The sequence below is a fragment of the Sedimentibacter sp. genome (assembly GCF_038562225.1).
GTDB lineage: Bacteria > Bacillota > Clostridia > Tissierellales > Sedimentibacteraceae > Sedimentibacter.
The window spans coordinates 461,372-518,078 of the sequence record NZ_JBCFAS010000003.1; the positions used below are offsets into that span (position 1 = coordinate 461,372).

Annotated in this window: 67 protein-coding genes, 2 riboswitches and 1 other annotated feature (2 of these 70 cut by a window edge); of the genes, 57 read left to right on the forward strand and 10 right to left on the reverse strand. The window is 40.6% G+C overall.

What is annotated here, in order from left to right:
• Positions 1-81: the end of an SLC13 family permease gene (locus tag AAGU76_RS13950; RefSeq protein WP_342486310.1), read on the forward strand. Its footprint begins 1,275 nt before the window's first position; the window shows 81 of its 1,356 coding nt (coding positions 1,276-1,356); its start codon lies off the left edge, out of view; it ends in the stop codon at positions 79-81.
• Positions 82-96: 15 nt separating this feature from the next.
• Here AAGU76_RS13950 and AAGU76_RS13955 read toward each other — a convergent pair whose 3' ends face one another.
• Positions 97-930, reverse strand: a complete 834-nt coding sequence (locus tag AAGU76_RS13955) for a PHP domain-containing protein (protein WP_342486118.1) — start codon at positions 928-930, stop codon at positions 97-99.
• 251 nt (positions 931-1,181) lie between these two features.
• Between AAGU76_RS13955 and AAGU76_RS13960 the strand changes: the two genes are divergently transcribed.
• Positions 1,182-1,403: a hypothetical protein gene (locus AAGU76_RS13960; RefSeq protein WP_342486119.1), complete on the forward strand. Its 222-nt coding sequence runs from the start codon at positions 1,182-1,184 to the stop codon at positions 1,401-1,403.
• Positions 1,404-1,535: 132 nt separating this feature from the next.
• Positions 1,536-1,767, forward strand: a binding site (T-box leader).
• Positions 1,768-1,803: 36 nt separating this feature from the next.
• Positions 1,804-3,777, forward strand: coding sequence for a methionine--tRNA ligase (metG, locus tag AAGU76_RS13965; protein WP_342486120.1), 1,974 nt, complete (start codon positions 1,804-1,806; stop codon positions 3,775-3,777).
• 148 nt (positions 3,778-3,925) lie between these two features.
• Here the strand turns inward: metG and AAGU76_RS13970 are convergent, their stop codons facing one another.
• The 3 genes from AAGU76_RS13970 to AAGU76_RS13980 form a co-directional block, all read right to left on the reverse strand.
• Complete coding sequence (locus AAGU76_RS13970) at positions 3,926-4,312, reverse strand: desulfoferrodoxin (protein ID WP_342486121.1); 387 nt, start codon at positions 4,310-4,312, stop codon at positions 3,926-3,928.
• Between the two features lie 86 nt (positions 4,313-4,398).
• Entirely contained in the window at positions 4,399-4,836 is a 438-nt protein-coding gene (locus tag AAGU76_RS13975) for a threonine/serine exporter family protein (protein ID WP_342486122.1), read from the reverse strand.
• Between the two features lie 9 nt (positions 4,837-4,845).
• Positions 4,846-5,616 (reverse strand): threonine/serine exporter family protein, encoded by a 771-nt coding sequence (locus AAGU76_RS13980; protein ID WP_342486123.1) that lies wholly within the window; start codon positions 5,614-5,616, stop codon positions 4,846-4,848.
• Positions 5,617-5,737: 121 nt separating this feature from the next.
• Between AAGU76_RS13980 and AAGU76_RS13985 the strand changes: the two genes are divergently transcribed.
• The 10 genes from AAGU76_RS13985 (at position 5,738) to AAGU76_RS14030 (ending at position 15,207) form a co-directional block, all read left to right on the forward strand.
• Positions 5,738-6,268, forward strand: coding sequence for a class IV adenylate cyclase (locus AAGU76_RS13985; protein ID WP_342486124.1), 531 nt, complete (start codon positions 5,738-5,740; stop codon positions 6,266-6,268).
• 98 nt (positions 6,269-6,366) lie between these two features.
• Positions 6,367-6,948 (forward strand): ECF transporter S component, encoded by a 582-nt coding sequence (locus AAGU76_RS13990; protein WP_342486125.1) that lies wholly within the window; start codon positions 6,367-6,369, stop codon positions 6,946-6,948.
• A 9-nt stretch (positions 6,949-6,957) separates the two neighbouring features.
• A complete protein-coding gene (locus tag AAGU76_RS13995) occupies positions 6,958-7,734 on the forward strand; it encodes a type III pantothenate kinase (protein WP_342486126.1) in 777 nt (258 codons plus the stop codon).
• A gap of 245 nt (positions 7,735-7,979) precedes the next feature.
• Positions 7,980-9,233, forward strand: a complete 1,254-nt coding sequence (locus tag AAGU76_RS14000) for a DNA polymerase IV (protein WP_342486127.1) — start codon at positions 7,980-7,982, stop codon at positions 9,231-9,233.
• A gap of 10 nt (positions 9,234-9,243) precedes the next feature.
• On the forward strand, positions 9,244-9,483 hold the full coding sequence (locus AAGU76_RS14005; RefSeq protein ID WP_342486128.1) for a hypothetical protein: 240 nt from the start codon (positions 9,244-9,246) through the stop codon (positions 9,481-9,483).
• Between the two features lie 248 nt (positions 9,484-9,731).
• A complete protein-coding gene (gene sigI / locus AAGU76_RS14010) occupies positions 9,732-10,448 on the forward strand; it encodes an RNA polymerase sigma-I factor (protein WP_342486129.1) in 717 nt (238 codons plus the stop codon).
• Complete coding sequence (locus tag AAGU76_RS14015; protein ID WP_342486130.1) at positions 10,445-11,464, forward strand: hypothetical protein; 1,020 nt, start codon at positions 10,445-10,447, stop codon at positions 11,462-11,464. The genes sigI and AAGU76_RS14015 overlap by 4 nt, the downstream gene beginning before the upstream one ends.
• A gap of 105 nt (positions 11,465-11,569) precedes the next feature.
• Positions 11,570-11,644: riboswitch (NiCo riboswitch) on the forward strand.
• A 116-nt stretch (positions 11,645-11,760) separates the two neighbouring features.
• A complete protein-coding gene (gene abc-f / locus AAGU76_RS14020) occupies positions 11,761-13,674 on the forward strand; it encodes an ABC-F type ribosomal protection protein (protein WP_342486131.1) in 1,914 nt (637 codons plus the stop codon).
• Positions 13,675-13,684: 10 nt separating this feature from the next.
• The gene (locus AAGU76_RS14025; protein ID WP_342486132.1) at positions 13,685-14,881 is read left to right on the forward strand and encodes a cation diffusion facilitator family transporter; all 1,197 of its coding nucleotides are present in this window, start codon (positions 13,685-13,687) and stop codon (positions 14,879-14,881) included.
• 50 nt (positions 14,882-14,931) lie between these two features.
• The gene (locus AAGU76_RS14030; RefSeq protein ID WP_342486133.1) at positions 14,932-15,207 is read left to right on the forward strand and encodes a PQ-loop domain-containing transporter; all 276 of its coding nucleotides are present in this window, start codon (positions 14,932-14,934) and stop codon (positions 15,205-15,207) included.
• Positions 15,208-15,278: 71 nt separating this feature from the next.
• On the opposite strand, the gene fba is transcribed toward AAGU76_RS14030, so the two are convergent.
• The gene (gene fba / locus AAGU76_RS14035; protein WP_342486134.1) at positions 15,279-16,208 is read right to left on the reverse strand and encodes a class II fructose-1,6-bisphosphate aldolase; all 930 of its coding nucleotides are present in this window, start codon (positions 16,206-16,208) and stop codon (positions 15,279-15,281) included.
• Positions 16,209-16,560: 352 nt separating this feature from the next.
• Between fba and AAGU76_RS14040 the strand changes: the two genes are divergently transcribed.
• From AAGU76_RS14040 to AAGU76_RS14250, 43 genes are all read left to right on the forward strand, one after another.
• Positions 16,561-16,842, forward strand: a complete 282-nt coding sequence (locus AAGU76_RS14040) for a co-chaperone GroES (RefSeq protein WP_342486135.1) — start codon at positions 16,561-16,563, stop codon at positions 16,840-16,842.
• A gap of 21 nt (positions 16,843-16,863) precedes the next feature.
• On the forward strand, positions 16,864-18,492 hold the full coding sequence (gene groL / locus AAGU76_RS14045; RefSeq protein WP_342486136.1) for a chaperonin GroEL: 1,629 nt from the start codon (positions 16,864-16,866) through the stop codon (positions 18,490-18,492).
• A 144-nt stretch (positions 18,493-18,636) separates the two neighbouring features.
• Complete coding sequence (locus tag AAGU76_RS14050) at positions 18,637-19,398, forward strand: AAA family ATPase (RefSeq protein ID WP_342486137.1); 762 nt, start codon at positions 18,637-18,639, stop codon at positions 19,396-19,398.
• A gap of 2 nt (positions 19,399-19,400) precedes the next feature.
• Positions 19,401-19,862 carry a late competence development ComFB family protein gene (locus AAGU76_RS14055; protein WP_342486138.1) on the forward strand — a complete coding sequence of 154 codons (462 nt, stop codon included), beginning with the start codon at positions 19,401-19,403 and terminating at the stop codon, positions 19,860-19,862.
• 73 nt (positions 19,863-19,935) lie between these two features.
• On the forward strand, positions 19,936-20,436 hold the full coding sequence (locus AAGU76_RS14060) for a chemotaxis protein CheW (protein ID WP_342486139.1): 501 nt from the start codon (positions 19,936-19,938) through the stop codon (positions 20,434-20,436).
• A gap of 28 nt (positions 20,437-20,464) precedes the next feature.
• Positions 20,465-20,944 carry a chemotaxis protein CheW gene (locus AAGU76_RS14065; RefSeq protein WP_342486140.1) on the forward strand — a complete coding sequence of 160 codons (480 nt, stop codon included), beginning with the start codon at positions 20,465-20,467 and terminating at the stop codon, positions 20,942-20,944.
• 82 nt (positions 20,945-21,026) lie between these two features.
• On the forward strand, positions 21,027-21,302 hold the full coding sequence (locus tag AAGU76_RS14070) for a flagellar biosynthesis anti-sigma factor FlgM (RefSeq protein ID WP_342486141.1): 276 nt from the start codon (positions 21,027-21,029) through the stop codon (positions 21,300-21,302).
• Positions 21,303-21,311: 9 nt separating this feature from the next.
• A complete protein-coding gene (locus AAGU76_RS14075) occupies positions 21,312-21,773 on the forward strand; it encodes a flagellar protein FlgN (protein WP_342486142.1) in 462 nt (153 codons plus the stop codon).
• Positions 21,774-21,783: 10 nt separating this feature from the next.
• Complete coding sequence (gene flgK / locus AAGU76_RS14080; RefSeq protein ID WP_342486143.1) at positions 21,784-23,322, forward strand: flagellar hook-associated protein FlgK; 1,539 nt, start codon at positions 21,784-21,786, stop codon at positions 23,320-23,322.
• Between the two features lie 11 nt (positions 23,323-23,333).
• Positions 23,334-24,377 (forward strand): flagellar hook-associated protein FlgL, encoded by a 1,044-nt coding sequence (flgL, locus tag AAGU76_RS14085; RefSeq protein ID WP_342486144.1) that lies wholly within the window; start codon positions 23,334-23,336, stop codon positions 24,375-24,377.
• A gap of 15 nt (positions 24,378-24,392) precedes the next feature.
• Positions 24,393-25,001: a DUF6470 family protein gene (locus tag AAGU76_RS14090; RefSeq protein ID WP_342486145.1), complete on the forward strand. Its 609-nt coding sequence runs from the start codon at positions 24,393-24,395 to the stop codon at positions 24,999-25,001.
• Positions 25,002-25,009: 8 nt separating this feature from the next.
• Positions 25,010-25,447, forward strand: coding sequence for a flagellar assembly protein FliW (locus tag AAGU76_RS14095; RefSeq protein ID WP_342486146.1), 438 nt, complete (start codon positions 25,010-25,012; stop codon positions 25,445-25,447).
• Positions 25,441-25,680: a carbon storage regulator gene (locus AAGU76_RS14100; protein ID WP_342486147.1), complete on the forward strand. Its 240-nt coding sequence runs from the start codon at positions 25,441-25,443 to the stop codon at positions 25,678-25,680. Before AAGU76_RS14095 ends, AAGU76_RS14100 begins: the two co-directional genes overlap by 7 nt.
• Positions 25,681-26,318: 638 nt before the next feature.
• Positions 26,319-26,400, forward strand: a riboswitch (cyclic di-GMP riboswitch).
• A 123-nt stretch (positions 26,401-26,523) separates the two neighbouring features.
• Complete coding sequence (gene flgB, locus AAGU76_RS14105) at positions 26,524-26,910, forward strand: flagellar basal body rod protein FlgB (protein ID WP_342486148.1); 387 nt, start codon at positions 26,524-26,526, stop codon at positions 26,908-26,910.
• A 12-nt stretch (positions 26,911-26,922) separates the two neighbouring features.
• Positions 26,923-27,354: a flagellar basal body rod protein FlgC gene (flgC, locus tag AAGU76_RS14110; RefSeq protein ID WP_342486149.1), complete on the forward strand. Its 432-nt coding sequence runs from the start codon at positions 26,923-26,925 to the stop codon at positions 27,352-27,354.
• 2 nt (positions 27,355-27,356) lie between these two features.
• On the forward strand, positions 27,357-27,662 hold the full coding sequence (fliE, locus tag AAGU76_RS14115) for a flagellar hook-basal body complex protein FliE (RefSeq protein ID WP_342486150.1): 306 nt from the start codon (positions 27,357-27,359) through the stop codon (positions 27,660-27,662).
• A 29-nt stretch (positions 27,663-27,691) separates the two neighbouring features.
• Positions 27,692-29,266, forward strand: a complete 1,575-nt coding sequence (gene fliF / locus AAGU76_RS14120) for a flagellar basal-body MS-ring/collar protein FliF (protein ID WP_342486151.1) — start codon at positions 27,692-27,694, stop codon at positions 29,264-29,266.
• Positions 29,266-30,273, forward strand: coding sequence for a flagellar motor switch protein FliG (gene fliG / locus AAGU76_RS14125; RefSeq protein WP_342486152.1), 1,008 nt, complete (start codon positions 29,266-29,268; stop codon positions 30,271-30,273). Before fliF ends, fliG begins: the two co-directional genes overlap by 1 nt.
• Positions 30,266-31,033 (forward strand): FliH/SctL family protein, encoded by a 768-nt coding sequence (locus tag AAGU76_RS14130; protein ID WP_342486153.1) that lies wholly within the window; start codon positions 30,266-30,268, stop codon positions 31,031-31,033. The genes fliG and AAGU76_RS14130 overlap by 8 nt, the downstream gene beginning before the upstream one ends.
• Entirely contained in the window at positions 31,023-32,333 is a 1,311-nt protein-coding gene (gene fliI, locus AAGU76_RS14135) for a flagellar protein export ATPase FliI (protein WP_342486154.1), read from the forward strand. Before AAGU76_RS14130 ends, fliI begins: the two co-directional genes overlap by 11 nt.
• 15 nt (positions 32,334-32,348) lie before the next feature.
• Positions 32,349-32,801: a flagellar export protein FliJ gene (gene fliJ, locus AAGU76_RS14140; protein WP_342486155.1), complete on the forward strand. Its 453-nt coding sequence runs from the start codon at positions 32,349-32,351 to the stop codon at positions 32,799-32,801.
• Positions 32,802-32,829: 28 nt separating this feature from the next.
• On the forward strand, positions 32,830-34,014 hold the full coding sequence (locus AAGU76_RS14145) for a flagellar hook-length control protein FliK (RefSeq protein WP_342486156.1): 1,185 nt from the start codon (positions 32,830-32,832) through the stop codon (positions 34,012-34,014).
• Between the two features lie 20 nt (positions 34,015-34,034).
• A complete protein-coding gene (locus tag AAGU76_RS14150) occupies positions 34,035-34,544 on the forward strand; it encodes a flagellar hook capping FlgD N-terminal domain-containing protein (RefSeq protein WP_342486157.1) in 510 nt (169 codons plus the stop codon).
• Between the two features lie 12 nt (positions 34,545-34,556).
• A complete protein-coding gene (locus AAGU76_RS14155) occupies positions 34,557-34,952 on the forward strand; it encodes a TIGR02530 family flagellar biosynthesis protein (protein WP_342486158.1) in 396 nt (131 codons plus the stop codon).
• Between the two features lie 66 nt (positions 34,953-35,018).
• The gene (locus AAGU76_RS14160) at positions 35,019-35,882 is read left to right on the forward strand and encodes a flagellar hook-basal body complex protein (protein ID WP_342486159.1); all 864 of its coding nucleotides are present in this window, start codon (positions 35,019-35,021) and stop codon (positions 35,880-35,882) included.
• A gap of 160 nt (positions 35,883-36,042) precedes the next feature.
• Positions 36,043-36,240 carry a flagellar FlbD family protein gene (locus tag AAGU76_RS14165; protein WP_342486160.1) on the forward strand — a complete coding sequence of 66 codons (198 nt, stop codon included), beginning with the start codon at positions 36,043-36,045 and terminating at the stop codon, positions 36,238-36,240.
• Positions 36,241-36,254: 14 nt separating this feature from the next.
• Positions 36,255-37,115, forward strand: coding sequence for a MotA/TolQ/ExbB proton channel family protein (locus AAGU76_RS14170; protein WP_342486161.1), 861 nt, complete (start codon positions 36,255-36,257; stop codon positions 37,113-37,115).
• Positions 37,116-37,136: 21 nt separating this feature from the next.
• The gene (locus tag AAGU76_RS14175; protein ID WP_342486162.1) at positions 37,137-37,934 is read left to right on the forward strand and encodes a flagellar motor protein MotB; all 798 of its coding nucleotides are present in this window, start codon (positions 37,137-37,139) and stop codon (positions 37,932-37,934) included.
• 27 nt (positions 37,935-37,961) lie between these two features.
• Positions 37,962-38,948 (forward strand): flagellar motor switch protein FliM, encoded by a 987-nt coding sequence (gene fliM / locus AAGU76_RS14180; RefSeq protein ID WP_342486163.1) that lies wholly within the window; start codon positions 37,962-37,964, stop codon positions 38,946-38,948.
• Between the two features lie 12 nt (positions 38,949-38,960).
• Complete coding sequence (gene fliY, locus AAGU76_RS14185; protein WP_342486164.1) at positions 38,961-40,091, forward strand: flagellar motor switch phosphatase FliY; 1,131 nt, start codon at positions 38,961-38,963, stop codon at positions 40,089-40,091.
• A gap of 15 nt (positions 40,092-40,106) precedes the next feature.
• On the forward strand, positions 40,107-40,469 hold the full coding sequence (locus AAGU76_RS14190) for a response regulator (RefSeq protein WP_342486165.1): 363 nt from the start codon (positions 40,107-40,109) through the stop codon (positions 40,467-40,469).
• 99 nt (positions 40,470-40,568) lie between these two features.
• On the forward strand, positions 40,569-40,820 hold the full coding sequence (locus AAGU76_RS14195; protein ID WP_342486166.1) for a flagellar biosynthetic protein FliO: 252 nt from the start codon (positions 40,569-40,571) through the stop codon (positions 40,818-40,820).
• Between the two features lie 129 nt (positions 40,821-40,949).
• Positions 40,950-41,603, forward strand: a complete 654-nt coding sequence (fliP, locus tag AAGU76_RS14200; RefSeq protein WP_342486311.1) for a flagellar type III secretion system pore protein FliP — start codon at positions 40,950-40,952, stop codon at positions 41,601-41,603.
• Positions 41,604-41,611: 8 nt separating this feature from the next.
• Positions 41,612-41,878, forward strand: coding sequence for a flagellar biosynthesis protein FliQ (gene fliQ / locus AAGU76_RS14205; protein WP_342486167.1), 267 nt, complete (start codon positions 41,612-41,614; stop codon positions 41,876-41,878).
• A gap of 10 nt (positions 41,879-41,888) precedes the next feature.
• Positions 41,889-42,659: a flagellar biosynthetic protein FliR gene (gene fliR, locus AAGU76_RS14210; RefSeq protein ID WP_342486168.1), complete on the forward strand. Its 771-nt coding sequence runs from the start codon at positions 41,889-41,891 to the stop codon at positions 42,657-42,659.
• 14 nt (positions 42,660-42,673) lie between these two features.
• Entirely contained in the window at positions 42,674-43,738 is a 1,065-nt protein-coding gene (gene flhB, locus AAGU76_RS14215; RefSeq protein ID WP_342486169.1) for a flagellar biosynthesis protein FlhB, read from the forward strand.
• A 3-nt stretch (positions 43,739-43,741) separates the two neighbouring features.
• Positions 43,742-45,799: a flagellar biosynthesis protein FlhA gene (flhA, locus tag AAGU76_RS14220; protein WP_342486170.1), complete on the forward strand. Its 2,058-nt coding sequence runs from the start codon at positions 43,742-43,744 to the stop codon at positions 45,797-45,799.
• Positions 45,800-45,818: 19 nt separating this feature from the next.
• Positions 45,819-46,601: a FliA/WhiG family RNA polymerase sigma factor gene (locus tag AAGU76_RS14225; RefSeq protein WP_342486171.1), complete on the forward strand. Its 783-nt coding sequence runs from the start codon at positions 45,819-45,821 to the stop codon at positions 46,599-46,601.
• 3 nt (positions 46,602-46,604) lie between these two features.
• Positions 46,605-47,354 carry a flagellar hook-basal body complex protein gene (locus tag AAGU76_RS14230; protein ID WP_342486172.1) on the forward strand — a complete coding sequence of 250 codons (750 nt, stop codon included), beginning with the start codon at positions 46,605-46,607 and terminating at the stop codon, positions 47,352-47,354.
• Positions 47,355-47,388: 34 nt separating this feature from the next.
• Positions 47,389-48,090: a flagellar hook-basal body protein gene (locus AAGU76_RS14235; RefSeq protein ID WP_342486173.1), complete on the forward strand. Its 702-nt coding sequence runs from the start codon at positions 47,389-47,391 to the stop codon at positions 48,088-48,090.
• Between the two features lie 21 nt (positions 48,091-48,111).
• On the forward strand, positions 48,112-49,587 hold the full coding sequence (locus AAGU76_RS14240) for a FapA family protein (protein ID WP_342486174.1): 1,476 nt from the start codon (positions 48,112-48,114) through the stop codon (positions 49,585-49,587).
• 24 nt (positions 49,588-49,611) lie between these two features.
• Complete coding sequence (locus AAGU76_RS14245) at positions 49,612-50,217, forward strand: chemotaxis protein CheC (protein ID WP_342486175.1); 606 nt, start codon at positions 49,612-49,614, stop codon at positions 50,215-50,217.
• On the forward strand, positions 50,214-50,696 hold the full coding sequence (locus tag AAGU76_RS14250) for a chemotaxis protein CheD (RefSeq protein ID WP_342486176.1): 483 nt from the start codon (positions 50,214-50,216) through the stop codon (positions 50,694-50,696). Before AAGU76_RS14245 ends, AAGU76_RS14250 begins: the two co-directional genes overlap by 4 nt.
• Before the next feature lie 64 nt (positions 50,697-50,760).
• Here the strand turns inward: AAGU76_RS14250 and AAGU76_RS14255 are convergent, their stop codons facing one another.
• The 5 genes from AAGU76_RS14255 to AAGU76_RS14275 are packed head-to-tail and all read right to left on the reverse strand — an operon-like array spanning position 50,761 to position 55,227.
• A complete protein-coding gene (locus AAGU76_RS14255; protein WP_342486177.1) occupies positions 50,761-51,030 on the reverse strand; it encodes a late competence development ComFB family protein in 270 nt (89 codons plus the stop codon).
• Between the two features lie 11 nt (positions 51,031-51,041).
• Positions 51,042-52,823 (reverse strand): S-layer homology domain-containing protein, encoded by a 1,782-nt coding sequence (locus AAGU76_RS14260; protein WP_342486178.1) that lies wholly within the window; start codon positions 52,821-52,823, stop codon positions 51,042-51,044.
• A gap of 6 nt (positions 52,824-52,829) precedes the next feature.
• The gene (locus AAGU76_RS14265) at positions 52,830-53,462 is read right to left on the reverse strand and encodes a PilZ domain-containing protein (RefSeq protein WP_342486179.1); all 633 of its coding nucleotides are present in this window, start codon (positions 53,460-53,462) and stop codon (positions 52,830-52,832) included.
• Between the two features lie 27 nt (positions 53,463-53,489).
• Positions 53,490-53,798, reverse strand: a complete 309-nt coding sequence (locus AAGU76_RS14270; RefSeq protein WP_342486180.1) for an EscU/YscU/HrcU family type III secretion system export apparatus switch protein — start codon at positions 53,796-53,798, stop codon at positions 53,490-53,492.
• The gene (locus tag AAGU76_RS14275) at positions 53,785-55,227 is read right to left on the reverse strand and encodes a hypothetical protein (protein ID WP_342486181.1); all 1,443 of its coding nucleotides are present in this window, start codon (positions 55,225-55,227) and stop codon (positions 53,785-53,787) included. The genes AAGU76_RS14270 and AAGU76_RS14275 overlap by 14 nt, the downstream gene beginning before the upstream one ends.
• A 187-nt stretch (positions 55,228-55,414) precedes the next feature.
• On the opposite strand from AAGU76_RS14275, the gene AAGU76_RS14280 reads away from it, so the two are divergent.
• On the forward strand, positions 55,415-56,707 hold the 5' portion of the coding sequence (locus tag AAGU76_RS14280) for a chemotaxis protein CheA (protein WP_342486182.1). 753 nt of this gene lie beyond the right edge of the window; only the first 1,293 of its 2,046 coding nucleotides appear in the window; the start codon lies at positions 55,415-55,417; the stop codon falls past the right edge of the window.

Genomic DNA, 56,707 nt, shown 5'->3' on the forward strand with positions numbered 1-56,707 from the left:
GGGATTCCCCTGACTGCGGTAGTTTTCTTAATCACTGCTGCTGTTGAAGTTCCGTATTGGAAATTCATAGGACTTTTATAGAATGAAAACACCCTCTTAATTCAAAGAGGGTGTTAAATTTTCCAAGCTTGTTACTCCATAGTCGCCCATTTGCGAGTTCCAGGTGGTCAGTTCGATTCCGTGCCAGTCGGTTCCGCCTGTTTTTATGAGACCGTGGGCATCTGCAAAGATTTCATATTTTTCAATCAGTTTATCTCCGTGATAGGGATAGTACACCTCCACACCCCCAAGGCCATGAGGTAGAAGAAGCTCCATTTCACCCATGTCTGCAATTCCTATTCGTGCAGGGTGAGCAAACACCGCAGTTCCTCCTGCCTGCCTGATCACTTCCACAGCTTCCGACGAATGAACCGGAAAATCATCTATGAAGCGGTGACCGGGATACTTTTTAACCTTCTTGTCAAAAAATTCCGGCCAGTCTCTTAGGGAATACGGCTCGCCGTCTTCAATCATGGCTTTCATAATGTCTGACAGTGCCAGGGATTGCTTGAAATCTGCGTATTTTATGATCTTGTTCACGTCAAAGTCAACTAAATTGTTTTTTTGAAGCCAACTGTAGTGTTCAAGGAAACTTTCATTGAAGTGTCTTCCTATTTTGCTTAAGAGATCCTGAAGCTGTGTGTTTTTTATGTCTATGTTGTAGCCCAGAATGTGTATAAGGTGACCGTTGGAAATCGATGAAATCTCCACAGCCGGAATGACCTGAATGTTTTCTTTTCCTGCCTTTTCCATGATTTCAGCAACGCCGTAGGTGGTGTCGTGGTCTGTTAAGGCTATGGCTGGAATTTTTTTATCCTTGGCTATTTCTATTATTTCATCTATGGAATTGGATCCGTCGGAATATTTGGAATGAATGTGCAAATCAATCATGTGAAACTCCTAATAATTAAGTGCTGATACTGCAGTATTGCAAATGAAGCTTTACCGATACAATAAAGGCATCGCAGACAAAGACTGAATCTTTGCTTCACTTATTGTATGTATTATATCATCGCTGTTGTAAAATTGTAAAAGGATATTTAATATTTTTAATCATTTTTTAATTATCTGCTAATTCATTTTGAATATACTGTGTGTATCATATTCACAAAAGGAATATAATAAGTAAAGGGAGATGTAAGATGGAAATATTGTTCGGGATTTTTGTATTCTTTGTATTCATAGCAGCAGCTTTTAAAATCGGAGTTGTGATGTTTAAGATACTGTTTACATTAATCGGTGCTGTAATAGGTTTTGTGCTCATAATTGCGCTCATACCTGTGGGAATAGGCTTCCTGCTCATTCCGGCCATTATCATAGGCATAATAGCTGCGGTCATAAAGTGCATACAGTTCATTTTTTAGCATGAAGATGGAATCTCCGCTTACGGAGATTTTTTTTTAAGAATTCATTCCGCATTATAGAAATAATGTCATAATTTTGTTGACAAACAAACGATATGTATTGTATAGTTTAACATATAAAATCAATAATATATTAAAGTGATGAAAAGAAGAGTAATTTTACAATCATGACACAGAGAACCGGGCAAGGTGGGAGCCGGAGATTGGTTTTAAAATGAAGATGGCCTTGGAGCTTTGTACCTGAGCCTAAGCTAGGGTGCAACGTGTGGTATGCGTTATAATACACGGTCATAATGGTGACCTGAAAAGGCACATGCTGCGAAGCATGCGCGAAAAAGAGTGGTAACGCGAAATCGCCTCTTTGCATAATGCAAGGAGGCTTTTATTATTAGGAGGAAATATGAATAAGGGCAAATATTATTTAACAACGGCAATCGCCTACACGTCAGGCAAGCCGCACATTGGAAATACATACGAGATAGTTCTTGCCGACAGCATTGTGAGGTTCAAAAAGCTTAACGGATATGAAGTGTATTTCCAGACAGGCACAGACGAACACGGCGAAAAAATCCAGATCAAGGCAGAAGAAGCAGGAAAGACGCCTCAGCAGTTTGTGGATGAGGTGGCAGCAGAAATCAAGCGCATATGGGATCTGATGAACACAAGCTACGACAGGTTTGTCCGAACCACAGATCCTGAGCACGTAAAGAAAATTCAACAGATATTCAAGAAGCTTTATGACCAGGGAGACATTTACAAGGGATACTACGAAGGATGGTACTGCACTCCTGACGAGGCATTCTTCACTGAATCTCAGCTGGTGGACGGCAAATGCCCTGACTGCGGAAGGGAAGTCCACATGGCAAGGGAAGAGGCATATTTCTTCAGAATGAGCAAGTATGCCGACAGGCTCATGAAACACATTGAAGATCATCCGGAATTCATACAGCCTGAAGCAAGAAAGAATGAAATGGTAAACAACTTCATAAAACCGGGACTTCAGGACCTGTGCGTTTCAAGAACATCATTTGACTGGGGAATTCCTGTAACGTTTGATGAAAAACATGTTGTGTATGTGTGGATTGATGCCCTCAGCAACTACATAACGTTCATGGGGTACGATCCGGACGGAAACCACACCGAACTGTACAAGAAGTACTGGCCTGCAGACGTGCACCTGATCGGAAAGGACATATTGAGGTTCCACACCATTTACTGGCCCATACTCTTGATGGCTCTCGGTGAAGAGCTTCCGAAACAGGTCTTCGGACATCCGTGGCTTTTGGTTGGGGAAGGCAAGATGAGCAAGTCCAAGGGAAATGTAATTTACGCAGACGATTTGGTTGACATGTTCGGCGTGGATGCCATAAGGTACTTCGTGCTTCATGAAATGCCGTTTGCCAGCGACGGAACTCTCACATACGAGCTCATAATAGAAAGAGTAAATTCTGATCTGGCCAACATACTGGGCAACCTGGTCAACAGGACCGTCACAATGACAAACAAGTACTTTGACGGAGAAATTATGGCTCCCGTTGAAAAGGAACCTGTGGATGACGAGCTTATAAGATTGGCCCTGGACACTCATGACAGGGTTGAGAAGAAAATGGATGAGCTGAGGGTTTCGGATGCCATAGACGAAATATTCACGCTGCTTAGAAGAAGCAACAAGTATGTGGATGAAACACAGCCATGGGTTCTGGGCAAGGATGAAAGCAAGAAAGCAAGGCTTGGAACAGTCCTTTACAACCTGCTTGAATCCATAAGAATAGCTGCAGTACTGCTGGAACCTTTCCTACCGGAGACCGCTCAGAACATATTGAAGCAGATTAACTCAGACAAGAAAGACTGGGAATCCCTGTCACAGTTTAACGGAATGGTTCCGGGACAGAAGGTTGGAACTCCTGAAATATTGTTTGCAAGAATAGATGCAGCCAAGAAAATTGAAGAAATAAATAAAATAAATGAAGCAAATCTCTCTGCAAAACAAACTGAAGCAGAACCCAAAAAGGAAGAGGTCAAGGAAGAGCAGAAGGAAGAAGCTGAAGACGGCCTGATTTCCATAGATGATTTTGCCAAAGTGGATTTGAGGGTAGCTGAAATCGTCAAGGCCGAGAAGCATCCGGACGCAGACAAACTGCTCATACTTCAGCTTAAGCTTGGAGAGGAAACAAGACAGGTTGTTTCAGGCATAGCCAAGTACTATGAGCCTGAGGAACTGATCGGTAAAAAAATCGTCATGGTTTACAATCTTAAGCCTGTTAAGTTAAGGGGAGTGGATTCCAACGGAATGATTCTTGCGGCATCAAAAGGCAAGAAGCTGACTTTGATATCCACACTGGAAGACATAGCAGACGGCGCAAAGCTAAGCTAAAATACAATTAAGAATGAAGAATTAAGAGTTAAGAATTAAATGAAGAGAACGGCGAGCCGTTCTCTTTAAATTTATACAAAAAGGATTTGTGCCCTGCACAAATCCTTTCATTAAATTCTTAATTCTTCACTCTTAATTCTTAATTAAATTAAGCTTCTTTTTTCCAGAGACCGTGGAGATTGCAGTACTCATATGCTGAAACCACTTCGTCGCCTTCAGCCAAAGCAAACACAGCAACAGGTTCTTCTCCGGGTGCCAGACATTTTCTCTGTGCTCCCTGCTTTGTAACCAGATAAATCCACTGAATGAAATGTTCAGGAACCATAGGATGAGTTACGCTGCCTACCTTAACAGTTACTTTGTTTCCTTCAACTTCGATTACAGGAACGTGTTTTTCTGTTGCAGCATCAACAGTGTTTGGAACAAGCTCTTCCATTTCCTTGCCGCAGCAAACCAATTTTCCGCCGCCTTCCTGAATCAATCCTACCAAGTTTCCGCAAGTTCTGCAGATATAAAATCTACCTTTGTTACACATATAATACCTCCTAAATTTTTAAAGTTAATTTATTCAACATTTAATGTATACCCAGATTAATAGATTTTAAAACAAGTTTTTTGAAATCACTCTGTTTTTCTTGAACCAAATTTAAGAGCAGCCAGGCTCACCATAGCCATTGCAACAGCCATGGCACCGATGTTCAAAAACGTGTTTACTCCTGTTTCAAGGGCTGACTGAATGTTGTTCTCCACCAGAGCCAGAACTGTCTGGTAAAGTCCAAATCCCGGTACAATGGGTATTACCCCGGGAAATATGAATATGGTGGCAGGCATCTTGAACCTGCGGGCATTTATTTCACCCCAAAATGCTATTACGGTTGTTCCCATGAAAAATCCCAGCTTATCATAGCCGCTGTTCACGAAAAATATGTAAACAAGGTACCCGACAGATGCAATCAAGGAGGAATGTATTATTGTTTTTCTGGGTGCATTCATTATCATTGCATAAAACAGAGAAGCCATGAAGCAAAATACCATTTCCAATATGAATGTAGTAACCATGAGTCCTCCTTACAGTATTCCAAATAAATATGAGGTATAAATAACAACGCCGGCTCCGGCTGCCAGAGAAGCAGCAACCAGCAAAGCCTCGGCTCCCCTGGCCATGCCTGAAATCAAGTCGCCCCTTATGGTGTCACGTATGGCATTGGTCATTGCAAGCCCCGGCAAATGAGGCATTATGCTGCCCACTATTATGTGGTTGTAGTTTCCGGTCCTGGCTATGGATGTGGTGGCAATGGCTATGGCAGAGATCACAAATCCCGACACTATGCTTGAGAAAAACTGATAGGAATGAAGGTTGGCAAAACGCCTTGCAATGATGGTGACCAATATTCCAGTCAAAAGAGCCGTAATGAATTCAAACAGCCCTCCTCCGAACAGCACGGCAAAAAACGCAGATGATATTCCTCCGTAAAATACATCATACTTTGTTTCCACAGGCTTTTCCGCCTGTATTCTTTCAAGCTCTGAAAGTGCGTCATCCATTGAAATTGCATCCATTGAAATCTGTCTTGAAACGTTGTTCACATCGTTTAATTTCTGAAGATTGATTGTTCTTTTGCGTATTCTTTTCACAATGGTGCTGTTTTCTTCTCCGTCAACGGATATTGTTATATAAATGCCCGTAGGCGTGGCAATTGCTTCTATTTCCTTGACATCACAGGCCTTGCCTATGAATTTTATGGTTTCTTCGGCCCTGTAGGTTTCGCCGCCGTTCTCCAATATTATCTGTGCAGAAAGCTTTATTATTTTTAAAAGTTTTGCTTCATTTACTTGCAAAGTATCACCCCTTTAGTATGTATCTGATTATAGCATTTTGTTAACAATTTTGTAAACTTTTTAATGTGCAATGGTTCAATATATGTTATAATGTTTAAAATATGCGGGAGGATTCAAGCTGATGAGAGAAAGGGAAGTCAAAGTCCTTAATATAGACAAAGATGAAATTGAAAAAAAGCTCATTGAAGCCGGAGCTGTTCTCATAAAGGACGAAAATCAGGAAAATTACAGATTCGACACTGAAGACGGGTATCTCAAGAAAACATACAACGGCTACCTGAGGATCAGAATTACAAAAAATAATCTTACCGGAAAGACAAAAAACATCATGACCTTCAAAAAAAGCATAAACAGGGATACGTTGAGGGTCAATGAAGAAACAGAAACTGAAGTTTCAGACTGGAAAAGCGCGGCAGAAATTCTGGAAGTACTGGGATACAGACAAAAGCGCCCGGGCTTCAAGCACAGAAGGTCATACTGCTACGACAACATGTACTTTGAAATAGACACATGGGATAAGAACACTTACCCAAAACCTTACCTTGAAATAGAGCTTTCTTCGGAAGAGGACCTGGAGAAGGCAATTGTGCTTCTTAATCTGGACAGAAGCCAGATAACCACCAAATCCATCGATGAACTGAGAAAAGATTAATTAATTTTTTTAAAATTTAATTGCATATTTGCAATAATATGTTATAATACATGAAAAAATGTCTTGTATCTGCATGCAGAACGAGAACAGGAGGAAATATGAACAGATCTTTAAAAGTAAGCAAACTCACCTTTATGGGAGTTATGCTGGCACTTACGGTTGTTTTTGTTGCCTTGACGGCAATACCGACAACATCCGCTTCCATGGCGCTTTTTATTTTCCTGCCCACAATTGTCACAAGCATTGTGCAGGGACCAAAATCAGGTGCCGTCATGGGATTTCTTGCAGGGACAGTAACCCTTCTGAGGGCTCTTTTGGCTCCTGCGTCACCTTTAGACACTCTTTTTATAAATCCATTGGTGTCTGTGCTTCCAAGGATATTTATAGGGGTAGTTCCTTACTTTATTTACATTGCGTTTAAAAAGCTAATCAGGTCAAAAACAGTTTCGCTGCTCATAGCAGGTGCATCAGGTGCCTTGACAAACACGGCTCTTGTTATGCTCATGCTTTATTTTACCTACAGCGAGGAAATAGTGAGACTCAGCACAGAATTTGGACTAGGTACAACATTTGCAGCCTTTGTGCTGTTCATTGTGACCACAAGCTCTCTTATTGAGTGCACGGCTGCGGGAGTAGGTACCATGACGGTTGTGAATATATACGACAAGGTCAATAAATAGGAGGAAAGTATGGTTTTGGTTGTTGATATTGGAAATACCAATATTGTCATAGGAGTGTACAACGGCGACAACATTGTGGGAAGCTGGAGAATGGTTACAAGAAGCGAAAAGACTTCCGATGAGTACGCTATTTTCATTTTAAATCTGTTGAATTACAACAACATCAGTCAAAAAGACATAAAGAGTGCAATTGTTTCATCGGTTGTTCCCAACGTAATGCACTCCTTTGAAAATGCTCTCAAGAAATACTTCAGCATTGAGCCCATAATCGTGGGACCCGGAATAAAGACAGGAATCACAATCTCAACGGACAATCCGCGGGAGGTTGGATCAGACAGAATTGTAGGTCTGGTTGCAGCATACCACATGTACGGCGGACCGCTCATAGTTATCGATTTCGGCACAGCCACAACCTACGATGTGTTAAGTGACAAGGGAGAGTTCAAGTACGGTATTACTTCTCCCGGAATTCAGATTTCCGCTGATGCCCTGTGGCAGAAGACAGCGCAGCTACCAAGCGTTGAAATCAAAAAGCCAAGCTCCATCCTTGCCAAAAACACCGTTACAAGCATCCAGGCCGGACTTGTTTACGGATATATAGGCCAGGTTGAATACATTGTGAAAAAGATCAAGGAAGAAATGAATATCGACCAAATGAAGGTAGTTGCAACAGGAGGCCTTGGACGTATAATATCCGATGAGACCGATGTAATAGACGTTTATGATTCGCAGCTTCTGTTCAAGGGGCTAAAGATAATCCACGACAAAAACATTAAGAGCAATTAATAATTAAGAGTTAAGAATTAAGAATTGATGGAAGGATTTGTGCGCGCACAAATCCTTTTTTAAATTGAAATTAAGAGAACGGCTCGCCGTTCTCTTCGTTTAATTATTCACTCTTAATTCTTCATTTTTAAAATTTTTTTTGCCGCAAAAAACACTTTTAAAATATAAATATTGTGATATAATAATAGAACAAACGTTCGAAATAAAATTCGAATTCTTTGCAGTTCCAACATTTGGATTATATTATGGAGGTGGTATTTCTGGGACAAATAGTGATGCACATTGACGTAAACTCTGCTTTTTTAAGCTGGACAGCTGCTTATGAAAAACAAAAGGGCATTGACAGGGACATTCTGAGCGTTCCCTCCGTAATAGGAGGAAGCGAAGAAAATCGACACGGAATTGTCCTGGCAAAGTCTGTGCCTGCTAAAAAATTCAAGATACAGACAGGAGAATCACTTTTTGAGGCAAGGAACAAGTGTCCAAACCTTTTGGTCATACCTCCCGACTACAAGGTGTACGTGAAAGCCAGCAAGGCTCTCAGGGAATTTTTGAAGTCATATACTCCCGAGGTTGAGGTGTTCAGCATTGACGAATGCTTCCTGCGCTTTACGGATGTTGCAAGGGAGGAAGCGCTGGAACTTGCCTTTGAAATCAAGAACAAGGTACGCGAGAAATTCGGTTATACGGTAAATATAGGAGTGTCTGAGAACAAGCTTCTTGCCAAGCAAGCCGGGGACCTGGAAAAACCTGACAAATGCCATACGATTTTTCCGGATGAGATAAAGGATAAGCTTTGGGTGCTGCCGGTTGAGGATCTGTTCATGGTAGGAAGACGCACAAGGCCAAAACTGAACAGGTGGGGAATATACACCATCGGAGAACTTGCAAACGCCGACTACAAGTTCATATCATCCATGCTTAAGTCCTACGGCAGATTGATCTATAACTATGCCTGGGGAAGGGACGATTCCTTGTTCAAGGAAAAAGCCCCCATAAAGAGTGTTGGAAACTCCAGCACTCTGAAGTTTAACGTCAAAGACAGGGAAACTGCTCATGTAATACTTTTAAGCCTGACTGAAATGACTGCCTGGAGGTTGAGGGAAGCGAACATGGTCTGCAGGGTGGTAAGCGTGGCAATAAAAGACAGCAGTTTCGGATACGCTGCAAGACAGAGAAAGCTCATGGGTTTTACGGACTGCACAAGGGATATTTATTTGAACCTGGTAAGTATTTTTGACGGCCTGTGGGACGGCAGTCCAATCAGGCAGCTGGGAGTAAGCGTTTCTGACTTGGAGGTTTCCGGAATCAGACAAATGAACATATTTCAGGATGAGCTGAGCATAAAAAATGAAATTCTCGACAAGGCTGTGGATAAAATAAGGGAAAGGTTCGGAGACGAATCCGTCATAAGGGGAGTATTTGCCAACAGCGGATTAAAACCCCTTCTCGGAGGATACCCGGAGGATGATTATCCGGGCATGGCAAGCATTTTGTAAAGGTGATACTATGAAGATTTTAAACGAGCCAATAAAGGTAATGGCCGTCTTTTACACGGACGGAAGGATTGAACCTGTGAAGTTCAGGTTCGAGGACAAGGTTGTGAAGATTGAAAAGATAATGAAGACATACGAGGAAAGCATTGTTGGAAATACCAGGATGGTGTTTGTGTGCCTTCACAACGGAAAAGATATTTTCGAGCTTAAGTATGAACTTGACAGCAAATTGTGGTTCCTTTTCAAAAAATGAAATTATTTGACGATAACTTGCCGGCTTGGAAGCATAAAGCCGGTATTTTTGTTTGTATCCAAACACTTGGCCTATTTTGAAATGGGAAGTTGTAATAAAAAAGATAAAATGATATAATGAATACAAATAATGAAACAAAGGTTAAAAACTTTGTCTTGATGTATTTATTGTATCGTTGTGAAGCAAGCCGATTCAGCGGCTTGCTCTACGATATAATAGTTTGTAATTGTAATTTAGAGGTGAAAATAGTGAGTGAATTGGACGAGCTGGCAATCAGCGCCAAAAACAATGAAGAATCAATGAGCAGGTTGATTAAACAGTACGAAAATTTCATATTGAAGTGCGCATCTTCTGCAGCCCGCATCTATGTTTCCAAAAGTGATGACGAGTGGTCCATAGCACTTGCAGCTTTCATGGAAGCTGTAAAGAGTTATTCTTCGGAAAAAGGAAGTTTTCTAAACTTTGCAGAGCTTGTTATCAGAAGAAGAATCATAGACTTCATCAGGAGCAAGTCAAGATATGCGCCTGAAATTTCTGTAAGCCCCATGATTTTCAGTACTGACCCTGAAGAAGAGGAAGACTATAGCATGCAGTCGGAAATAGCGCAGAAGGTCACTGCAACGGAAGAAAACTCCATTAAACTTGAGATAAGTCTTGTCAACGAGATTTTTGAAGCATATGGTTTTTCATTCATGGATTTGACAGAATGCTCGCCGAAAGCTGATAAAACAAAGAGGGCTTGCGGCAAGGTTGTGGCATATATGATAAAAAATCCCATTTTAATAAGCGAAATGAAAGTAAAAAAGCAGTTGCCGCTTAATTTAATAGAAAAAAATACAAAAGTACCCCGTAAATTGTTGGAACGACATCGAAAATATATAGTAGCAGCAGTGGAAATAATGTCGGGGGATTTTCCGTATCTTGCAAGCTATATGCGATACATTCGCGAGGAGTTGGAAAAATGAAAGCAGTAATATTAGAAATTAAAGGCGGCAAAGCGGCAGTGCTCTCCGAAGACGGCCGCATATCCCGGATAAGCAACAAAAATTACACAATTGGGCAGCAAATTATAATGAGAAACAACAGCTATGTAAAGCTGGCTGCTACTGCAGCTGCAGCGGTGTTGTTGTTTGCCACACCCGCATGGGCCTACTTGACTCCTTATTCATATGTCAGCCTTGATGTTAATCCATCTTTTGAGTTTTCAATCAACCGCTTCGACCGCGTTATTGAAGTCAAGGCAGTTAATGGTGATGCAGAGCCCATAGTCGAAGAAATCAGTATTGAAGGGCTTAAAAACAAGGAAATCAAGGAAGCAGTAAAAGCTGTCCTGACAGAACTTAAGGACAGAGGCTACATTGCCGAAGGCGAAGACGGTGGTGTTGTGGTTGCAACTTCAAGCAAGAGCGAAGAAAAGAACAATAAGCTTGCAGAAACTTTAAAATCAGTTGTTGATGAGGAAGTAAAAGTAAAGGAAAACAAAAAAGCCGAAGAATCAGCAAAGCCGGAGAATACAGAAAAGTCTGAGAAAACAGATAAGCCTGCAAACAACAGCAGTGGTCCGATAAAGGATTTAGGCGTCAAACCGGCTGAGGATGAAGAAAACGAAGAGGCTGAAGACTCAAAGAAGAGTAAAGGTGTTGAAGTTGAAGTTGTCAAGGTAACTCAACAGAAGGTAAACGAAGCAAAGGAAAAGGGAGTTACACCAGGCAAGATGAACCTTGTTGACAAACTTGAAGAGGTTTCGGATCAGGAAGATTTCAATGAAGATGAATGGCTTAAGAAACCTGTCAAGGAAATAATGGATGCCACAAAGGAATATGAGAAGGCAGCAAAGGAAGAAAACAAGGAAATTAAGGAACAGGAAAAAAATCAGTCAAATACCGATTCCAAAACTGAAAGCGGAAGCTCTGCGGAAAAAAAAACTGAGAGCAAAGAAAGCAGCGGAACAGATTCATCTAAAGGAAACAAAAAGAACTGATATTGCGCCCCATCATTGGGGCTTTTTGTTTGTCTTAAACTTGACAATCCTGTAAACATATAGTATCATAATATAAATAAATCAATTTGCACTGCGTATGATGTTACAGTACAAACTGAGCAGGCCGAGACTTTGTTCAGGCCGGGCCTAAAGGCAGCAGGTTAGACCTGTGGGACGGTAGTATGTTCCACAGGTTTTTGTATGCCCTAACCCAGTGTTTTCGACCGTAAGGGAAGAAAAAACTGCGGTAGACCTAATTGCGAATAGTGCAATATGTGAACGATAGAGGAATAGAAATGATTGAATTGGGAATAAGCAATTTGACCAAAATGTACGGAGTTGACAAAATATTTGAAAATGTCACATTTGATGTGAAGACCAAGGATAAGATTGCTCTCATAGGAAGAAACGGAACAGGAAAAACAACCCTCATGAAAATACTTGCGGGTAAGGAGAATTTCCAGGGAGGGCAGGTCAACAGGCGAAAGGGCCTGACTCTTGGATATCTGGAGCAGATACCTGACGTAGGCGCTGAAAGCACTGTTCTTGATGTTCTGATGGAAGCGTTCAGAGGTATTGAAGACATAAGAACACAAATGGAAGAGCTTGAAAGGACATTTGACGGACTGGCAGGAGAAGAGCTTGAGCTGTGTGTTAAAAAGTACTCCAGCCTCCACGATACCTATGATGCAGCCGGAGGGTACAGCATAAGGGAGAAGCTTGGAAGAATCATGAACGGCCTTGAAATTTCCGAGGACATGCAAAAAAGAAAGTTCATGCTTTTGAGCGGCGGTGAAAAGACGAGGGTGATTCTTGGGAAAATTCTTCTGGAGGAGCCTGAGCTTCTGCTTCTTGATGAACCTTCAAACCATCTGGACATAAAAAGCGTGGAATGGCTTGAAGAATACTTGAATGCATATCAGGGAACAATTGTCATAGTATCCCACGACAGATACTTTCTTGACCGGGTGGTAAACAAGATAGCGGAGCTTGAGCCCGACGGAGTGCAGATATATCACGGTAACTATTCTAAATACGTGGCAGAGAAGGAACTTCGCTTCATTCAGGCCATGAAGGAATACGAAAACCAGCAGAAAAAAATCAAGAAGATGGAAGAACAGATTCAGAGATACCGCATCTGGGGAGAGATGCGAGACTCAGACAAGATGTACAAAAGAGCCAAGGAACTTGAAAAGAGGCTTGAGAAGATTGACATGATCAAAAAGCCCATAATGGACAAAAAGGCTGCAAATTTCGGCATCGACAATGTTGCGAGGACAGGTAGGGAAGTAATAAGGGTTGATTCCATAAGCAAGGCGTTCCATGAGAAAAGTCTTTTCAAGGACCTGAGCTTTACACTTTTTTACAAAGACAGCATGTGCATACTTGGAGAAAACGGAACAGGCAAATCAACAATACTTAAGATAATAATGAATGAAATAAACAGCGATGCCGGTGAAGTGAAAATAGGATCCAACGTTAAAATAGGATATCTTCCCCAGGAAGTTTCCTTTGACAAAGAGGATGTATCCATAGTCGATTACTTCTCATACAATTATGGAATTTCAATAAGCGAAGCACGAAAGGAACTTGCAAGGATACTTTTTACAGGAGACGATGTCTACAAGCACATCAGTTCTCTATCCGGAGGAGAAAAGTCAAGGCTTAAGCTTGGCATGCTTATTTATGAAAATGCCAACACGCTCATACTGGATGAGCCCACAAACCATTTGGACATAGAGTCCAGGGAGGTTCTGGAAGAAAGCCTCATAAATTATGACGGAACAATTTTATTTGTATCCCATGACAGATACTTCGTGGATAAAATAGCAACGTGCATCGGTGAAATTGAGAACAGAAAGTTCAAGACTTACGATTTTGATTACGAAAGCTACATAAATGAAAAAAGTAGAATTGTAGAAAAAGAGCAGCCATCAGAAGAAGCAAAACCAAAAACTGTTTCAAAAAACAAGGAAATGTACCTTAGAAAAAAAGAAGAGACAAGAGCTGCAGAAAAGGCTAAAAGAGACCTGGCAAAACTTGAAAGCAGCATAATGGATGCTGAGAACAAAGCGGAAGAACTTGAAAAAATTTTGAACTCCAGCTCTGACCAATGGGATTTGGGTGAATATAATGAAAGGTACAACGAATATGAAAAGCTTAAGGAAGACATAGAAAATATGTACCTTGAACTTGAAAAATATCAGTAAAGGAGCAGCCATGACAAATTTCATCATCAAGAATTTCGTGAAAAACTATTACAATGTAAGGGACCCGGAAGTCAGAAAATCCTACGGAACAACTTCAAGCATTGTGGGCATAATTGTCAACATAATTCTGAGTCTTTCCAAAATATCGGTAGGAGCGATGTTTAACAGCATTTCCGTAATGGCTGACGGTGTGAACAACCTTTCCGATGCGGGATCCAGCGTCATTTCCCTGGTGGGCTTTAAAATTTCAGGCAAACCTGCAGACAAGGACCATCCATTCGGGCATGCACGCATAGAGTACCTGACGGGGCTCATACTGGGAATAGCCATATTGCTTGTGGGATACGAACTGCTTAAGACATCCTTCATGAAGGTAATAAATCCGGAAAAGACAATTTATTCAACTGCCATGCTCATAGTTCTTGCAATCTCCATTGGGGGAAAACTGTGGCTCAGCAGATTCTATAGTGTACTTGGTGATAAAATATCATCTGCAACAATAAAGGCATCCTCTGCAGATTCAAGAAACGATGTTATTGCAACATGTGCAGTGTTCCTGTCAGCTGTTGTAGCCATGGGAACCGGTCTTGAAATAGACGGATACATAGGAATTCTGGTGGCCTTGTTCATACTTTATTCAGGCGTCAGCATACTAAGAGACATACTGAACCCTTTGCTGGGAGAAATGCCGGAGACGGATCTGGTTGACATGCTGGAAAAAAAGATTCTTTCATATGAAGGAATTTTGAACATCCATGATCTTGTGGTGCACAACTACGGTCCCAACAGATATTTTGCAACTGTTCATGCCGAGGTCAACGCCAAGGAAGACATTTTAAAATCCCATGACCTTATAGACAACATCGAAAGAGACGTGGCAAGAGACTGCGACGTAAATCTTGTAATCCATCTCGATCCCATAATAACAGACGATGCCGAAATAAACAAGCTCAGGTGCATGACCGGAAAGATAATCAGGGCTATTGACGACAAACTGACCATGCATGACTTTCGTGTTGTCAGGGGAGACACTCACACAAATCTCATATTCGATGTGCTGGTTCCTGTAGATTACGACGAGGCTGCAGATATGCTGGTCAAAAAAATCGAAAAGGCTGTAAGGGAAGAAAATCCAACTTTTTATGCTGTAGTAACCGTAGACAGAAATTATGTTTCCACATATGTTAATAATCCATATTTGAAATAATGAATCCATATGGTACAATAGAAATTAATAGTGCAAATGAGGAGGACGAAATGAGTATTTTTGAAATGTTGATGCTTTTATGCTTCGGAGCGGCGTGGCCTTTTTCCATTTACAGATCCTATAAGTCAAAATCAGTGGCAGGAAAGAGCCCATACTTCTTGGCCATATTGGTTGTAGGATACATATGCGGTATATTGAATAAAGTATTGTACAATCTTGATTTTGTTGTGTACCTGTACTGCCTGAACCTGATTATGGTGTCTACGGACCTGGCCCTGTACTTCAGAAATCTGAAGCTCATAAAAAAAGAACAGAAAAACGTATAATCACCAGCAATTATGAATCCATAAAATAAAAACGGATTTGAGCGCGCTCAAATCCGTTTTTATCAATTGATTTATCTTTTTCCGCTGCAGCCCAGCACTTCTCTCATCTTGTGGGCGACCATGTCCTTTATGGCTGTTCTTCCAGGTCCCAGATATTTTCTTGGGTCGAATTCAGCCGGATTTTCCGTGAGGATTTGTCTTATGCATGCAGTCATGGCAAGCCTCAGGTCCGTGTCTATATTTATTTTGCACACTCCCATTTTGGAAGCACGTCTTAGCATGTCTTCGGGAACTCCTGCAGCTCCTGGAATTTTTCCTCCGTACTTGTTGCAAAGGTCAACAAATTCTTTCGGAACGGAGGATGAGCCGTGAAGAACCAGCGGGAAGCCTGGAAGCAGATTTTGAATTACTTCAAGCCTTTCAAAGTCAAGGCTTGGGTCTCCCTTAAACTTATAAGCTCCGTGGCTTGTGCCTATGGCGATTGCCAGAGAGTCAACTCCTGTTCTCTCTACAAATTCCCTGGCCTGGTCTGGGTCTGTGTATGTAGCATCCTTAGCATTTACCTTTACAGCGTCTTCCACACCAGCCAGCTTACCCAGTTCGGCTTCAACAACCACGCCCTTGCTGTGGGCATACTCCACAACTCGTTTTGTCAGCTCTATATTCTCTTCAAACGGATACTTTGAACCGTCTATCATTACAGATGTAAAACCGTCATCTACGCATTGCTTGCATATTTCAAAATCTTCGCCATGATCCAGGTGAAGGCAAATGTCAATGCCGGAATCCTCTATGGCTGCTTCCACAAGCTTCCTTAAATAAATTGGATTTGCATACTTTCTTGCTCCTGCAGAAACCTGGAGAATCAGCGGTGCATTTTCCTGTTTAGCTGCATCCACAATACCCTGAATGATTTCCATATTATTCACATTGAAGGCGCCGACCGCATAATTGCCTTCATATGCCTTTTTGAACATTTCCTTTGATGTTACAAGAGACATTTCATTTCCTCCTAATATATAATTAATTGAAATATGTTATACTATTATATATAAATTATACTATAGACAAAAATAAAAAACATCACTTTTTTAAAAATAAATTGGATATTGGGAATAAAAACAGAACATTTACCTAAAATAAGAAATATTAAGAAAATTAAAGCAATTAAAAGAATTGATGCTAAATATCTCGATAAATTGGTTTAATAAACTAAAATTATGCAAAATGGCACTTGATAACGATACAACATTTGGTTATTATATAGATTGTAAGTGTTAGCACTCTATGACAACGAGTGCTAACAACAACCCGGATAAATAATTACATTAAATAAAATAGGAGGAACATATTATGACAGTTAAACCATTAGGCGAAAGAGTAGTAATTAAAATGGTGGAAGCAGAAGAAAAAACTAAAAGCGGCATTGTGCTGCCGGGAACTGCCAAAGAAAAGCCACAGGTAGCAGAGGTTCTTGCAGTTGGAGCAGGCATCACTTCCGATGAAAAGAAAAAAGACGAAATCAAAGTCGGAGATAAAGTAATATTTTCCAAGTTCGCAGGAACTGAAGTGAAAGTTGACGGAGAAGAGTTAATTATAATTAAATTATCTGATGTTTTAGCAGTTATCGAATAAAAATAAAGAGAGGTATGGAAAATGGCAAAAATAATCAAATTTGACGAAGATGCCCGCCGTTCAATGGAAAGAGGCGTTAACGCTTTAGCAGATACAGTAAAAGTTACATTAGGACCTAAAGGAAGAAACGTAGTTCTTCAAAAATCATTCGGTTCACCGATAATAACAAACGACGGTGTTACCATAGCAAGGGAAATTGAACTTTCTGACCCGTTTGAAAACATGGGAGCTCAGCTGGTAAAAGAAGTTGCAACAAAGACTAACGATGTTGCAGGTGACGGTACTACTACAGCAACTCTTCTTGCCCAGGCTATTATAAGAGAAGGCTTGAAGAACGTTGCAGCAGGCGCTAACCCTATGATACTTAAAAGAGGAATTCAGGCAGCAGTGGAAGCAGCAGTAGCTGAACTAAAAAGTACAACTAAAAAAGTAGAAACTTCAGAAGAAATCGCTCAAATCGCTTCTATTTCCGCAGGAGACGAAGAAATAGGCAAATTGATATCTGAGGCTATGGACAAAGTTGGAAAAGACGGCGTTATCACTGTTGAAGAATCCAAGACTATGGGAACTGACCTTACAGTAGTTGAAGGTATGCAGTTCGACAGAGGATACTTATCAGCATACATGGTTACAAACACAGAAAAAATGGAAGCAGTAATGGATAATCCATACATTCTTATCACTGACAAGAAAATCTCCAACATTCAGGAAATTCTTCCTATTTTGGAACAAATAGTTCAGTCAGGCAGATCACTTGTAATCATAGCTGAAGACATTGAAGGCGAAGCACTTACAACACTCATACTCAACAAGCTGAGAGGAACATTCAACTGTGTAGCAGTAAAGGCTCCGGGATTCGGAGACAGAAGAAAAGAAATGTTAAGAGACATCGCAATACTTACAGGCGGCCAGGTTATCACGGAAGAGCTTGGATATGAGCTGAAGGACGCTACAATAGACATGCTGGGTAATGCAGCAACAGTTAAAATAGATAAGGAAAATACAATAATAGTACACGGAGCAGGTTCACAGGAAGAAATAGCTGAAAGAGCAAAACAGATTAAGGCTCAGTACGAAGAATCAACTTCTGAATTTGACAAGGAAAAACTTCAGGAAAGACTTGCTAAATTAACAGGCGGCGTTGCAGTTATCAATGTAGGTGCAGCAACTGAAACTGAAATGAAAGACAAGAAGCTGAGAATTGAAGATGCTTTGAACGCTACAAGAGCAGCTGTTGAAGAAGGCCTTGTATCAGGAGGAGGCGTTGCTCTTCTGGCTACAACAAAAGTTGTTTCTGAAGTTGCCGCGAACCTTACAGGAGATGCCAAGACAGGTGCAAAAATAATTGAAAAAGCCCTGGAAGAACCTGTTAGACAAATTGCAGCAAATGCTGGCCTTGAAGGAAGCGTAATTGTTGAAAAAATCAAAAACAGCGCTAAAGGAATCGGCTTTGACGCTTTGAACGAAAAATATGTAAACATGATTGAAGCTGGTATAGTTGACCCGACTAAAGTAACAAGATCAGCTCTTCAAAATGCAGCAAGCGTAGCATCAATGCTGTTGACTACAGAAGCAGCAGTTGCAGACGAACCAAAGAAAGATGAGCCTGCAATGCCTCCAATGGGCGGAGGAATGCCGGGAATGATGTAAATCATTCCGGAAGTTTGAAAATTAAAAAATTGAAATACCTGACGGTACACCGCCAGGTATTTTTTCTTTTGAGATTAACTTGTTATTATTTAAATTATTTGTTACAATTCTGTAAATAGAAAAATTAAAGGAGCAGCTTCACAGATGGCAAAGGTTATTTCAATATCAAATCAAAAGGGCGGAGTAGGAAAAACTACCACAACGGGAGCTATAGCAGCAGGATTCAGACAGAAGGGATACAAGGTTTTGTGCGTTGACCTTGACCCTCAGTCAAATTTAAGTTTCAGTTCGGGGGCTGAAACAGAGGATTGTCCAACTATTTACGAAATATTGAAGGGCGAGGCAAAAATAACATTTTCAATTCAAAAGGTACCTTCTTTTGATATAATATCTTCCAACATTTTGCTCAGTGGAATTGAACTTGAGTTCACGCAGACGGGAAGGGAATTTCTTCTCAAGGAAGCCTTAGTCCTGGTCAAGGACAAATATGACTATATTTTCATCGATACCCCTCCTGCCTTGAGCATACTTACGGTGAATGCGTTTACGGCATCGGATTATATTGTTATTCCAATGCTTGCAGATATTTTCAGCTTGCAGGGAATCGCCCAGCTTTCAGAAACCATCGAGCGGGTGAAAAAGTACTGCAATCCCAACCTGAAGGTTGAAGGAATAGTGCTCACAAAGTTCAACCAGAGGACTATACTCAGCAGGGAGATCAAGGGTACTGCTGAGCTTATTGCTGAACAGCTCAACACAAGCATTTTTAAGTCGACAATCAGATCCAGCGTCACCATTATGGAAGCACAGACTAACCAGCAGGATATATTCAGGTATTCTCCAAAGAATGCAGCAACTCTTGATTACATGGATCTTGTCAATGAGCTTATTGAAAGAGGGATATAGAAATGGCAAAGATAAAAAAGACTTTTGACAGGGAATCAATGTACAAAAAAATAATGCCTACTAACCCGAAGAAGGAAGAGGAACAGGAAGAAAAAGAGGAACCGTCCTCCAAGGATGTTATTTATCCGGCGGAAAGCAATGTGCCTAAGGAAACATCAATTTTCCAGAATAAAGAAATAAATTTAAAAAAAGAAGATAAAAGCGATGTCATCCTTTACAATGTTATGGAAAAACTTGTTCTCAACAAACTTGACGCAACACTGAAGAAGATGAACTGCTGCAGGTGCGACCGCTGCAAGGAGGACATTGTAGCCATAGCATTGAACAACTTAAGGCCCATGTACATTGTGGCAAGCAAGAATGACATAAATGAAAAAATAGAAGCTCTCAGAGATATAGGCGGCGAAGTGACTACAGAGGTCATAAAGGCAGTGCTGGCTGTAAGAAAAAATCCGAGACATTAATTTTTACAATTCTCTTAAATTTTATCCAGTTGTGACGATATCATATTTGAAACTATATTATGAGGTGAATCACATGCAGGATAGAATAACCACCATCGAAGAAATCAATCTGGACGAAGACACTTTAAAGAATAAATATCTGACATTTTTTACGGAACAACAGCATTTTGGCATTCCGATAGCTGATGTTGTTCAAATTGTGGGAATGCAGGAGATCACAAAGGTCCCGGAATTCCCAAGCTACGCCAAGGGAGTAATTAATCTTAGGGGAACAATAATTCCCATTATAGATGTAAGGCTCAGATTAAAGAAGGAAGAAAAGAAATACGATGAGAGAACATGCATCATCGTGACAAACATAAATGATTCATACATGGGCTTCATTGTAGATTCCGTTGATGAGGTTGCGAAAATTCGTGAGGACAACATATCAAATCCTCCAAGGATGGGTTCCGACTATGTAAACACATACATAACGGGAATAGCTAAGCTTGAGAACAAAATTGTTCTGCTTATGAACCTCAAGAAAATGCTCAGCGAGAAAGAAATCGAAATGATCACAAACACCATTTAGTCAAAAACGGATATGAAGGAGAAATATTATGTATGAAGAAGCGGTAGAACAACTTGAAGAAATTGAATTTCCATGGCTTGTGTTTAAAATAAAAGACAATCTGTACACCGTAAACAGCAAAAAAATAACTTCAATAGTCATGTTGCCGGAAAAGGTGACAAAGGTTCCCAATGTGCCCAAGCACATGCTTGGTCTCATACATTTGAGAGGTAATGTGATTCCTCTTATTGACCTTAGGATGCTTTTCGGTATGAAATCAATCAAAGAAGAATACGAAGAATCAGATATTCACTCCAAGGAAATGGTCATTGTATTTGAAGACGACAATTCATTCATGGGAATACTGGTTGATGAAGTGCTTTCCGTTGAAAACATTACTCAGTTCGAAGATTCGGAAGAAATAAGAAAGATGTACAAGGAAGGGTATGTTAAGGGAGTAGCAAAAGGACAGAAGAACAGTGAAGTGCTGTTGATTCTTGACGAAGAAAAGATAATGACCACGAACTGATATTTATAAAAAGTCTCCTAAAAACTAAATTAAATCTGAACAATGCCGATTATCTATATATAAAACATTACAGGGGTATTATATGAAAATCCAAAATATTAACAACTACATGGGCTACAACAAAAGCAACAAGCCCATAAAGAACGAAGAAAAAGCCAAGGCCAAAAATTATGATGTTATCGATATAAAAAAGACTTCCGTTGAAGGCGACAGCAATGTTTCCAAAGTGAAGAAAGAAATTGTTTCACAGGTCAATAAAGAAACCAGTGAAGAAAAGATACAGAGGATAAAGGAAAGTCTTAACAACAAGACTTACAGCATTGATGTTGACGAAATAGTAAACAAACTTATGAAATAAGAGGCTGATATGAATACTTTGTGTGAAATACTCAGAGAAGGCGCTGAGCTTTATGGTAATTTTTTGGAGCTGGAATATAAAAAATATGATGCGGTCATAAAGGATGACACTGCCTTGTTGGATGAAATAGTAGCCCAGGAGCAGGTTTTTCATTTGAAGATGAGGGGCCTTGATCAAAGAAAGACAAGGCATCTTGAAGAAATCGGAATGAAAAATAAGACCCTGAAGGAAATAATCGAATTGTCCAAGGATGAAAGCAAAGAGCCGCTAACAAAGTCATATGATGAATTGTACAGGCTCATAAACGAAGTGAAAAAAATAAGCAGTCTGTGCAAGACTGTAATCGAAGTAAGGCTTCGAAGAATAGATAAGGCCATGAGCTTGCTGGGACAGAACGAAAACACATATTTAAAGGAAGAAGCAAAAGACAGCGGTACTACTAAAAGCCTGTTGCTTTCTAAAAAAATTTAGAGGAGAAACTATGCTTAGATCAACATTTTTAGGATTCAAAACAGCAACAAGCGCACTGACGGTAAGCCAGAATCAAATGGACGTCGTAGGGCAGAATATTTCCAACGTGAATACTCAGGGCTACACCAGACAGCGGCTTGACATAAATTCTGTTTCATTCAGCACCAGCAACCTTAAATACGGCATAAATGGAGTAATCATCGGACAAGGTGTTGCAGCTTCCGGAGTAAGTCAGTACAGGGATTCCTTTCTGGACCTGAGGTACAGAACAGAGGCAGCAAAGGTCGGAAGCCAGGAAGTACAGCTGGAAGCATTCAGCGACCTGGAGGAAGTGCTTGATGAGATAACCACCGACGGACTTGATGCTCAGTTTTCTGATCTTTTGGAGCAGCTGCATTCGCTGACATCTTCACCTTCTGATCCGGTATTGGAGGGAGTTGTAAGAACTTCGGCAGAATTGCTCACGCAGATGTTCAACAACTATTCAGAGCAGATAAGCACCATAAGGGAACAGCAGCTTACATATCTTCATGACGGAGCTGTAGAACAGGTTAACCAGCTTTTGAAGAACATTTCTGAACTGAATGATCAGATCAAGGCTGACAACATCAGCGGGAATCCGGCCCTGGAGCTAAATGACAAGAGAAACACGCTCATAGATGAGCTGTCAGGCTATTTAAACATAGAAGTTTCAATTGAGCCGTTGGATATAGGCGGCGGAAAATCTATCGATGAGACCGTGATCAAGCTTAAATTGTCCGACGGCAGCAAGGTAAACATTGTTGACAGGGACAAGTATGCAGAGTTTTCATCATCAGTGGAGGACGGCAGCAGCGACGTAAATGTGTTGCTGACAAAAAACATTGATGAGAGCAACACTAACACAAATTTGACCGACTTGATAGACAAGGGGCAAATTGGCGGATATATTAAATTTTTAAACGGCAAGGGCGAATTTGCAGATTCCACTGATGTGGATTCACAAACTAAAGGAGTGCAGTACTACCAGAAAATGCTTGACACACTGGCAAACAAGTTTGCAACGGTCATGAATGAAGTAAACGGTTCTGACAAGCCACTTTTTGACAAAAGAAACGGTGATGCTATAACTGCGTCCAACATCAAGATAGCCGATTCGTGGGCCAAGTCATCAGGATCATACATCAAGAACACTGCTATTAACACAGAAGGGGACAGCACCGGAGCTACAGACAACATACTCACGATGATATCGAAGTTCCAGTCCGACATGGAGTTTAAAACGTCAGACAGCGCGGATACATCTCTGTTTGTGGGCACTTTCCAGGAATTTCTTTCTTTCACCACCACGAGGCTCAACCTTCAGGTGGCAGATATTCAGACATCATATGACACGTATTCGGAGACGCAGTATCAGATAGAATATGCAAGAAGCAGCATGTCCTCGGTGGACTTGAACGAAGAAGGAGTAAACCTCCTTACATACAGCAAATCATACAATGCGGCTGCAAGGCTGATGACAACCCTGGATGAGATGCTTGATACATTGATTAACGAAATGGCAAGATAGGCGGTGAAAATATGAGAATTACAACAAGCATGATGACCGGCAAATATATAAGAAATTTAAACAAGCAGGCCAACGACATGAACTATTTGAATGAACAGGTTTCAACAGGAAGAAAGTTCTTCAAGGGTTCGGAAGATCCGGTCAGTGCCATTAAGGCATACAAGCTCCGTAGAGAATACAGGTCCACAGAGATGTATGATACAAATATCAGCGATGTTGACTCGTTCCTTACGTCAGCAGAAACAAATCTGACAGAAATAAGCGACAACCTGGGAAGGGTGTATACTTCATACCTGCAGGGAATAAACGGTACAATGGGATCTGATGACAGAGAAATAATTGCAAAGGAAATTGAAAATCTGCAGCAGTCCGTACTGGCTTCATTAAACGGAAAGTTCAGTGACAGGTATGTTTTTGGCGGTACAAGCAAAGATGAAATTCCATTTACGGTGGACAGCTCTGGTAATCTCCTTTACAAGGGTGTAAACGTGAATACATGTAAAGACTCTGCCGGCAATGACGTGGATATGGAAAAGCTCATGAATGAAGTAATAAACATCGACATCGGCCTTGGAATGACATTTGACAGCACAGGGAACCTCAATAAAGACACTGTGTTCAATATATCAATGGCAGGCATAAGTTTTATGGGCTACGGCAATGCAACAGATGCTGATGGAAATACAGAGCTTGATGCAGACGGAAATCCTGTGCCTAACAATCTCTACACTCTGCTTGAGAAAATGAAAGAACAATTAAGAAGCTCAGACTATTCACTGGAAAAAATAACCCCCTTCATCAATGAGTTTGATCGTCAGAAAAAACAGGTTCTTGTAGGAATAACCGATATCGGAGCTAAAACAAATTACCTGGATTTTATTAAACTTAGAAATGAAGACATTCAGTACAACCTGAATGAAAAACTGGTTGACGTCGAGCAGGTGGACAGCGCCGAAGCAATTGTAGATTTTTCAATGCAGGAATATGCCTACAATGCAGCGCTATCAATGGGAAACAAGATTCTTCAAAACAGTTTTATTGATTTTATGAAATAATCAAGGAGAGATTTTATGATTGAGCCTCTTATAGAGATTAAAACCATTCCCATGTCCATGGAATTGAAAATTAATAAATCCAAATTTGAAATAATAAGCACCGATGCGACCTTTGAGATGACCAGAGACAAAGGCGGAGTTCAGATGCAGATGAAGCCCACAAGGCTGAAAATCGACACAGTCGAAGCTAGATATTCAGCAGGCATCAAAAGCGCCATGAGGTCAGTTGAGGATAGCGCTCAGAAGGGAATTCAAGCTGCTTATGAAGCCACTGCCAGATATGCCGAAGAAGGAAATCTTAAGCTTGACATAAATTTCATGGACAATCCCAATCCGGAAATTGCCATGAGAAGATTTCTCAGCAGTGTTGATTTCAACATCGGCTTTATTCCAAGCATCGGACCTGATATTTCATGGGAGGAAGGAGAGCTTTCCATAAATTTTGAGATTGATAAGCTTGATTTTGACTGGAATATTGAACGACCGGAAATTAAGTTCATACCCGGCAGCATAGAGTTCATTATAAATGAGTATCCTAGAGTTGAAATAAATTATGTCGGTACACCAATTTTTGTTCCGCCAAGTTCGAATCCTGATTATAAGGCAATAGATACAAGGGTATGAGGTAGATTATGAAAATTAACACGAGAGATTTTGGAGACATTGATGTAAATGAAGAAGATGTAATCAGATTCGACAGCGGGATGTACGGATTTGAAGAATATAAAAAGTATGTAATTTTGAAAGATGGTCAGGAAGATGACATCATGTACCTTCAGTCTGTTGAAAACGCCGATCTGTCGTTTGTAATGATCGATCCCTACGCCATATTTTTAAAGTATGATCCTGTTGTCAATGAGGACGACTTAAATGATCTAGAGGCAAAAAGCGAATCTGATCTTAAATTTCTTGTAATTGCTATAATAAAGGAAAGTTTCAAGGATTCTATTGTTAATTTGAAAAGTCCTGTTGCTATAAATCCGCAGACAAAAAAGGCAAGACAGGTCATACTGCAAAATACATATCCTCTGAGATACAAAATAATCGGAGAGGGGGATTCTGAGTGTTAGTCATTAAAAGAAAAGAATCGGAATCCATACTTATTGGGGATGACATTGAGATAATAATTTCAGAAATCTCCCAGGACAAGGTTAAAATAGCAATCAATGCTCCTAAGGATGTCAAGATTACCAGAAAGGAACTTGCTGAGACTTGTGAATTTAATAAAAGTGCATCGGAAAAGATAAGCAGAATCAGCCTTAGCAGCTTAAGAGACAGCCTACGTAACGCAGACAAGAGATAGGAAGCTGTTTTAAAAGAATTTTCCCGATTGCATTTTATGAAATTTAATATTAGGATGTGCACAGGGCTGCATGTCTTTTTGTTTGGAAATAATTGCAGCTTAAGGCGATATGACAAAAGGCAAGCTATAAGCTCTCAGAAAAAAATAATCAGGCAAAAAGATGACAAAATAATAAAAAATTATAAGAGTACCCTGAATTTTGTGATGCTAAGTTCGAATTTTAGTAATAAGGCAGCAAAAAGAACTGGACGAAATATTGATAATTTAATATAAGCAAATCGGAAAAACAGGTAAAATCAATGCTCAAGGCTTGAGACCAGTTTACTAGATGCAGACAGAAGGTAGAAAATGATTTTTTTTCAAAAATTTTCTGCCTAATTGTGTATATTTATAATCGAATTAATGAATTAAATAATGAGACATGCAAAAATATGCTTTTTTGTATGTCTTTTTTGTTTTGAGCTTATTAATAATTAGACAATGTATGAGGTTGAATAGAAAAAGTAACATGTATTTATATTAATTACTTCTATAATAAAATTACATAAAAAGGTATAATATTGCGAAAAAAGCCAAGTCGAAAAAGCTTGCATTTTGTAAAATTTTCGATTATAATAACTTTTGTTAGCACAAAAGAATATTGTAAATAGTAAACCTGTCGAAAGACAGCGACACAAAGCTATAGGGCCTAAGGATTATCTATGGTTGCCAGCTGCCAATAGTAATATTATACATAATCATAACTATAATTATGACTTATTTAGTTTTATTATTGTCACTTGCAAACATATATTTTATATATGTTTTTTATTATGCCAACTTTTAGGGTAAGGGGAAAATCAGATGGAAATCAGTAATAATATCATTTTAAACTTAATGAATAAAAGTCTGGACGGACTATGGCTGCGACAGCAGGCCACCATGGAAAACATAGCTAATTATTCCACGCCTGGGTATAAGAGCAAATCTGTTGACTTTGAAAGCTTCCTTAAGTCAAATCTGGATAGTTTAAATCAAACAGCTTCAGAAGCAAACAGCAAGATTAAATCAAGCAGTATTATTATCGAAGAAAACGGTGATCAGTCCATGCGCCTTGACGGCAACAACGTTGACCTGGAAAAGGAAAATCTTCAGCTTGCAAAGACGCAGCTACAGTACATGTATACAGTCACTGAAATGAATTCTTATTTTTCAAAGCTTAAGTCAGTTATATCGGAAGGTAAAAAATAATCGGAGGTTGCTATGTCTTTTTTGGAATCATTAAATATCAGCGGATCAGGGCTTACCGCCCAAAGATTCAGAATGGATGTCATATCTGAGAATATTGCAAACATTGATACTACACGTACTGAAAACGGAGAGCCGTACAGAAGGAAGATGGTTGTTCTTTCCGAGGCTAACAGTTTCAAAGACATGATGGTAAAAAATTTAAGCGAATATAAGCCCGGCGGTGTAGAAGTTACTGACATAGTCGAAGATCAAAGCGAATACAAGCTTGTTTATGACCCTGAGCATCCCGACGCAGGACCGGACGGATACGTAAGGATGCCAAATGTGGATTCTCTCAAGGAAACAGCAGACATCATGGAAGCCTACAGGGCTTATCAGGCCAACATAACAGCTCTGAACACAACAAAACAGATGGCTGTTAAGGCTCTTGAAATCGGGAGGTAGAAATGTTTATAGAACCAATTCAGCCTGTTAAAGGCATCAATCAAATAAACGAATTAATAAAGACTGACGGCAAAGGCGAAAGTGGCAACGGCCTTTTCAAATCCATTTTCAACAATGCTCTTGAAGATTACATAAGTGCTGAAAAGCAAGTAGATGAAGACATATACAAGCTTTCTACGGGAGAAAGCGATGATGTGCATAACCTGATGATTAATGTCCAAAAGGCTGAATTGTCTCTGGACCTGGTGCTGCAGCTGAGAAATAAATTTATTGATGCTTACAAAGAAATAATGAATATGGGAGTGTAAACGGAACTCTCATACAGTAGGAGTTTTTAATGGCGGATCAAATCAAAAATATTGGCAAAAGTATAAAGGATTTTTGGATTAAATTGAGCGGCAAAAACAAAAAGCTCATAGTTATCGGTTCATCGGCTGTGGTCATTGCAGCTCTTGTAATAGCAATCATACTAAACAACAAGGATTATGTGGTTCTGTTCAACGACATAGACGATGAAGAAACTGCTGAAGTCATGCAGATACTTCAGGAAAGCAACGTTGACTACAAGTATGAAAAAAGTGGTAATATCCTTATACCTGAAGAGCAGGAAAGCACACTCAGGATGCAGCTTGCCCAGTCCGGTCATCCGCGTACGGGAGCAAACTACGACATATTTACTGAAAACATAGATTTCATGACAACCGACTATGAAAAAAGAAAATATGAACTTTTTCAGCTTCAGGAAAGGCTGCAGGCTTCAATTAAAACCATTGACGGAGTAAAGGAAGCCATTGTGACAATAAATATGCCTGAAAAGTCGAATTTCGCCTGGGAGACGGACAAGTCTGAATCTTCAGCTTCCGTAAAGGTGAATCTCGAAAACGGCAAGAAGCTGTCAACATCGCAAACAGACGGAATCATGCAGCTGGTGGTTAAAAGCGTCGAAGGACTGAAGGAAGAAAATGTGGCAATTGTCGACACGGACGGAAACAGTCTCATGACCAGCAGAGAAATGCAGCAGACAAACTCAATAAAGCTTAAGCTGGAAATAGAAAAGGAATTTGAAAAAGAAACAGAGAGAAACGTAACTGAATTTCTGGCTAAGATTTACGGTGAGGAAAACGTAAAGGTATCTGCAAAATGCACTATCAATTTTGATAAGAAAATCAGCGAAATGCTTCAATACCTGCCTGATGAGGAAACAAAGCAAGGGGTTGTGGGGAATTCCCAGAATGAAAGAGAAATAACCGGACCGGGTGAAACCGTAGGCGGAGTCGCAGGCACAGAATCCAATGCAGAGGTACCCACATACCCAGGAGTAGTTGTTCAGGGTGATAACATATACTTTAAGGACTCCAGTTCCATCAATTATCTGGTAAGCCAGCTTAAGGAACAGATTGAACACAATCCGGGTGAAATAGAGCAGCTTACAGTGGCAGCAGTAATAAACAGGGCTAGCATAAGAGACGAGGAGCTGGCTGAAGTGAAGGAACTCATAGCCTTTTCCGTGGGAATATCCACAGAAGACATAGCTCTTCACAACATGCTGTTCTTCGATCCGGATGCACCGGCTATTCCTGTAGTTTCAACAGATCCTGAGGTTGTCAGCGGCTTGACATTACAGCAGATGTTGATATTCGGCGGAATAGCATTGGCGGTTCTGGCAGTAATGATATTTATCATAAGCCTGATACTGAGAAAGCGCAAAAAGAAAAAGGAAGAATTAAACAAAAACTCCGCGAAAGCAGAGGCTTCAGCAACAGATTACTCATGGCATGATATTCAGGAAGGAATCAAGATTCAGGAAACCCAGGAACAGGCCATCAAGAAGCAGCTTAAGGAATTCACATCCAGCAATCCTGAAATTGCAGCACAGCTCATAAGAACCTGGCTGAAGGGAGACGAGGAATAATGGCAGAAACTAAATTATCCGGAAAACAAAAAGCATCGGCAATCATTATTTCTCTCGGAGCTGACGATGCATCAAAAATTTACAAATATCTGAAAGAAGATGAAATTGAACAGCTAACATACGAAATATCAAGGCTTCAGCATTTGAGTCCGCAAACAATGGAAGAAACCCTAAAGGATTTTTACGATCTGTGCCTGACACAAAAGGTAATAACAGAAGGCGGATTCGAATATGCAAGAAACGTTCTGGAGAAGGCATTCGGAGCACAGACTGCTTCCAGCCTCCTTGAGAGGGTCACAAAAACCTTAAGGACAAAATCATTTGAATTCATAAGAAAAGCTGATTATAAGAATCTTTTGACAATAATTCAGAACGAGCATCCTCAGACAATAGCACTGATATTGTCATATGCCAGGGCAGATCAGGCATCAGCAGTTATTGCCGAGCTGCCAAAGGAAAAAAGAATAGACGTGGTTGAAAGAATAGCTAAAATGGACCGTACATCTCCTGAAATCATCAGGTATGTGGAAGAAGAGCTTGAAAAGAAATTCAATTCCATCGTATCGGTGGATTTCACAGAAATCGGCGGAGTAAACTACGTTGCTGACGTAATGAACAACATGGACAGAGGCAACGAAAAATACATATTTGACGAGCTCAACAAGAAAGATGTCAAGCTTGCAGATGAGATCAGGAAGAGAATGTTTGTATTTGAAGATATCGTCACAATGGATTCCCTTGGAATTCAAAGATTCCTGCGCGAAGTTGACGGCAAGGATCTGGTGTTTGCAATCAAGGGCTCCAACAGGGAAGTTGCAGACATGCTGTTTGCCAACATGTCTACAAAGATGGGTGAGACGATCAAGTCAGAGCTTGAATATACTCACAACGTAAGGCTCAGGGACGTGGAAGAAGCTCAGCAGAGAATCGTTTCAGTAATCAGGCGCTTGGAGGAAGAAGGAGAGCTTTTCATATCTAAGGGCGGAAAGGATGATATTATTGTCTAGTATAGTTAAAGCCAAATATGTGGTATATGATGACAAATATGTCAAAAACGTCGGCAGAGTGGAATCTGAACCTCAGGTGATCAGCACTCCCAGAGAAGATTTGTATGAAATCTACAACCAACGGGAGATCATACTGAAGGAAGCCAACGAAGAAGCCATGAAAATCATCAGTGCAGCCAAAAGAAATGCTCAGACTGAAATAGCAGAGCTTAAAAAAAGAGGCTATGAAGAAGGATTCAATGCCGGCATGGAAATAGGAAAGAACAAAGGCTATGAAGAAGGATTCAAAGCAGGAAAAATTCAGATTGCAGATGAGATAAAACGGCAAAACCAGGCCATGGTCAACGAAATATCATACATGATTGAAGAAATCGAAAAGGATAAGGAAGAAATAATCACAAGGCATGAAGCAGGGCTTACAAGTCTTGCAATCAGCATTGCTGAAAAAATCATCAGGCAGAAAATAGATGCAAACGAAAATGTGATTTCAAAAATAATAGACAATACAATAAGTAACTACAGAAACATCGAATGGATTAAAATATTCATTTCCGGTGAAGAAGACGTTAAAAAGATAAAAGCAGACAAAGAACTCATAAGCAACCTTAGTAAGATTTCAAGCGATGTAAAGATAGAAATTTCCAAGGAGCTTGAAGAAGGAAGCGTCATAATCGAAACGCCCGAAGGCATTGTGGACGCAGGAATTACCACTCAGCTTAACAATCTTAAGGAAATGGTGCTCAGTAAAAATGGGATTTGAAGAAAAAGTTAGACATGTCCGTGAAATCCTGAACAGGGAAGATTTTTGCAGGCATATCGGCAAGGTTAAGAGAATTTCGGGTATGATGATTGAAGCTACCGGAAACAGGCACAAAATCGGCGAAGTATGTGAAATAATGAATGGCTCCATGGACAGGAAAATTCGCGCAGAAGTAGTCGGTTTCAATGACGGGAAGGTTTTGCTCATGCCATATGAGGACATCAAGGGAATCGGTCTTGGAAACATTGTGGTATCAACCAACAACAAGCTGAAAATTCCAGTGGGAGATTTTCTGAAGGGAAGAATTGTTGATGCAACAGGATATCCCATTGACGGAGGAGAAGATTTTAACAGCAAGGAATTCTGCTATGTGGACAATGAATACATAAATCCCCTTACCAGGCCAAGGATTGATGAAAACCTGAGCTTTGGCGTTAAAGCCATAGACGGGCTGCTGACCATAGGAAAAGGTCAGCGTATGGGAATATTCGCAGGAAGCGGTGTGGGGAAGAGCACACTATTGGGAATGGTTGCAAAAAACGTGAAAGCTGACATAAACGTCATTGCACTGGTTGGCGAAAGGGGAAGAGAGGTACGGGAATTCATTGAGAAAGATCTCGGGGAAGAAGGCTTAAAAAGGTCCGTTCTTGTAATAGCAACATCAGATCAACCGGCCATGCTGAGAGTAAAATGTGCTCTTGTTGCCACAACCATCGCCGAATACTTCAAGGATAAGGGACTGGATGTGCTTCTGATGATGGATTCGCTTACCAGGTTTGCCATGGCTCAAAGGGAAATAGGCCTTGCAACAGGCGAACCGCCTGTTGCAAGAGGTTACACACCTTCAATTTATGCAGAATTGCCTAAGCTTTTAGAAAGAAGCGGCAACTTCAGCACCGGATCCATAACAGGCATATACACAGTACTCGTTGAAGGAGACGATACCAATGAGCCCATATCAGACACGGTAAGGGGGATAGTGGACGGACACATTGTTCTGACCAGAAAACTCGCCAATTCAAACCACTATCCGGCTATAGACATAAACGCCAGCATTTCAAGGCTCATGAACGACATAGTATCAAGTGAGCAAAACGACAGTGCCAGGAAAATAAGGGATCTGCTTTCAGTTTACTATGCAAACTACGATCTCATATCCATAGGAGCATATAAAAAAGGAACCAATCCAAGGCTGGATGAGGCAATTTCAAAAATAGAGAAAATAAACAGCTTTCTGACTCAGGGAGTTTACGATAAATATTCTTATGATGATGTGCTTGAACTTATGCAGCAAATATAAAATGTGGGGGGAAAAATGAAAAAGTTCAGTTTTTCACTGGAAAAGGTGTTGGAAATAAAGAAACAAATTATTGAGAATCTGAAGGCAGAGCTCAGTAGCCTTAACAGTGAGCTTACAGCAACAGAATTGGAAATAAGGGGACTTAAAGCAAAATATTCCGAAGTTGAAACGGAATTCAACGAGAAATCGTCAGTGGTCATATCTGTTGGAGAAATGTCCTATTACAAAATGTACATGAGCGGCATATTGAAAAAAATTGAACTTAAAGAAGAAGAAAAAGCGAACCTGGTGAAAAAGATAGAAGATAAAAGACAGGAAATTATCAGCAAGAACATAGAAATATCAAGCTTTGAAAAGCTGAAAGAAAAGGAACTTGAGAAATACAACAGTGCTCTTTTGAAAAATGAAGAACTTTTCATCGAAGAGTTCGTTTCAAACAAAACAATTTCAGCTGGGTACTATGTATAGACATTTCATTTGAAAGGAGGTGAAATTAGTGAATGTCAATTTGACAAATATTATGCCGACAACAGGCACCAGGCTGGTTCAGGGTAAGGCGGCCACTGCAAAAACATCGAATGGCACATTCCAGGGAATGATGAATTCCATGCTGCATGGCGACAAAGAAATCATAACCGGTATTGATGAAATTGTCAGCGGGTTAAACATCGAGGGTTTGGGTGGCTTTTCGGACGCAACTGTTCTTTCTGCTTTAAACACGGATTTGGGCAGCTTAATCGGAAACGTTCTTGATAAAAAGGATGAAGCAATTACTTCTTTGTTAAACCAAGCAGATGATGAAGCATTTATTTCGGCAAGACCGAATAAGCTAAGCACAAAGGAAGAAACACAAGACGAGAAAATAAACAACAGCATGGTTTATCTTGCGGGAATAAGCGGCTACGGTTATCCGGTCAATTCAACAAGCCAGCTTAAGTCCGGCTATGAGAACTATCCGGCGGGAAACGTTGAAAAGAACATGAGTGTTCCCTTATTTCAGGCTAAGCAGGAAGGAAGCGCAGCGGGAGAGACAATCAAGGCAGAAGGCAGTGAAAAATTCGTTGGAGTCAGCGTCTGGAATAACCAGGTCACTGAAAACTCAAACAGTTACAGTACCTTTGCCAAAAAGCTCATATCTCAAATCGAAGGCAGCAGGAACAAATTGAAACAAGAGATTGACTACAATGCAGGAATTGCCAGGAGCAATCTTCCGGATTACAGCAGCAGGATAATCCAGGTAAGCGATGTGTCCTCAGAAATCAAGTCTTCCGTAATGTCTCAGATAGAGGATAGGATTGTGCTGATGGTCAACGAGGGTACAGACGGAACAAAAAATGTGACCATGGAGCTAAACCCTGAAAATCTGGGCAAGGTTGATATAAAGATGACTTATGAGAACAACAGCCTCACGGTGGAAGTAAAGGCTCACAATGAAGAAACACACAAACTTCTGCTTTCTAACTCCGAAGAACTGGCAAAAGTGCTGAACAAGGTTTCTGAAGGCAGCGTTAATGTGGTAGTCAAGAACCAGGAACCGCTTTATGAACAAAGTCAGCTTTACTACAGTCAGGACCGGGAGCGTCAGCAACAAAAAAATACTTACGTCTACAAGTCAAACGATAAGGATGACGAAGAAAACAACGATTTTGAACAAATCATGAGATTAAGTGCTATGCCATAAGCAGTGGAAAGGAGGAAACTATGGAAATAAATGCATACAGCTCAGGCTACGTTAGCAGCACAGGCTCAAGTGTAAAATTAAATACTGAAGATTCATCAGCGTTGAAAATGCAGGACTTCCTTAACTTACTGGTTGCTCAGATAACAAACCAGGATGCCATGAATCCCATGGAAAATACTGAATTTATTTCACAGATGGCTCAGTTTTCATCGCTTCAGGCAATGACCGACCTTTCGGAAATATCCATGCAGGGGCAGGCAACCTCTCTCATAGGGAAAAATGTTATAGTTGCAAGCTACAATAGCAAGGGACAGCTTGACGTTCAGGAAGGTGTGGTTCAAAGGGTGACTATCCACAGTGGAACAACCAAATTGTATGTTAACGATACGGAATATGATTATTCTAATGTAATGGAAATTATGGATGTTCCGGCTGATGAAACAAAGGAAGATGTCCTGTCACAAATTCTTGAAGGCATAAACGGCATAAACGGTAACCTGGAGGCAATTGCAGGCAGTCAAGAACAATAAGGTGGTGATAAGATGGCTGACATTGATTTTTTAAGGAAGATAAGCAACTTAAACGGCAACATTCATACAGGACCTTCTGTTCCGAGAAATGATAGTACAAATCCAAACTTTAAGGATATTTTCAAGGAAAAAATCAGAGATCAGGGCACTGAAAGTGAAGTAATTTTTTCAAGGCATGCAAGTGAAAGAATTAAGGAAAGAAACATTGATGTAAGCACAGATGTAACCAACAGACTCAATGAGGCTGTTGAACAGGCCAAGGACAAGGGACTCAAAAACGTCCTGGTCATGATTGACAATCAGGCTTTCATAGTGAGCACCATGAGCAACAAGGTTATAACAGCTGTTAACAGCAGTGAATTGAAAGAAAACATATTTACCAACATAGACGGAGCTGTGATAAAGTAGCCGGTCCTTTAAAGGAGGTTACGGTCCGGACGATTGAAGGACCAACAGCTAAAAGGAGAGATTATTATGATGAAAGCACTTTACTCTGGTGTTTCGGGACTGAGAAGCCACCAGACAAAAATGGATGTAATAGGTAACAACATAGCAAACGTGAATACATACGGATACAAGACACAGAGGGCAACATTCAGAGACATTTATTACCAGACAATAAGCAATCCCAGCCAGGCGTCAGACGGAATCGGGGGAACCAACTCATCTCAGGTGGGCTACGGAGCTAAGATAGGCTCTGTTGATACGATTCATACATTGTCCGGTTATTCTCCCACAAACAAGGAAACTGACGTCTACATAAACGGAGACGGATACCTCAAAGTGGTGGATGCCAGCGGCAATTACTTCTACACACGTTACGGTGCTTTGAACTTTGACTCAAGCGGTCAGCTGGTGGATTCAAATGGATCCATAGTAATGGGTTTGAACGGAGAAGAAATTGCAGCTGATAATGTTGATATAGACGAGGCTTCGCTTACTGCCATAAAAATTGACATTGATAAATTCAGCAACATAACCATTAACAGCGACGGAACAATCACAGGTGTTGGCTTGGATTCAACTGATGCAGCAACATACAATAAAGTGACAACATTGGGACTCATTGCCATTTCCACGGTACCGAATCAGGCAGCCTTGAAGCTTGAAGGAAGCTCATACTACTCCGCGGGAAACAACACAGGAACAATCACTTACCATGCTGCAGGCCTTGGCGGGTCAGGTGAAATAGTAACCGGCGGTCTTGAAATGTCCAACGTGGACCTGGCTAATGAATTTTCTGACATGATCATTACTCAGAGAGGTTACCAGGCAAATTCAAAAATAATAACAGTTGTTGATGAAATGCTTGAACAGCTTGTGAACATGAAGAGGTAGCAAACAATATAGAACAGATAAGCATTGGGAGCATGGACGGGCAAAACTGAACCGGCTCGTCCAGCCTCAAGGCTTAAAGATAAGGATTATAAATGTATTAATCATGAGCATAAAAATATTGTGATTATGATTAATACTTTTATAAAAATTAGGAGGGTTTATGGTAGAAGTAGTTGGCATCAATGGCGAAGTGTTTTTGCTCAATGCAAGCTTGATAGAAAAAATTGAATTTATACCTGAAACAAAAGTTACGCTGACAACAGGCAAGTATTATCTGATCAAGGATTCCAAAGAGGATATTGTGGACAAGATAATAAAATACAATCAAAAAATATTAAAAGGCATTACTGCTGAATAATCAAGAGGTGAAGTATGAACATATCATTTATATTAGGACTGTTGGCAGGCTTTGGCTTGGTTATATTCGGAATTATAAGCAGCAGTTCAAGCCTTTCCCAGGTAACACAAAGCTTTGTGGACTTTCCAAGCATGTATATTACTTTCGGAGGAGCTATTGCAGCCACTGTCATGTCTGTGCCTGTGAAATACCTGAAGGATGTTCCACAGAATATGAAGGTCCTGATGAAAAGGGAAAAAATAGATTTAAACCTATATATCGACACAATAGAAGAGCTGGCAAAGGAAGCTAGGCTCAAAGGACTTCTGGTTCTTGAAGAAAAGGTCAACAGCATGGATCTGCAGGACGAGTTTTTGAAATACTGCGTCATGCTCATAGTGGATGCCATAGAGCCCACAAAGGTAAGGGCTCAGATTGAAAACGAAATAGACTGCATTGAAGCAAGACATGCGTCAGCATGGAAGGTGTTTGATACACTGGCAGCTTTCGGTCCGGCGTTTGGTATGCTGGGAACATTGATAGGACTCATAAACATGCTGGCAAACATGGATACGTCACAAGGTGCGGATGCTCTCGGAAAGGGAATGTCAACAGCTCTTGTAACAACATTTTACGGCTCAATGCTGGCAAACATGGTTTGTGCCCCCATTTCAAACAGGCTCAAGGCCAAGCACGATGAAGAAATGATTGCAAAGGAAATGATCATGGAAGGTGTTCTATCCATCCAGTCAGGTGAGAATCCAAAATACATAAGAGAAAAACTGAATTCATACATAACATACAAGGAAAGAGGATCTGAAGCTGCAGAAGCAGACGGTGAGAAATCAAAGAAAAGTGCGAAGCGCGGAAAAAAGAAAAGCGAAGCTAACGCTTAATTTATGTGAGTAGGGGTTAAAATGGCTAGAAGAAGAAAATCAAGCGGAGGCGGCGGTGCAAGCTGGCTGGAGACATACAGCGATATGGTGACACTGCTGTTGACATTCTTTATATTGCTGTATGCGATGTCGACTATAGATGCTCAAAAATATGCCATCATAGTGCAGGCCTTTTCAAAGGGAAATCAGGTTGAGGAAACTCTTGAGGAAATGTCGGGAACCGGCATGATGGAGGGAGGTTCGATTCAGGTGGAGGATGCGGATGAGGAAGATATAGATCAGCTGTATGAGATGCTTAAAGATTACGTGGAAGAAAACAATCTTGGAGACAGCGTTGAATTAAGCAAGAGCGAAGAATATGTGTTCATCAGGTTCTCTGACAACATTACATTCAGGGGCTACAGCAACGACCTTAACCAAAGCGGAAAGGATATACTGGATGTGCTGGCGAACGGACTGAATCTGGTTGAAGATTATATAGAAGAGGTCATCATAGCAGGCCATACAGCAGAAGTCGAAAACGACAAGACGAATATAGACAGGACGCTTTCCACTGACAGGGCCAACGCAGTGCTTCAATACCTCGAGAGCAAAAATGTCATAAATCCTGCAAAGTACCTGGCCATAGGCTACGGTTTGTACAGCCCGATTGCAGACAACAGCACTCCCCAGGGAAGAGCAAAGAACAGAAGAGTTGAAATTTACATAAGCCGTAAGGGATATCCTATAAGCTATACAAAGATGATCAAAAACACCATAAACGGCAGCGAAGATACTTCTGGCGAAAGCACAGAGTATCGGAGCAATACTGTACAATAGCAAATATCATGGAACGAGGGCATATGAATGGCGGAAATACTATCACAGAGCCAGATAGACGAGCTGCTTAACAACCTGAGCAGCGGAGATGTTGATATAAAAGAAATAGAAACAAGCGAAAAGAAAATAAAGGAATATGACTTCAGGAGTCCCAAGAAAATCACCAAGGAAACCATAAAGCTGCTGAAGGGAGTTTACGAAAATTACTGCCGCATGGTCACATCAAGGCTTACCTCAATGCTGAGGCTGGTGTGCGATGTGACGGTGGAACAGGTTGAAGAAAGCATATACCACGAGTACAACAACGCACTTGACGATTATGTGCTCATGGGACTCATAAACGTTAACTATCCTGACGATACATCGGCAGACAGCCAAATTCTTATGGAATTTTCAAAGCCTCTGTCATTTGTGATAATAGACAGACTACTGGGAGGAAGCGGAAACGAATATGAAAACTTAAGGGATTACACCGACATTGAGCTTTCACTTTTAAGCAACGTTTTGAGGCAAATGGTTCCCATGATGGGAGTATCATGGGAAAGCACCATTGAAATAAGCACCGAGCTTGCGAAGATAGAAACCAATTCCAGGTTCATACAGTCAATAAACTACAATGATACAGTCGTAATTGTGGTGCTGAATGTTAAACTGAACGAATCAATAGGAAAGATAACATTGTGCATACCTTCGAACATTGTCAGTGAAATCATGAAAAAGGCAGATATATTCTCGAAAACAAACAAGAAAAAACTCGATCAGAGCATAGAAGAGCAGAAAGAAACCATAATGGATTCCATAAAATCTTCAAAGCTTACAATTACAGGGGTTCTGGGCAAGGCACAGGCAACTTTGCAGGATGTGGTGAACATGCAGGTTGGTGACCTGCTGATTCTGGACAAGCCGGTGAATTCATATGTTGATGTTAACGTGGATGGTGAAAAGTGGTTTGAAGGAACCTGGGGAACGAGAAAAAACAAAGGCGTAATTAAAATCAAGAATATTATACACTAGAGGAGACTTATGATGAATGAAAATATTTTTTCAGATATGGAGCGGGATGTAATAGGAGAAGTAATGAATATAAGTCTGGGCTCTTCCGCTACATCTCTGTCCACACTGCTGGGAAAAAGGGTTGAAATTACCATACCTATGGTCAACATTATCAATGCCAGGGAGTTCAGCTATGAAAACCTGGAACCGGCAATAGGGGTTGAAATAAACTATGTTGAAGGTCTTAACGGCGTAAATTTGATGATATGGAAAAGGCATGATGCCAAATCTATCATTGAAATACTTTTGGGTATGACAATTGCTGATGACGAGTTTGAAATGGATGAAATAAATACCAGCGCCATCTGTGAGGTTATGAACCAGATGATGGGGTCAGCCGCCACAGCCTTGTCGGATTTTCTGGGAAAGTCAATCAACATATCCACACCGTTGGCTTATGAGATCAACGACAAGTCTGAATTTAACAACAAGTACTTCATAGATGACGATGTGATAGTTGCGGTCAGCTTCGACTTGTTCATTGAAGGCACTGTTCAGAGCCAGTTTATAAATGTAATGCCTGTGAAGCTTGCGAGGGAAATAGTATCAAATTTCCTGAAAGGGGTAGAAAGTACTGATAACCAGGTTAAAGCAAAACGGGAAGCTGAAGAAAGTCCGAGCAAATCAGCTATTGTAGCTGAACCAAAAGAAATACAAAGAAATTCACAGGCAATTGAGTACGAAGAGGAAGATGAGTACGAATACGAGGATAAAATACAGCAGAAAAACATCAGTGCTGCACCGAGAGTCAAGCAAAAGAAGAAAGAGCAGGTTCCTGTGAATGTAAGGCCCATGGAATATGAAAGGTTTGATGAATACGAGGATGTGTTGACTGAAGAACAACTTTCAAATCTTGAACTGATAATGTCAGTTCCATTGGAAATCAGCGTTGAAATAGGAAAGAGCCGAAGAAAAATAAAAGACATACTTGAATTTTCTCAGGGAACAATCATTGAGCTTGACAAACAAGCCGGAGCACTGGTTGACATAATAGTCAACGGACAGCTCATTGCCAAGGGTGAAGTCGTTGTGGTAAACGACAACTTTGGAGTAAGAATTGCAGAGATAGTTAAAAAAGATGAATTAATTAAAATTACATTATAAATTACGGAGGATAAAATGGAAGGAAAAATATTAATAGTGGATGATGCAGCATTTATGAGAATGATGATAAAGGACACGCTGAAAAAGAACGGATACGAAAATTTAATAGAAGCTTCGGATGGAGAACTGGCAGTTCAGACGTACAAGGCAGAAAAACCGGATTTGGTAATAATGGATATAACCATGCCCAATAAAAATGGTCTTGAGGCTCTTAAAGAAATAAAAGAAATGGATCCGGGAGCTAAAATAGTAATGTGCTCCGCCATGGGACAGGAATCAATGGTTGTGGAAGCCATAAGAAGCGGAGCGAAGGACTTCATCGTAAAACCGTTCAAGGCTGACAGAGTTCTCAAAACAGTTCAGGGCATCCTGGGATAGGAGCTGATTCATATCAAAGAGATAATTTCGCTTATTTTATCTCTGTTTGGCATAATACTTGTACTGTTTTTAACCTACTACGGAACAAAGTGGATTTCCGTGAAAACTAATCTGGCTTCAGGGTCAAGGTACATGAACATAGTTGACAGGATGGTTGTGGGGCAGAACAAATGTCTAGCGATTGCAGAGATAGCAGAAAAATATTACCTGATAATCATAACAGAAAAGGATATAAGAATAATCAAGGAACTTGAAGATTTTAAACCCGCGCATGAAGGCGAGAAAGCAAACGCCATGGAATTTACCCTTCTATTGGACAAATTCTTAAAAAAACCGGCGTCATTAAAGTAGTAACGCTATGAAAGAGGAAATATGTCAAACAAAACAAAACAACTGATAAATACAGCAGCAAAAATACTTTTCGGAGTGTTGCTGTTTGCAATCATGAATCCAAATGCCGCATTCGGCGGAACCATAAACATGGACATAAACGGAAACTCTGCCCAGACGGTGGAAATACTGGTTATGCTCACTATAATCACGCTGCTTCCGTCAATACTTATCATGATGACAGCTTTTACCAGGATTATAATAGTACTGTCGTTCCTTAAAAATGCCCTCGGTTTGCAGCAAACCCCTCCCAACCAGGTATTGATAGGAATTGCACTGTTTCTCACGTTGTTTGTAATGTCTCCCGTTATTGACGAAATCAATACCCAAGCTTATGAACCCTACAAGAATGAACAGATATCTCAGGATGAGTTTTTCGATAAAGCTTCAAAGCCTTTGAAAGTATTCATGCTCAAACAGACAGGCAACAGTGAGCTTAAAATGTTTACAGACATGTCAAACGACGAGGAAATTCAAAATATCCAAAACGTGGAGGAACTGCCCCTTACTGTGGTAATGCCTTCATTTATAACCAGCGAGCTGAAAAGGGCTTTCATCATAGGATTTTTGCTTTTTATACCGTTTCTTCTTATAGATATGATCGTGTCAAGCGTCCTGATGTCCATGGGAATGATGATGCTTCCCCCAACAATGATTTCAATGCCATTCAAGATTCTGCTGTTTGTTGTGGTTGACGGCTGGTCGCTGCTCTTTAAGACGCTTATAACAACCTTTAACTTCTAGGAGGGAACATGAACATATCGCTTGTAATGGAAGTTATGCAGTCCGCTGCTGCTGCAGCAATCAAAATATCGGCACCAATCCTCATCGTAAGCCTTATGATTGGTCTGGCTATTGCTGTTTTTCAGGCAGCCACGCAGATTCATGAGCAGACTCTTACGTTTGTTCCTAAGCTGCTGGTCACAGCCATAATGCTTATAGCCCTGGGGTCGTGGATGATGGAAACCATGTCTGATTTCACACTGCACATATTCGACCTGATGTTGAAAGTGCAATGAGGGTGGTAAAATGACATTTAACGGTGATTTCACATATTTTCTGCTTATATTTGCAAGAATGGGCGGCTGTGTGTTTTTCAACCCGATATTCGGAAGAGGAAACCTTCAGCATATGATGAAAATATCGCTGAGCCTGATCTTTGCAGTCATGGTTTACGGACTTTTGCCCCTGCAGGAAGACATTGCAGTAAACACAAACATTGAATTGATGTTTATGGTTGCAAAGGAGTTGTTTATAGGATATCTCATAGGACATATAATCAACCTGTTTTTCAGCACGGTTGTAATAGGCGGCGAAGTTATGGAAATGCAGATGGGTTTGTCTATGGCTAAGATTTACAATCCCAGCAGCAACATATCAATGGGTATCATGGGAAGCTTTCTGAACATAATGCTTTTGTTCCTGTTTTTCAGCGCAAACGGCCACCTGACACTCATAAGGATATTCATAACATCATGCAAGCTCATCAGGGTCGGAAGCTTTGAAATACCGCAGGACCTTTTCAGAAATATGGTTGAGATGTTTTCACAGATTTTGATATTGTCCATGAAGATTGCAATGCCTCTGATGGCTGTGGAGATTATCATGGAAGCGGGAATAGGAATACTGATGAAAGCAATTCCGCAGATTCAGGTCTTTTCGGTTAACGTTCAACTGAAAATATTGGTGGGCTTGCTGCTCATAATAATGCTGGTGCCTACATTTTCAACATTCATAGAAAGAATACTGACGCTTATGTTTGACCAGATAGAAAACAGCTTAAGCGTACTGATTACATAAAGTAAAGGATTATCATGGCTGGCGAAGAAAAAACCGAGAAAGCCTCCCCCAAGAAAAGGCGGGATGAACGAAAAAAAGGAAATGTGTTTCAAAGCAAGGATGTTGTAACCGTAGGAGTCATAGCAATATCGTTTACAATGCTTGATTTCTGGGTGCCACACATGTACAAGTTCATCAGGGATATCTTTACCAAGTATCTGTCGCTCATGGAGACCACCTATGACCTCGGAGAGAACTTTATTTCGATGGCTTTGAAGGATGTTGCCTATTCGCTGCTTTTATCAGCGGGAATAATAATGGTTTCGGTTATTGCAGCATCTGTTGTGCTTACAGGAGCACAGACGAAGTTTCTTATTTCCGGAGAAAGCATAAAATTCAAGTTTTCAAAGCTTAATCCGCTGTCAGGCATCAAAAGGATGTTTTCTATGAGGTCTGTAGTGGAAGTATTAAAGAATCTTCTGAAAATATCCATTTTAGGTTATCTGATATATTCGACGATAATGAAGCGCATAAATCAGGTGCCGAAGCTTGTATCAATCGACTTGATGTCAGGAATTAATTTTATTTTCACCTCGGTCATGGGAATCGTGAAAAGCGTGGTTTTGGCTTTTGTAGCTATATCAGCTTTCGACTACCTGTACCAGTGGTGGGAATACGAAAAGAACATCAAGATGTCCAAACAGGAAGTCAAGGAAGAATACAAGCAAATGGAAGGTGACCCCAAGGTCAAGGGCAAGATCAAGGAAAAGCAAAGGGCCATTTCATATTCGAGAATGATGCAGCAGGTCCCTCAGGCCGATGTAATCATCAGAAACCCGACACACTTTGCAGTAGCTGTAAAATATAATATAGAAAAAGACAATGCGCCTGTTGTTGTAGCCAAGGGCCAGGACAACATAGCCATGAAAATCATAGAAAAGGCACAGGAGAACAATATAAACATAGTTGAAAATGTTCCTCTGGCAAGGGCCTTGTACAAAAACACCGATATTAATCGGGAAATACCGTTGGAATATTACGAACCCATAGCAGAGATACTTGCGTGGGTATACAGGTTGAGAGAAAAGGAAAAGCATTAAAATATGAAGAAGATACTTAACAATTCCATTTCATTGTTCATAATAGCAATAATACTCATGATAATAATTCCTCTTCCGGAATTTTTCCTGGACCTGATGTTCATTATCAACATAGCTTTGTCAATAACCATTTTACTGACAACCATGTACATAAAGGAAGCGCTGGAATTTTCGGTATTTCCTTCACTCCTTCTCATAACGACGTTGTTCAGGCTTTCTCTCAACGTGTCATCAACAAGATTGATCTTGACAAACAACGGCGATGCGGGAGCAGTAATAGCAACCTTTGGAAGTTTCGTCCTAAGAGGAAACGCTGTAGTAGGTTTCATCGTGTTCCTGATAATAGTGCTGGTGCAGTTCATAGTCATCACCAAGGGTGCGGAAAGAATAGCTGAAGTAACCGCAAGATTTACTCTTGATGCCATGCCAGGTAAGCAAATGGCCATAGATGCTGATTTAAGCTCAGGAATAATAAACGAGGCTGAAGCCAAAAGAAGGAGAAACAATATTCAGAGGGAAGCAGACTTTTACGGGGCAATGGATGGAGCCACAAAATTCGTAAAAGGCGACTCAATCATGTCCATAGTGATAACAGCCATCAACTTCATTGGAGGAGTTATCATAGGCATGGTCCAGGGAGGGGCAACATTTACCCAGGTACTTCAGACGTTTTCCATAGCTACCGTGGGAGACGGACTTGTTTCACAGGTTCCGGCATTGCTCATTTCAACTGCCACAAGTATGATAGTGACACGGGCAGCTTCAGAATCCAGTTTGAATGTGGATTTGACCAACCAGGTGAAGTCACAGCCTCTGGTGCTTATAATCTCAGGCATAGTCCTGTTTGTTATGGGAATGATGCCGGGTTTTCCCAAAATTCAGGTTTTTACACTTGCAGCAGTGCTGATATTTTTAGGGTACAAGCTTCTTACAAGCAGCAGCGATATGGAAGCCGATGAGTCTGAGAGTGATGAAAAACCGGTAGAAGGCCAAAAGCCCACCGATGATGAATACTACAGAAATATTGACAACATATATGAGCTTATACAAATAGATCCCATTGAACTTGAAGTTGGGTACAGCCTTATACCCCTAGTGGATGAGGCAAGCGGCGGCAACTTCATCGACAGGGTTGTAATGTTCAGAAGGCAGTTTGCCCAGGACATGGGAATGGTAGTACCGTCTGTGAGGCTCAGGGACAACGGATATCTTAATCCTAATGAATATGTGGTAAAGCTGAAGGGGGAAGAAGTTGCAAGAGGCGAGATTCTGGTGGAGTACTACCTGGCGCTGGATCCCGGAAACCTTACCGGTGAAGTAGACGGAATCGAAACAATCGAACCAGCCTATGGAATACCAAGCAAGTGGATATCCAAGGACAAAAAGGAGCTTGCTGAAATCTATGGATACACCGTAATCGATCCTTTATCCGTGCTGCTTACACATTTATCTGAGGTTGTCAGGTCCCATGCTCACGAACTTTTGTCCAGACAGGATATAAATCAGTTATTAAGCAATGTGAAGAAAGAAAACGAGCTGTTGGTATCAGAAGTTGTCCCGGGAGTTGTTTCACAGGGTAACCTTCAGAAGATTCTGGGTAATCTTTTAAGAGAAGGAATTCCAATAAAAGATATGGAAACCATACTTGAAACCATAGGTGACTACGGAACAAGCGTAAAGGACACGGAAACGCTGACAGAATATGTGCGGCAGGCTCTGAAAAGGACCATAACGCGTAAGTGGTCCGAGGGCGGCCAGATAAAAGTGATAACTTTGAGCACCGATGTTGAAAAGCTGATCATTAGTGCCATCGGAAAAAATGAAAGAGGCTCCTATTTGTCCATAGACCCCGAATTAATGCAGAAACTTGTGGGACAGCTGCTGGAGCAGATAAACAAATTAAAAAACGAAATAGGAACTCCTATTATTTTGACCTCACCATTTGTGAGAGGGTATTTCAGAAAGCTTTTAGACCAGTTTTATCCCAAGGCAGTTGTACTGTCATTTAACGAAATTGATAATTCCACACAGATACAGGCACTGGGAAATATTTCTATATGATGATGAAAGAGTGATGCGTATGATTTTAACCGAAAAAAGACAAATAATTGCAGATGAAAATTATTTATGGGAACAATATGCGTTGACGAAGGATGTGCGCATAAGAAATCAAATCATTGAAAAATACAGCTACTTAGTAAAAATAATAGCACTGAAACTAAGAGGAATCTATCAGAACTACGGGGATGTGGATGATATAGTCAACGAAGGTATAATTGCGCTAATAGATGTGATAGATAAATTTGACTTGTCTAAAAACATTAAATTTGAAACATATGCAACAATACGCATTCGAGGGTCAATCATTGATTACGTGAGAAAGCAGGACTGGATTCCCAGAAAGGTCAAAAATGATTTCAAGACAGTCAAGGAAGCACAAGATGCACTTTCCTATAAGCTTGGAAGAGAACCTGAGGATCACGAGGTTGCACATCACCTTAAAATGAACATGCATGAGTACAACAGTATAATCAGAAATGCCCACGGAACAACCATGCTGTCCTTTGAGGAGCTGCTCAGTGAAGCTAATGTGAGAGAAATGGAAACAAGCAACGGTTATGAGCTTCCGGAACAGGAACTTGAATCAAAGGAACTCTGCCAGGTGCTAAAAGACAACATTAATAAACTTAACGAAAAGGAAAAACTTGTGGTGTCCTTATACTATAAGGAAGAGCTCAAACTTAAAGACATTGCGGAAGTAATGTGTATCAGCAATTCCAGGGTATCACAGATACACACATCGGCTCTTGAAAAACTGGAGCAGGGCCTGAGATTATATTTGTACGATAATTTGAAGAGGTGAATCATGTCAAGAGGATTTTATGCATTAACATCAGGGATGCTTACACAGCAAAGAAAAATTGACATTTCAAGCAACAACGTAGCAAATCTTAACACTGCTGGATATAAAAGAGAACAGGCTGTAACTTCCAATTTCGGGAGTTTGCTTATTAACAAGTATAAGCAGGACGGAATAAGCAAGGAGGCTGAACCTTTAGGCAATGTCTCTGTTATAAGAACCGTTGAGGAAAGCAATACCATCCATTCACAGGGGACACTGGAGGAAACCGGAAGAAGTCTGGATTTCGCCATAAACGGAGCAGGTTTTTTTGCAATGGAAAACAACGGTGATATATTTTATACAAGAAACGGAAGCTTTAACATAGATGCGGAAGGATACCTCTATCTTCAGGGCGCAGGAAGGGTTCAGGGAGAATACGGCGAAATATACCTTGGCACTGATAACTTTGAGTTCCAGAACGGAAGCATAACAGTTGACGGCGAAGAAACAGACCGTGTTGCCGTATATGACTTCCAGGATTACAACAGCCTGACCAAGGTCAGAGAAGGATTGTACACTTCGGGAGAATATCCGGAGCTTGTGGAATATCCGCAAATCAGCAATCAGACTATTGAAAGATCCAATGTCGATGTAACAAAGGAACTTACTGATATAATGTCAGCTCAAAGATCTCTTCAGACGGCAGCGCAGGCTTTTAAAATATATGATATGCTGCAGGACAAGGCAGTAACAGAAATAGGAAAGATAAACTAATTTCCCGGGAAATCTAAAACATAAGGAGCAGAATATGATAAGGGCGTACTACACGGCAGTAAACGGCGCAACAGGAAACCAGAATTATCTGGATGTAATATCAAACAACATGGCAAACATACAGACAGAAGGATTTAAGAAGTCAAAGGCTGAGTTTTCGGATTTATTGTACACAAACATACGGGGCAACGAAGGAGAAATAACAAATCTCAAGGCCGGGAGCGGAAGCAGGCTGAACAAGTCTGATGTGAATTTTCAGCAGGGAGCCTTGTATTCAACAGGAGTTCAGACTGACTTTGCCATAGCAGGAGACGGTTTTTTTGCGGTGCAGTTTGAAGATGAAAACATGTATACAAGGGGCGGAAGCTTTAAGGCAACAAACGTGGACGGAGAAATTTTTCTGACCTACCAGGGAGGATATGTTTTAAATGATGAAGAAGAACCTATAATTTTGGAAAACGGTGCCGATAATATAAGTGTAGGAGTGTTCAAGTTTGCCAACAACAGTGATCTTGCGCAGGAAGGAAGCAATTTGTACAGGGTCATCAATGAGGATGCGGAATACAGCATGTCTGAAGATTCAAGGGTGATGCAGGGTTTCCTGGAATCATCCAATGTGGATATGGCCGAAGAAATGGTCAGGCTGCTTACGATTCAAAGATCCTTCCAGCTTAACTCAAACGTTATACAGACAGCAGATGAAATAGAACAGACAATCAACTCTTTAAGCAGATAATACATTTAAAGGAGCGGTACTATGGAAGAGCTTAACAGTACGCAAAACATCGTTATGGACGGAGACATGCTTTATTCAGGCGATGAACAGCCGCCTAAATACAACATCAATCATTTAGTATCGGCAAACAAGTTAAAGGTATATATAAGGGTAGAGTTATTGGATAAGGAAGCATCAATAGGCAGTGATGAAATTTTTGATTATCTTGATGAACAGGGAATAGTTTACGGCATAAGAAAGGATGACATCAGCAAGTACTGCGAAAACAGGGAGTACACCAAGGAACTGGCTGCAGCCTGTGGCAAGGAACCAATCAACGGTACGGATGCCGTACTTGTATATGATTTTGAAACGTCAAAGGAACTAAAGTTCACAGAAAAGGAAGATGGCTCCATTGATTTTCGAAATCTAAACAACGTTGTAAATGTAAAAAAAGGTGATGTTCTCTGCCATATAATTCCTGCACAGAAAGGCGTGGACGGTATTGACGTATACGGGCAGGAAATTGCGTACAGGAAGGGAAAGGAAGTTTCATTCAGTCACGGCAACAACACCTGCGTATCCGATGACGGGTTGAGTGTTTTGGCAACTGCGGACGGAAGCGCGGAAATAACCAATGGCAAGGTATACGTCGAAAGCGTGTACAAAGTCGAAAATGTGGATAATGAAACAGGCAACATTGATTTTATAGGAAACGTGGTTATAAACGGTGATGTTAAGGCAGGTTTTTCAGTCATATCCAAAGGGGACATAAAAATCCGCGGAATGGTTGAAGGGGCACATATAAGAGCCGGAGGCGACGTGGTCATAGGCAAGGGCATGAACGGTATGGGAAGAGGGACAATCTATGCCAGGGGCAACATAACAAGCAAGTACATAGAAAATGCAGCAATAGAATCTGAAAAATGCATATATGCCGAGGCATTGATAAACAGCGATGTAAAAGCCGGAGAGTCCATAATGCTGAGGGGATCCAATGCAGCCATAATAGGCGGCACAAGCCAGGCGGAAAATATGATATATGCCAAAACCATAGGAAGCAAGACCAATGCAGAAACAAATCTTGTAATAAATCTGGACAGATACATGGAGGAACAAAAATCATATACCTCCAAGAAAAAACTCAATGACCACCTGGAAAAGGAACTTGACGCTAAGAATAAGGAACTTAAAGATATAGATGAAAGAACTGAACTTATAAACAGTTCCTTCATGGATGATAACAGCAAAAATAACGTTAAAAAGCAGCTCATATTCATGAAAATAAAAATAAACAATGAGATACAGGATTTAAAAAGACAGCTTACGGATATGGCTCCCACGGACAACATAGCTAATCACAAGATAGTGTGTAAGGGAGTTATGTATGCCAACACCAGGATTTCAATAGGATGGATGAAACACAGGGTAAGGCAGGACATAAGTTACAGCAAGATATACAACGACGGAAACGACATTGCGGTTATTCCCTTGAATCCGTCAGACATTGAGCAGTAACATCGGGCTGCCATAGGAGGAAAAATGGAATTAAATGAAATTCACATAGATGTGCTAAAGGAAATAGGCAACATAGGAGCCGGCAACGCTGTGACCTCATTGTCGCAGATGCTTTCAAAAAGGATTGATATGAATGTGCCTGAAGTCAGCCTTTTGGATTACGAAGATGTTCTAAACTCCATAGGGGGAGCAGAGAATGTAGTTGTGGGAATACTGGTAAGCTTTGAAGGCGACATAAACGGGGTAATATTCTTTCTTCTGAGAAAGGAATTTGTTCATCTTATATTGAATTCTCTGTTGGGTACGGAGCTTCAAGGCTTTGAGGATATTTCAGACATGGAGATGTCTGCGTTGTCAGAAATAGGCAACATAATGGTTTCATCATATGTGAACTCCATCTCCTCTCTTACAAACATGGCAATAGATATTACTGTACCGTGTATCAACATAGACATGTCCGGAGCACTTTTGGATGCTGTGACTGCAGAATTTGCCGATGCAGCTGACAAAGTCATATTCATAAAGGAAAAATACTTCTGTCAGGAAGAAACCATTTACAGCCACATGCTTCTTTTGCCAAGCATGACATCCCTGGAAATCTTACTTAACAAATTTGGATTGGATATATGAGTGCTGAAATAAACGTTGGAATATCGGACATGAAAATCGTATATTCTCCGGAAGGGCTCATTTCATATGCCCTCGGTTCATGTGTGGGAATTTGCATAATAGACAAGGTAAACAAGATAGCAGGGATGGCTCACGTTATGCTTCCATACAATAAAAATGATGACAGGATAAACATGTTCAAGTACGCTGATACGGGAATTGCCGAGATGGTTAAAAAGATGGAATCAATGGGATGCCTGCGTTCAAGAATGGTTGCAAAGATAGCCGGCGGAGCAAGGATGTTCGAGATAAAAAACAGCTCGACAATAGGAAACATAGGCGAAAGAAACGTTCTGGCTACAAAGGAAACGCTTCAGAAGCTCAATGTCAAACTAGTTGCATCAGACACGGGAGAAAACTACGGCCGGACAATAATTTTTGACAGCAGCACAGGAAATTTAACAATTAAGTCCTTTGCAAAGAATATTAAAATAATCTAGACAAATATGGGGACAGATTTTTTAGATATCTATTTGATACTAAAATGTCTGTCCCCACAGTTTTTTAATGCTTAACGTTCTTTGATACAAATTCTATGGCTTTGATCACTTCAGCTATGACTTCTGCCTGGTGCTGGGTTTCAAGGGAGGAGTATTCCGCAAAAACCTCTCCTTTTTTTGTTGTGATGTAGTAAGGTTTAAGGTTGTTCAAGGCTTTGGCCTTTATGTCGTCCATGCAGTGCTCGCACCGGCATACGTCCTTGTAAGCAGTTTCTGACTTCAAAATTCCGTCCAGTTGGTTTTTAACTATTTCTTCCATGTAGTTTGTTATCATATCAGCACCTCTTATTTTATTATTTCTCTGTACATTCCGACTACGGAAATTACAATGTCGCTGTAATATTTGTGTTTTTCTATGTCCTTGAAGCTGTAGTACTTTTTGTAAACGGAGTTGATGAAGTTTAGTTCGATTCCTGAAGGGTTGTATCCGTAAAGCCTGTTTACGGCATGCACAACCTCTGCCCTAGTGATGGGTCTGTCAGGATAGAAGTAGTTTCCTGAAGAACCCAGCAGGTTCCTGCTGGATATCTTTATTATTTCGCTTTCTGCCCAGTGACCGGAAATATCCAGGTAACTGTAGTTGCTGGAAGCCGGAATTGAACTGATCATGGTTTTGTAGGTGCTTATTTTTGTAAGCATCTGGCTGAATTCCGCCCTGGTTACATAGCCGTCCGGTTTGTATGTCTTGTCCTTGTAGCCGGAAACATATTTCTTGGCGCTCCCCATGGCTATGTAGTCTCTTGCCCAGTGGTTTTCAATATCAGTAAACTTTGTTTTCAGATACGCGTTTCTGTCATAGGGCAGGTCGTTGAGCCTGCAGAACACCGTTATCATTTCACCCCTTGTGATTGGTGAATCAGGGTTGAACATAAGGCTGCTGCCGTTCATATATGCCGGAAGTATGGATTTGTAACTGACTTCGTCATCATCATCTTCATCGTAAGGCAAACCTACGTTTTTAAAAAGCTTGCTTGTGTTGTCAAAATTATGAACATCCAGATTCAGTTTGTGCTTTTTCGGAGTTTTTTTTGAATCAAGTTTGACTGTTGCAACTGTCCTGTTTCCTGCCTTGTCAACAACTGTGAAAATATATTCTCCGTTATAATCAACTGCCGTGCTGTGGGTATAGGTAAATTCCTTGGATCCGTTTTTTACGGGAACGTACTTGCCGTCAAACGTGATTAAATAATCAAGGCCGAAGTCATCTTCTGCTTCCATGTGAAATGTGTTGTCATCAAGAAAATCCACATCAACTTCAGGACGCCTGAAGTCAATGCCGTCTATGTCGAACACAAAAAGGCTCTGGGATGTGCCGTCAGAAGATTTCACCAATGCTTCGTAGTTGCCGTTGTCTTCATAAATATCCTTGGAGGGATAGGCAGAGTAGTTTTTGTTGTTGGTGAAGTTATATCCCTTGTACTCAACCAGCGTGCTGTAATTGTCATAGTTCAGAGGCCACTGCTCAATGAGGAGGTAAAATTCTCCCTGTTTCACTGCCTTGTAGGCAAATGTTTCATCGTCTATGGTAATCTTGAATTCATAGGGCGAGCTGTTGGTAAGCTTGCTGATGTAATAGTTGACTTCATTTGCAGTCTTTGTTCCTTCAGGAGTGGTAACCGTTCTTAGCTTGTCTATGTCCATGTGGAACAGCACCTGTTTTTTTTCGTAATCATACTGAAGTTCATAGCTGAAATATATGTCGTCATCGTCATCCGAGTCCGAGTCGTCTCCATCAATTCCGTCAACTGTATATACGAAGGTTTTTTTATAATTTCCGTAATATACTGTAAATGGATATTCACCTTCGGAGTCTGCAACAAAAGAGGCGCTCTTTCCTAAGACAAGGTAACCTGTAGGAAGATATATGTAGTAGGTCGTATCCTCTGCGTCTTCCAGTCTGGAGCCGTTTTGATACCGGTAGGGCTCTATGGTGACTTCCTTGAAGTTTGTTCCTGTAACAGTTTTTTCCGTAAACTTGGCCCTTAAGTAAGTGCTTTCACCATAAGCTGTATAAAACATGCTGAACGCTAGTAATAATGATATAGTCAATATAGTAATTTTCTTCATCTTTTCCTACCTGTTCTTATAAAGTTGCAGCTGTCTGTCAAACAAGTACTGAGTTATGACAGACTCGTTATATCTTGTCATTTTTTCAAATGAACATCCGTAGTTGACAATTTTCAGATCTTCGTTTTCAGGATCCTGTTTCTTGTCAATACGTATCACTTTTGCATGAAGTGATATTACCTGGTACTTTGCGTATTGAAACCTGAATGTCAGCTCATCGTACAGAGAGAGCTCGTAATTGGAAGATATGAGCATTCCGCCTACGCTGAGATTCATAACGTGAATTTTCATGTTTGGAACCTCATCCGTGATGTCCTTGCCGTTTCTTAATAAGGATTCAGAATTAAAGGACAAATCTGTGCGGACCTTGAGAGAATTCCTTCGTTCAACAACGTCCTGCTTGCTCAGGATGTGAGCGTTGAGTTGATTCCTAGAAGCCACTCCTATTTCGCAGACATACGGTGATATGCCCACAAGTTCATTGAAGATTTCCACGTGAACCTTTGTTCCAGACGTGATTACGGGTAGGTCCGATCCTTTTATTCGTATTGTTTCACTGTTTATGCTCAGCAGGTGTCCGCTTCCTAGCTCTTCTTTTTTTTCGTCGTATACTTTCACTAATAATCCTGGGTTGTCCATAATAACTCCTTGCAGTATGTTCTTTTATCAAGATGTCATTTGATAATCCTGATCATTGTTCTTTGGTATCTTGAAATTTAAAAAGTAAATATAAATGTCTACTATGGCACCAAAAAGTTCCTCCGGTATCTCACTTCCCACATCCAGCTGCGAAAGCACCACAGCAAGGGAATCATCCTTGTAGACAGGAATGCCGCTATCCTCGGCTATTTCCACAACCTTGTTTGCTATGTGGCCGCATCCGGATGCTATAACTACAGGGGCACTGCTTTTGTTCGGATCGTATTTTAACGCAACAGCCTTATTTAAACTTGTATTATTTTTATATTGTGACATCTACGCCGCTTTTCCTTTCTGAAAGATTGCTGAACACTTCCGTGAATCTTCGTTTTTTTGTGCTTTCGGATACGCTTAAACCGGATAGGGACAAATTTTTTACAGCAAAAATTTTACTAAGGTCATTTTTAATGGTATCTGCAAATGAGGACAGACTGCCTGGAACATAAATGTCCAGCATGATATTTGAATCCTTCAGGACCAAAGTTGTTTCAAAGTAGCCATAATTTTGTATGTCAAAAGTCATAAACACCTTGTAGGTCTGTGTGTATTCCTTTTTTCCGGACTTTTTGTCCTTTCCACCCGAACGGTCATATTCCTTGCCTATCCACACTTCAGAAAACATGAACATGCCGTTGTAGTTAAGAGGCAGGAACATGTGCGTGAGAGGAATATGCACATTCTGGCTGAACAACAGTGATTCTGTCATGTCTTCCATCATTCCCTGTGTTACAGGATTGCTGCTTTCTTTAACGCCGGATTCAATGAGCTTCAAAAACGAATCAATCGAACTGTTTTTCACATTTGAGGAATCCTCATAAGTATTGATCAGCGACATTTTAAGCTTTTGCATTTCATCTTCGCCAACATTTAAATTGTATTTTATGAAATCGAACAGGCTGTCAAGGTCCTCGGAAAAGTTGTCCTTTGATGCGTTTTCCAGCCTCACGATGTTGTGAATCAACACCGATACGTAGTCTCTCACAGGGCCGAAGTCATTCATCTTGGATATATATCGTCCCATGAAAGGAATTATTTCATTTTTTAAAACATTTAAATTAATGTCCGTGCTGTTTGAGGAATAATCGTCAAGAAGCTTTTCGGTAAGTTCATTGAATGATTTCTTCAATATATCCGGAAGGTTTCTTTCTATGTTTTTCAAGGCGGCATTTACAGACTTGTTGGTTTCGTCAACAGAAACAAAGCAGTCGTAGCTCCTTAGGAAGTTCCTTAATATGACCTTGAAATCCTTGTTGTCCTGATTGCTCTTAAAAAGGTTTCTCAGAGCATTGAAGAAGTCACCGTGATACCTGGTATATGATTCCTGTTGAAATTTCAGGAAACTAAGGATTTCTTCCTCATTCATTTCAATGCTTTTCAGGAATGTTTCAAACAGTTTGTTTATGGATGAATCGCCCTTGATGTTGTAATTTATGAACTGCTTGTTTAGAAGAAGTTTTTTTGCCCCCTCTAACAGAACAGGGGAATTTTCAAGGGACCTTATGAATTTTTCGAAGACAGAATCCGGATTGTAGTTTAGCGGATTTCTTCCTGTCTGGTTGCTTTCGCTTTGCTTGGTCGGCTTGGTTACCTTTGTGGGATCCACCGCATCAAAAGGAACGACCTGTTCAGTCTTTATTTTAGGCTTTGCAATGCTGTTATCGTTAACTGGGTTGGTTGTTTTTATGTTTATATTATTATCCAACATAGAATCTCCTGCAATGTTCTTGTTTTATTATATCAAAAATATACGAATATTTCTATTTATATATCGTCACATTTAACAAATTAATAAGCGGCCTGTCCAGTTTTATAAAAAAATTCATCCAACCTCTTAACAAAATTTAAATTATGCCGATATAAAAATTAAGATATGTATAATAAGGAGACCGGGTATGGATAATAATTTTGATTCAGTGCTTGACATGTATCTTTTTGAAGCAAATTCGCTGCTGGAGCAATTGGATGACATATTGCTTAGAGCAGAAAACCAGCAGGCATTTGACAAGGAATGCGTAGATGAAATATTCAGAATAATGCACACTATCAAAGGCTCATCAGCGATGATGCAGTATAACAGCATCATGACAATTTCACATAAAATAGAAGACTTGTTTTTTTTCATAAGAGAAAACGGCATCGACCATAAGTTCAATGAAGAACTGGTGAATCTTGTGTTTAAGTTTACCGATTTCATTAAGGGTGAAATATCAAAGATAGAAGAAGGCAAGGAGCTTGAGGAAAACCTCGAGGAATTTGAAGCTGAAATACAGGGCTTTCTGCAGATTATATCAAATAGAGGTTCGGCACAGGAGGAAGCTGCTGCAGCACTGAGCACCCAGGGGAAGGAAGTGTCTGCCGTGGCAGATGAAGAAACTGAAAAAAAATATGCCATTAAAATAATTTTTGATGACGATATCGGAATGGAAAACTTAAGAGCCTTCATGATTGTAAACCAGCTTAAGGAAAGCGGTATTGAATTTTCTTACAAGCCCGAAAATGTTGAGACTTTAAGCGAGACCTCTCAGGATATTGCAAAGGATGGCTTTTACGTATTCATAAGTGACAGCGATTCGGTAGACCCGGCAGTGGGAGTGGTTAGAGAGGCACTGAATGTAAAAAATTACACAGTCCTGGAATACACGGATCAGCCGTCTGAAAAAAAACAGACTCAGGAAAAAACATCGGACGAAACTGATAAAAACAATCAGATAAAGGTTGCAGCACCCGTAAAGGCAGAAAAAGGGGAACCGTCGTCAAAACACAGCAAGCAGAACCTGATTACAGTAAACCTTTCAAAGCTGGACAAACTGGTCAACATAGTGGGAGAGCTTGTAATAGCAGAATCCATGGTTGCAGCGGACAGTGAGATAAAGAAGCTTAACCTTGACAGCTTTACTAAATCTACGAGGCAGATGAGAAAGCTTACGGATGAACTGCAGGACATTGTCATGTCACTGAGGATGGTGCCTGTTTCAGGAATATTCCAGAAAATGAAGCGTATTGTAAGGGACATGGGCAAGGAACTGGGCAAGGACGTGGAACTGGTTTTGTCAGGAGAAGAAACGGAAATTGACAAGACGATTGTAGACGGCATTTCGGATCCGATAATGCACCTGGTAAGAAATGCCATGGACCACGGAATTGAATCGGAAGAAGACAGAATCAATAAAGGTAAAAATAAAAAA

Excerpts from the sequence above, each read along its gene's own strand:
- AAGU76_RS14090 (WP_342486145.1), top strand. The coding sequence starts at position 24,393 with ATGATTGAGCCTCTTATAGAGATTAAAACCATTCCCATGTCCATGGAA.
- fliQ (WP_342486167.1), top strand. The coding sequence starts at position 41,612 with ATGAACATATCGCTTGTAATGGAAGTTATGCAGTCCGCTGCTGCTGCA.
- AAGU76_RS14030 (WP_342486133.1), top strand. The coding sequence starts at position 14,932 with ATGAGTATTTTTGAAATGTTGATGCTTTTATGCTTCGGAGCGGCGTGG.
- AAGU76_RS14255 (WP_342486177.1), bottom strand. The coding sequence starts at position 51,030 with ATGATAACAAACTACATGGAAGAAATAGTTAAAAACCAACTGGACGGA.
- AAGU76_RS14050 (WP_342486137.1), top strand. The coding sequence starts at position 18,637 with ATGGCAAAGGTTATTTCAATATCAAATCAAAAGGGCGGAGTAGGAAAA.
- AAGU76_RS14240 (WP_342486174.1), top strand. The coding sequence starts at position 48,112 with ATGGAAGAGCTTAACAGTACGCAAAACATCGTTATGGACGGAGACATG.
- fliF (WP_342486151.1), top strand. The coding sequence starts at position 27,692 with ATGGCGGATCAAATCAAAAATATTGGCAAAAGTATAAAGGATTTTTGG.
- AAGU76_RS14225 (WP_342486171.1), top strand. The coding sequence starts at position 45,819 with ATGATTTTAACCGAAAAAAGACAAATAATTGCAGATGAAAATTATTTA.
- AAGU76_RS13955 (WP_342486118.1), bottom strand. The coding sequence starts at position 930 with ATGATTGATTTGCACATTCATTCCAAATATTCCGACGGATCCAATTCC.
- AAGU76_RS14275 (WP_342486181.1), bottom strand. The coding sequence starts at position 55,227 with ATGTTGGATAATAATATAAACATAAAAACAACCAACCCAGTTAACGAT.
- flgC (WP_342486149.1), top strand. The coding sequence starts at position 26,923 with ATGTCTTTTTTGGAATCATTAAATATCAGCGGATCAGGGCTTACCGCC.
- AAGU76_RS13990 (WP_342486125.1), top strand. The coding sequence starts at position 6,367 with ATGAACAGATCTTTAAAAGTAAGCAAACTCACCTTTATGGGAGTTATG.
- flgL (WP_342486144.1), top strand. The coding sequence starts at position 23,334 with ATGAGAATTACAACAAGCATGATGACCGGCAAATATATAAGAAATTTA.
- AAGU76_RS14075 (WP_342486142.1), top strand. The coding sequence starts at position 21,312 with ATGAATACTTTGTGTGAAATACTCAGAGAAGGCGCTGAGCTTTATGGT.
- AAGU76_RS14175 (WP_342486162.1), top strand. The coding sequence starts at position 37,137 with ATGGCTAGAAGAAGAAAATCAAGCGGAGGCGGCGGTGCAAGCTGGCTG.
- fliG (WP_342486152.1), top strand. The coding sequence starts at position 29,266 with ATGGCAGAAACTAAATTATCCGGAAAACAAAAAGCATCGGCAATCATT.
- AAGU76_RS14065 (WP_342486140.1), top strand. The coding sequence starts at position 20,465 with ATGTATGAAGAAGCGGTAGAACAACTTGAAGAAATTGAATTTCCATGG.
- fba (WP_342486134.1), bottom strand. The coding sequence starts at position 16,208 with ATGTCTCTTGTAACATCAAAGGAAATGTTCAAAAAGGCATATGAAGGC.
- AAGU76_RS14270 (WP_342486180.1), bottom strand. The coding sequence starts at position 53,798 with ATGTCACAATATAAAAATAATACAAGTTTAAATAAGGCTGTTGCGTTA.
- fliM (WP_342486163.1), top strand. The coding sequence starts at position 37,962 with ATGGCGGAAATACTATCACAGAGCCAGATAGACGAGCTGCTTAACAAC.
- AAGU76_RS14230 (WP_342486172.1), top strand. The coding sequence starts at position 46,605 with ATGTCAAGAGGATTTTATGCATTAACATCAGGGATGCTTACACAGCAA.
- AAGU76_RS14260 (WP_342486178.1), bottom strand. The coding sequence starts at position 52,823 with ATGAAGAAAATTACTATATTGACTATATCATTATTACTAGCGTTCAGC.
- flgB (WP_342486148.1), top strand. The coding sequence starts at position 26,524 with ATGGAAATCAGTAATAATATCATTTTAAACTTAATGAATAAAAGTCTG.
- AAGU76_RS14070 (WP_342486141.1), top strand. The coding sequence starts at position 21,027 with ATGAAAATCCAAAATATTAACAACTACATGGGCTACAACAAAAGCAAC.
- groL (WP_342486136.1), top strand. The coding sequence starts at position 16,864 with ATGGCAAAAATAATCAAATTTGACGAAGATGCCCGCCGTTCAATGGAA.
- fliI (WP_342486154.1), top strand. The coding sequence starts at position 31,023 with ATGGGATTTGAAGAAAAAGTTAGACATGTCCGTGAAATCCTGAACAGG.
- flhA (WP_342486170.1), top strand. The coding sequence starts at position 43,742 with ATGAAGAAGATACTTAACAATTCCATTTCATTGTTCATAATAGCAATA.
- AAGU76_RS13960 (WP_342486119.1), top strand. The coding sequence starts at position 1,182 with ATGGAAATATTGTTCGGGATTTTTGTATTCTTTGTATTCATAGCAGCA.
- fliY (WP_342486164.1), top strand. The coding sequence starts at position 38,961 with ATGAATGAAAATATTTTTTCAGATATGGAGCGGGATGTAATAGGAGAA.
- AAGU76_RS14265 (WP_342486179.1), bottom strand. The coding sequence starts at position 53,462 with ATGGACAACCCAGGATTATTAGTGAAAGTATACGACGAAAAAAAAGAA.
- AAGU76_RS14095 (WP_342486146.1), top strand. The coding sequence starts at position 25,010 with ATGAAAATTAACACGAGAGATTTTGGAGACATTGATGTAAATGAAGAA.
- AAGU76_RS14060 (WP_342486139.1), top strand. The coding sequence starts at position 19,936 with ATGCAGGATAGAATAACCACCATCGAAGAAATCAATCTGGACGAAGAC.
- AAGU76_RS13985 (WP_342486124.1), top strand. The coding sequence starts at position 5,738 with ATGAGAGAAAGGGAAGTCAAAGTCCTTAATATAGACAAAGATGAAATT.
- fliE (WP_342486150.1), top strand. The coding sequence starts at position 27,357 with ATGTTTATAGAACCAATTCAGCCTGTTAAAGGCATCAATCAAATAAAC.
- fliJ (WP_342486155.1), top strand. The coding sequence starts at position 32,349 with ATGAAAAAGTTCAGTTTTTCACTGGAAAAGGTGTTGGAAATAAAGAAA.
- fliR (WP_342486168.1), top strand. The coding sequence starts at position 41,889 with ATGACATTTAACGGTGATTTCACATATTTTCTGCTTATATTTGCAAGA.
- AAGU76_RS14155 (WP_342486158.1), top strand. The coding sequence starts at position 34,557 with ATGGCTGACATTGATTTTTTAAGGAAGATAAGCAACTTAAACGGCAAC.
- AAGU76_RS14150 (WP_342486157.1), top strand. The coding sequence starts at position 34,035 with ATGGAAATAAATGCATACAGCTCAGGCTACGTTAGCAGCACAGGCTCA.
- flhB (WP_342486169.1), top strand. The coding sequence starts at position 42,674 with ATGGCTGGCGAAGAAAAAACCGAGAAAGCCTCCCCCAAGAAAAGGCGG.
- metG (WP_342486120.1), top strand. The coding sequence starts at position 1,804 with ATGAATAAGGGCAAATATTATTTAACAACGGCAATCGCCTACACGTCA.
- abc-f (WP_342486131.1), top strand. The coding sequence starts at position 11,761 with ATGATTGAATTGGGAATAAGCAATTTGACCAAAATGTACGGAGTTGAC.
- AAGU76_RS14015 (WP_342486130.1), top strand. The coding sequence starts at position 10,445 with ATGAAAGCAGTAATATTAGAAATTAAAGGCGGCAAAGCGGCAGTGCTC.
- AAGU76_RS14250 (WP_342486176.1), top strand. The coding sequence starts at position 50,214 with ATGAGTGCTGAAATAAACGTTGGAATATCGGACATGAAAATCGTATAT.
- AAGU76_RS14025 (WP_342486132.1), top strand. The coding sequence starts at position 13,685 with ATGACAAATTTCATCATCAAGAATTTCGTGAAAAACTATTACAATGTA.
- AAGU76_RS14000 (WP_342486127.1), top strand. The coding sequence starts at position 7,980 with ATGGAGGTGGTATTTCTGGGACAAATAGTGATGCACATTGACGTAAAC.
- AAGU76_RS13995 (WP_342486126.1), top strand. The coding sequence starts at position 6,958 with ATGGTTTTGGTTGTTGATATTGGAAATACCAATATTGTCATAGGAGTG.
- AAGU76_RS13975 (WP_342486122.1), bottom strand. The coding sequence starts at position 4,836 with ATGGTTACTACATTCATATTGGAAATGGTATTTTGCTTCATGGCTTCT.
- AAGU76_RS14245 (WP_342486175.1), top strand. The coding sequence starts at position 49,612 with ATGGAATTAAATGAAATTCACATAGATGTGCTAAAGGAAATAGGCAAC.
- AAGU76_RS14040 (WP_342486135.1), top strand. The coding sequence starts at position 16,561 with ATGACAGTTAAACCATTAGGCGAAAGAGTAGTAATTAAAATGGTGGAA.
- AAGU76_RS14165 (WP_342486160.1), top strand. The coding sequence starts at position 36,043 with ATGGTAGAAGTAGTTGGCATCAATGGCGAAGTGTTTTTGCTCAATGCA.
- AAGU76_RS14170 (WP_342486161.1), top strand. The coding sequence starts at position 36,255 with ATGAACATATCATTTATATTAGGACTGTTGGCAGGCTTTGGCTTGGTT.
- AAGU76_RS13970 (WP_342486121.1), bottom strand. The coding sequence starts at position 4,312 with ATGTGTAACAAAGGTAGATTTTATATCTGCAGAACTTGCGGAAACTTG.
- fliP (WP_342486311.1), top strand. The coding sequence starts at position 40,950 with ATGGACATAAACGGAAACTCTGCCCAGACGGTGGAAATACTGGTTATG.
- AAGU76_RS14055 (WP_342486138.1), top strand. The coding sequence starts at position 19,401 with ATGGCAAAGATAAAAAAGACTTTTGACAGGGAATCAATGTACAAAAAA.
- AAGU76_RS14160 (WP_342486159.1), top strand. The coding sequence starts at position 35,019 with ATGATGAAAGCACTTTACTCTGGTGTTTCGGGACTGAGAAGCCACCAG.
- AAGU76_RS14235 (WP_342486173.1), top strand. The coding sequence starts at position 47,389 with ATGATAAGGGCGTACTACACGGCAGTAAACGGCGCAACAGGAAACCAG.
- AAGU76_RS14005 (WP_342486128.1), top strand. The coding sequence starts at position 9,244 with ATGAAGATTTTAAACGAGCCAATAAAGGTAATGGCCGTCTTTTACACG.
- flgK (WP_342486143.1), top strand. The coding sequence starts at position 21,784 with ATGCTTAGATCAACATTTTTAGGATTCAAAACAGCAACAAGCGCACTG.
- AAGU76_RS14190 (WP_342486165.1), top strand. The coding sequence starts at position 40,107 with ATGGAAGGAAAAATATTAATAGTGGATGATGCAGCATTTATGAGAATG.